Annotated in this window: 60 protein-coding genes, 3 tRNA genes and 1 riboswitch (1 of these 64 cut by a window edge); of the genes, 20 read left to right on the top strand and 43 right to left on the bottom strand. The window is 70.3% G+C overall.

What is annotated here, in order from left to right; translation table 11 throughout:
* A riboswitch (TPP riboswitch) is annotated at positions 1-37 on the bottom strand (it extends 69 nt beyond the left edge of the window).
* Between the two features lie 191 nt (positions 38-228).
* The 6 genes from EW117_RS19905 (at position 229) to EW117_RS19880 (ending at position 6,135) form a co-directional block, all read left to right on the top strand.
* Positions 229-1,575: a C39 family peptidase gene (locus EW117_RS19905; protein ID WP_242504398.1), complete on the top strand. Its 1,347-nt coding sequence runs from the start codon at positions 229-231 to the stop codon at positions 1,573-1,575.
* 157 nt (positions 1,576-1,732) lie between these two features.
* Positions 1,733-2,476 carry an ABC transporter ATP-binding protein gene (locus tag EW117_RS19900; protein WP_129788451.1) on the top strand — a complete coding sequence of 248 codons (744 nt, stop codon included), beginning with the start codon at positions 1,733-1,735 and terminating at the stop codon, positions 2,474-2,476.
* Positions 2,473-3,261, top strand: coding sequence for an ABC transporter permease (locus EW117_RS19895; RefSeq protein WP_129788450.1), 789 nt, complete (start codon positions 2,473-2,475; stop codon positions 3,259-3,261). Before EW117_RS19900 ends, EW117_RS19895 begins: the two co-directional genes overlap by 4 nt.
* Positions 3,262-3,288: 27 nt before the next feature.
* Positions 3,289-4,089: an ABC transporter permease subunit gene (locus tag EW117_RS19890; RefSeq protein ID WP_129788449.1), complete on the top strand. Its 801-nt coding sequence runs from the start codon at positions 3,289-3,291 to the stop codon at positions 4,087-4,089.
* A gap of 113 nt (positions 4,090-4,202) precedes the next feature.
* Positions 4,203-5,459 (top strand): sensor histidine kinase, encoded by a 1,257-nt coding sequence (locus tag EW117_RS19885; protein WP_165362787.1) that lies wholly within the window; start codon positions 4,203-4,205, stop codon positions 5,457-5,459.
* A complete protein-coding gene (locus tag EW117_RS19880; RefSeq protein WP_129788551.1) occupies positions 5,446-6,135 on the top strand; it encodes a response regulator transcription factor in 690 nt (229 codons plus the stop codon). Before EW117_RS19885 ends, EW117_RS19880 begins: the two co-directional genes overlap by 14 nt.
* A 187-nt stretch (positions 6,136-6,322) precedes the next feature.
* Here EW117_RS19880 and EW117_RS19875 read toward each other — a convergent pair whose 3' ends face one another.
* The 9 genes from EW117_RS19875 to EW117_RS19835 form a co-directional block, all read right to left on the bottom strand.
* A complete protein-coding gene (locus EW117_RS19875; RefSeq protein ID WP_207211954.1) occupies positions 6,323-8,578 on the bottom strand; it encodes a peptidoglycan recognition protein family protein in 2,256 nt (751 codons plus the stop codon).
* A 105-nt stretch (positions 8,579-8,683) separates the two neighbouring features.
* Positions 8,684-9,106 (bottom strand): MaoC family dehydratase, encoded by a 423-nt coding sequence (locus tag EW117_RS19870; RefSeq protein ID WP_129788446.1) that lies wholly within the window; start codon positions 9,104-9,106, stop codon positions 8,684-8,686.
* Positions 9,103-9,588, bottom strand: coding sequence for an FAS1-like dehydratase domain-containing protein (locus EW117_RS19865; protein WP_129788445.1), 486 nt, complete (start codon positions 9,586-9,588; stop codon positions 9,103-9,105). Before EW117_RS19865 ends, EW117_RS19870 begins: the two co-directional genes overlap by 4 nt.
* A 24-nt stretch (positions 9,589-9,612) precedes the next feature.
* Positions 9,613-9,783: a 50S ribosomal protein L33 gene (gene rpmG / locus EW117_RS19860; RefSeq protein ID WP_013837798.1), complete on the bottom strand. Its 171-nt coding sequence runs from the start codon at positions 9,781-9,783 to the stop codon at positions 9,613-9,615.
* Positions 9,784-9,870: 87 nt separating this feature from the next.
* A tRNA-Met gene (locus tag EW117_RS19855) sits at positions 9,871-9,944 on the bottom strand.
* An 86-nt stretch (positions 9,945-10,030) separates the two neighbouring features.
* A tRNA-Thr gene (locus EW117_RS19850) sits at positions 10,031-10,103 on the bottom strand.
* A 118-nt stretch (positions 10,104-10,221) separates the two neighbouring features.
* Entirely contained in the window at positions 10,222-10,677 is a 456-nt protein-coding gene (locus tag EW117_RS19845; protein ID WP_129788444.1) for a hypothetical protein, read from the bottom strand.
* Positions 10,674-11,066, bottom strand: a complete 393-nt coding sequence (locus tag EW117_RS19840) for a hypothetical protein (RefSeq protein WP_129788443.1) — start codon at positions 11,064-11,066, stop codon at positions 10,674-10,676. The genes EW117_RS19845 and EW117_RS19840 overlap by 4 nt, the downstream gene beginning before the upstream one ends.
* A gap of 161 nt (positions 11,067-11,227) precedes the next feature.
* A tRNA-Tyr gene (locus EW117_RS19835) sits at positions 11,228-11,309 on the bottom strand.
* A gap of 126 nt (positions 11,310-11,435) precedes the next feature.
* Between EW117_RS19835 and rarD the strand changes: the two genes are divergently transcribed.
* Positions 11,436-12,338: an EamA family transporter RarD gene (gene rarD, locus EW117_RS19830; RefSeq protein WP_129788442.1), complete on the top strand. Its 903-nt coding sequence runs from the start codon at positions 11,436-11,438 to the stop codon at positions 12,336-12,338.
* Positions 12,339-12,344: 6 nt separating this feature from the next.
* Here the strand turns inward: rarD and EW117_RS19825 are convergent, their stop codons facing one another.
* Complete coding sequence (locus EW117_RS19825) at positions 12,345-13,010, bottom strand: polysaccharide deacetylase family protein (protein WP_165362786.1); 666 nt, start codon at positions 13,008-13,010, stop codon at positions 12,345-12,347.
* A 113-nt stretch (positions 13,011-13,123) separates the two neighbouring features.
* Between EW117_RS19825 and EW117_RS19820 the strand changes: the two genes are divergently transcribed.
* The 3 genes from EW117_RS19820 (at position 13,124) to EW117_RS19810 (ending at position 15,801) form a co-directional block, all read left to right on the top strand.
* Positions 13,124-13,804 (top strand): response regulator transcription factor, encoded by a 681-nt coding sequence (locus EW117_RS19820; RefSeq protein WP_129788440.1) that lies wholly within the window; start codon positions 13,124-13,126, stop codon positions 13,802-13,804.
* Positions 13,805-13,880: 76 nt separating this feature from the next.
* Entirely contained in the window at positions 13,881-15,317 is a 1,437-nt protein-coding gene (locus tag EW117_RS19815) for a sensor histidine kinase (RefSeq protein WP_207211953.1), read from the top strand.
* Entirely contained in the window at positions 15,304-15,801 is a 498-nt protein-coding gene (locus EW117_RS19810; protein WP_129788439.1) for a GerMN domain-containing protein, read from the top strand. The genes EW117_RS19815 and EW117_RS19810 overlap by 14 nt, the downstream gene beginning before the upstream one ends.
* A gap of 18 nt (positions 15,802-15,819) precedes the next feature.
* Here EW117_RS19810 and EW117_RS19805 read toward each other — a convergent pair whose 3' ends face one another.
* Entirely contained in the window at positions 15,820-16,338 is a 519-nt protein-coding gene (locus EW117_RS19805) for a carboxymuconolactone decarboxylase family protein (protein ID WP_207211952.1), read from the bottom strand.
* A gap of 96 nt (positions 16,339-16,434) precedes the next feature.
* Between EW117_RS19805 and EW117_RS19800 the strand changes: the two genes are divergently transcribed.
* The 4 genes from EW117_RS19800 to EW117_RS19785 all read left to right on the top strand — a co-directional run bounded on the left by EW117_RS19800 (position 16,435) and on the right by EW117_RS19785 (position 18,808).
* Positions 16,435-17,382 (top strand): sigma-70 family RNA polymerase sigma factor, encoded by a 948-nt coding sequence (locus tag EW117_RS19800; protein ID WP_129788438.1) that lies wholly within the window; start codon positions 16,435-16,437, stop codon positions 17,380-17,382.
* A 95-nt stretch (positions 17,383-17,477) separates the two neighbouring features.
* Positions 17,478-17,936 carry an SRPBCC family protein gene (locus EW117_RS19795; RefSeq protein WP_129788437.1) on the top strand — a complete coding sequence of 153 codons (459 nt, stop codon included), beginning with the start codon at positions 17,478-17,480 and terminating at the stop codon, positions 17,934-17,936.
* A gap of 45 nt (positions 17,937-17,981) precedes the next feature.
* The gene (locus EW117_RS19790) at positions 17,982-18,443 is read left to right on the top strand and encodes an SRPBCC domain-containing protein (protein ID WP_129788436.1); all 462 of its coding nucleotides are present in this window, start codon (positions 17,982-17,984) and stop codon (positions 18,441-18,443) included.
* Positions 18,440-18,808: an ArsR/SmtB family transcription factor gene (locus EW117_RS19785; protein ID WP_129788435.1), complete on the top strand. Its 369-nt coding sequence runs from the start codon at positions 18,440-18,442 to the stop codon at positions 18,806-18,808. The genes EW117_RS19790 and EW117_RS19785 overlap by 4 nt, the downstream gene beginning before the upstream one ends.
* A gap of 7 nt (positions 18,809-18,815) precedes the next feature.
* Here EW117_RS19785 and EW117_RS19780 read toward each other — a convergent pair whose 3' ends face one another.
* From EW117_RS19780 to EW117_RS19750, 7 genes are all read right to left on the bottom strand, one after another.
* Positions 18,816-19,697 carry an HAD family hydrolase gene (locus EW117_RS19780; RefSeq protein ID WP_129788434.1) on the bottom strand — a complete coding sequence of 294 codons (882 nt, stop codon included), beginning with the start codon at positions 19,695-19,697 and terminating at the stop codon, positions 18,816-18,818.
* Positions 19,694-20,116, bottom strand: a complete 423-nt coding sequence (locus tag EW117_RS19775) for a type II toxin-antitoxin system VapC family toxin (protein ID WP_129788433.1) — start codon at positions 20,114-20,116, stop codon at positions 19,694-19,696. Before EW117_RS19775 ends, EW117_RS19780 begins: the two co-directional genes overlap by 4 nt.
* Positions 20,113-20,352, bottom strand: a complete 240-nt coding sequence (locus EW117_RS19770) for a type II toxin-antitoxin system Phd/YefM family antitoxin (RefSeq protein WP_129788432.1) — start codon at positions 20,350-20,352, stop codon at positions 20,113-20,115. The genes EW117_RS19775 and EW117_RS19770 overlap by 4 nt, the downstream gene beginning before the upstream one ends.
* A gap of 75 nt (positions 20,353-20,427) precedes the next feature.
* Entirely contained in the window at positions 20,428-21,594 is a 1,167-nt protein-coding gene (locus EW117_RS19765) for an FAD-dependent monooxygenase (RefSeq protein WP_129788431.1), read from the bottom strand.
* On the bottom strand, positions 21,591-22,244 hold the full coding sequence (locus EW117_RS19760) for a TetR/AcrR family transcriptional regulator (protein ID WP_129788430.1): 654 nt from the start codon (positions 22,242-22,244) through the stop codon (positions 21,591-21,593). The genes EW117_RS19765 and EW117_RS19760 overlap by 4 nt, the downstream gene beginning before the upstream one ends.
* Before the next feature lie 94 nt (positions 22,245-22,338).
* A complete protein-coding gene (locus EW117_RS19755; RefSeq protein WP_129788429.1) occupies positions 22,339-23,082 on the bottom strand; it encodes a sulfite exporter TauE/SafE family protein in 744 nt (247 codons plus the stop codon).
* Between the two features lie 4 nt (positions 23,083-23,086).
* Complete coding sequence (locus EW117_RS19750; protein ID WP_129788428.1) at positions 23,087-23,707, bottom strand: TetR/AcrR family transcriptional regulator; 621 nt, start codon at positions 23,705-23,707, stop codon at positions 23,087-23,089.
* A gap of 100 nt (positions 23,708-23,807) precedes the next feature.
* On the opposite strand from EW117_RS19750, the gene EW117_RS19745 reads away from it, so the two are divergent.
* From EW117_RS19745 to EW117_RS29500, 4 genes are all read left to right on the top strand, one after another.
* Positions 23,808-25,307 carry an MFS transporter gene (locus EW117_RS19745; protein ID WP_129788427.1) on the top strand — a complete coding sequence of 500 codons (1,500 nt, stop codon included), beginning with the start codon at positions 23,808-23,810 and terminating at the stop codon, positions 25,305-25,307.
* A 181-nt stretch (positions 25,308-25,488) separates the two neighbouring features.
* On the top strand, positions 25,489-26,592 hold the full coding sequence (locus EW117_RS19740) for a flavin-containing monooxygenase (protein WP_129788426.1): 1,104 nt from the start codon (positions 25,489-25,491) through the stop codon (positions 26,590-26,592).
* A gap of 76 nt (positions 26,593-26,668) precedes the next feature.
* Positions 26,669-28,306, top strand: a complete 1,638-nt coding sequence (locus tag EW117_RS19735; RefSeq protein ID WP_129788425.1) for a response regulator transcription factor — start codon at positions 26,669-26,671, stop codon at positions 28,304-28,306.
* 134 nt (positions 28,307-28,440) lie between these two features.
* Positions 28,441-28,617 (top strand): hypothetical protein, encoded by a 177-nt coding sequence (locus tag EW117_RS29500; RefSeq protein WP_165362785.1) that lies wholly within the window; start codon positions 28,441-28,443, stop codon positions 28,615-28,617.
* A gap of 157 nt (positions 28,618-28,774) precedes the next feature.
* Here the strand turns inward: EW117_RS29500 and EW117_RS19730 are convergent, their stop codons facing one another.
* The 15 genes from EW117_RS19730 to EW117_RS19660 all read right to left on the bottom strand — a co-directional run bounded on the left by EW117_RS19730 (position 28,775) and on the right by EW117_RS19660 (position 41,393).
* Positions 28,775-29,269: a YajQ family cyclic di-GMP-binding protein gene (locus EW117_RS19730; protein WP_129788424.1), complete on the bottom strand. Its 495-nt coding sequence runs from the start codon at positions 29,267-29,269 to the stop codon at positions 28,775-28,777.
* 128 nt (positions 29,270-29,397) lie between these two features.
* Positions 29,398-30,330, bottom strand: coding sequence for a zinc metalloprotease HtpX (htpX, locus tag EW117_RS19725; protein WP_129788423.1), 933 nt, complete (start codon positions 30,328-30,330; stop codon positions 29,398-29,400).
* Between the two features lie 99 nt (positions 30,331-30,429).
* Positions 30,430-31,092: a TetR/AcrR family transcriptional regulator gene (locus EW117_RS19720; RefSeq protein WP_165362784.1), complete on the bottom strand. Its 663-nt coding sequence runs from the start codon at positions 31,090-31,092 to the stop codon at positions 30,430-30,432.
* 66 nt (positions 31,093-31,158) lie between these two features.
* On the bottom strand, positions 31,159-31,803 hold the full coding sequence (locus EW117_RS19715; RefSeq protein WP_129788421.1) for a prepilin peptidase: 645 nt from the start codon (positions 31,801-31,803) through the stop codon (positions 31,159-31,161).
* 9 nt (positions 31,804-31,812) lie between these two features.
* Entirely contained in the window at positions 31,813-32,724 is a 912-nt protein-coding gene (locus EW117_RS19710; protein WP_207211951.1) for a type II secretion system F family protein, read from the bottom strand.
* An 18-nt stretch (positions 32,725-32,742) separates the two neighbouring features.
* On the bottom strand, positions 32,743-33,675 hold the full coding sequence (locus tag EW117_RS19705; protein WP_129788420.1) for a type II secretion system F family protein: 933 nt from the start codon (positions 33,673-33,675) through the stop codon (positions 32,743-32,745).
* Positions 33,672-35,207 carry an ATPase, T2SS/T4P/T4SS family gene (locus EW117_RS19700; RefSeq protein WP_242504397.1) on the bottom strand — a complete coding sequence of 512 codons (1,536 nt, stop codon included), beginning with the start codon at positions 35,205-35,207 and terminating at the stop codon, positions 33,672-33,674. The genes EW117_RS19705 and EW117_RS19700 overlap by 4 nt, the downstream gene beginning before the upstream one ends.
* On the bottom strand, positions 35,204-36,049 hold the full coding sequence (locus EW117_RS19695; RefSeq protein ID WP_129788419.1) for a CpaE/TadZ family protein: 846 nt from the start codon (positions 36,047-36,049) through the stop codon (positions 35,204-35,206). Before EW117_RS19695 ends, EW117_RS19700 begins: the two co-directional genes overlap by 4 nt.
* Positions 36,046-36,807 carry a Flp pilus assembly protein CpaB gene (gene cpaB, locus EW117_RS19690; RefSeq protein ID WP_129788418.1) on the bottom strand — a complete coding sequence of 254 codons (762 nt, stop codon included), beginning with the start codon at positions 36,805-36,807 and terminating at the stop codon, positions 36,046-36,048. The genes EW117_RS19695 and cpaB overlap by 4 nt, the downstream gene beginning before the upstream one ends.
* Positions 36,808-36,850: 43 nt before the next feature.
* Positions 36,851-37,807 carry a pilus assembly protein TadG-related protein gene (locus EW117_RS19685; protein WP_129788417.1) on the bottom strand — a complete coding sequence of 319 codons (957 nt, stop codon included), beginning with the start codon at positions 37,805-37,807 and terminating at the stop codon, positions 36,851-36,853.
* A complete protein-coding gene (locus EW117_RS19680; protein WP_129788416.1) occupies positions 37,804-38,196 on the bottom strand; it encodes a TadE/TadG family type IV pilus assembly protein in 393 nt (130 codons plus the stop codon). The genes EW117_RS19685 and EW117_RS19680 overlap by 4 nt, the downstream gene beginning before the upstream one ends.
* Positions 38,197-38,286: 90 nt before the next feature.
* The gene (locus tag EW117_RS19675) at positions 38,287-38,502 is read right to left on the bottom strand and encodes a Flp family type IVb pilin (protein ID WP_242504396.1); all 216 of its coding nucleotides are present in this window, start codon (positions 38,500-38,502) and stop codon (positions 38,287-38,289) included.
* A 343-nt stretch (positions 38,503-38,845) separates the two neighbouring features.
* The gene (locus EW117_RS19670; protein WP_129788415.1) at positions 38,846-40,246 is read right to left on the bottom strand and encodes an FAD-dependent oxidoreductase; all 1,401 of its coding nucleotides are present in this window, start codon (positions 40,244-40,246) and stop codon (positions 38,846-38,848) included.
* A 149-nt stretch (positions 40,247-40,395) separates the two neighbouring features.
* Entirely contained in the window at positions 40,396-40,968 is a 573-nt protein-coding gene (locus EW117_RS19665) for a hypothetical protein (protein WP_129788414.1), read from the bottom strand.
* Positions 40,969-41,096: 128 nt separating this feature from the next.
* On the bottom strand, positions 41,097-41,393 hold the full coding sequence (locus tag EW117_RS19660) for a WXG100 family type VII secretion target (RefSeq protein WP_129788413.1): 297 nt from the start codon (positions 41,391-41,393) through the stop codon (positions 41,097-41,099).
* Positions 41,394-41,690: 297 nt separating this feature from the next.
* Between EW117_RS19660 and EW117_RS19655 the strand changes: the two genes are divergently transcribed.
* Complete coding sequence (locus EW117_RS19655; RefSeq protein ID WP_129788412.1) at positions 41,691-41,963, top strand: hypothetical protein; 273 nt, start codon at positions 41,691-41,693, stop codon at positions 41,961-41,963.
* A gap of 45 nt (positions 41,964-42,008) precedes the next feature.
* On the opposite strand, the gene EW117_RS19650 is transcribed toward EW117_RS19655, so the two are convergent.
* Entirely contained in the window at positions 42,009-42,677 is a 669-nt protein-coding gene (locus EW117_RS19650) for a hypothetical protein (protein WP_129788411.1), read from the bottom strand.
* Positions 42,678-42,902: 225 nt separating this feature from the next.
* Here EW117_RS19650 and EW117_RS19645 point away from each other — a divergent pair, with 225 nt between their 5' ends.
* Positions 42,903-43,520 (top strand): hypothetical protein, encoded by a 618-nt coding sequence (locus EW117_RS19645; protein ID WP_129788410.1) that lies wholly within the window; start codon positions 42,903-42,905, stop codon positions 43,518-43,520.
* 55 nt (positions 43,521-43,575) lie between these two features.
* Here EW117_RS19645 and EW117_RS19640 read toward each other — a convergent pair whose 3' ends face one another.
* The 9 genes from EW117_RS19640 to EW117_RS19600 form a co-directional block, all read right to left on the bottom strand.
* A complete protein-coding gene (locus EW117_RS19640; protein ID WP_129788409.1) occupies positions 43,576-44,250 on the bottom strand; it encodes a hypothetical protein in 675 nt (224 codons plus the stop codon).
* Positions 44,247-44,855 (bottom strand): hypothetical protein, encoded by a 609-nt coding sequence (locus EW117_RS19635; RefSeq protein ID WP_129788408.1) that lies wholly within the window; start codon positions 44,853-44,855, stop codon positions 44,247-44,249. The genes EW117_RS19640 and EW117_RS19635 overlap by 4 nt, the downstream gene beginning before the upstream one ends.
* Before the next feature lie 89 nt (positions 44,856-44,944).
* Positions 44,945-46,393 carry a hypothetical protein gene (locus EW117_RS19630; RefSeq protein ID WP_129788407.1) on the bottom strand — a complete coding sequence of 483 codons (1,449 nt, stop codon included), beginning with the start codon at positions 46,391-46,393 and terminating at the stop codon, positions 44,945-44,947.
* Between the two features lie 10 nt (positions 46,394-46,403).
* Positions 46,404-46,691, bottom strand: a complete 288-nt coding sequence (locus EW117_RS19625) for a hypothetical protein (RefSeq protein ID WP_129788406.1) — start codon at positions 46,689-46,691, stop codon at positions 46,404-46,406.
* A 94-nt stretch (positions 46,692-46,785) separates the two neighbouring features.
* Positions 46,786-51,270 carry an FtsK/SpoIIIE domain-containing protein gene (locus EW117_RS19620; RefSeq protein ID WP_129788405.1) on the bottom strand — a complete coding sequence of 1,495 codons (4,485 nt, stop codon included), beginning with the start codon at positions 51,268-51,270 and terminating at the stop codon, positions 46,786-46,788.
* Positions 51,271-51,283: 13 nt separating this feature from the next.
* On the bottom strand, positions 51,284-51,541 hold the full coding sequence (locus EW117_RS19615) for a hypothetical protein (protein ID WP_129788404.1): 258 nt from the start codon (positions 51,539-51,541) through the stop codon (positions 51,284-51,286).
* The gene (locus EW117_RS19610) at positions 51,538-52,254 is read right to left on the bottom strand and encodes a hypothetical protein (RefSeq protein WP_129788403.1); all 717 of its coding nucleotides are present in this window, start codon (positions 52,252-52,254) and stop codon (positions 51,538-51,540) included. The genes EW117_RS19615 and EW117_RS19610 overlap by 4 nt, the downstream gene beginning before the upstream one ends.
* A gap of 66 nt (positions 52,255-52,320) precedes the next feature.
* A complete protein-coding gene (locus EW117_RS19605; protein WP_129788402.1) occupies positions 52,321-53,961 on the bottom strand; it encodes a serine/threonine protein kinase in 1,641 nt (546 codons plus the stop codon).
* Between the two features lie 52 nt (positions 53,962-54,013).
* On the bottom strand, positions 54,014-54,694 hold a 681-nt coding region (locus EW117_RS19600; protein ID WP_165362783.1), incomplete at its 5' end, for an FHA domain-containing protein.

The raw sequence follows: 54,694 nt of genomic DNA, 5'->3' as shown, positions 1-54,694 counted from the left end.
CGATCTCAGCCCCTGCGTGAGGCACCCGTGGGATCGCGACAGACGTTAGCACTTCTGCCCGCTAGAGTCCTCGGCCGCACCACAACGAGCCGAGGCTTTGTTGTGAGCGGGATCGTTGCGAAGAATTGCCTGTTTTAGGCGCAATGATCGCGCCCACAACAAGGCTCTGGTAGAGAGAGGGCCACGGCTCGCTCCAACCGGAAGTGGGCTTCGGACATGGAGGTGGGCATGTCGATTCGAAGAGAGCTGCGGACGAGGGCGTTCGCACTGGCGGCGACGGGAGCGCTCGTGGTGCAAGCAGGGATCGTGGCGAGTGCCGCACCGGCGGCGGGTGCGCCCGAGCCGGGCCCGGCGGCGTCGGACAACCAGATCACCCTGACCGCCTGGGACGGTAACCGCGAGCTCCTGGCGGGCAGGACGTCGAACCTGCGGCCGAGCGTCAAGGACGGGCTCGTGCTGCGCGGCGCGGGCGAGACCGTCGAGTACACCGACCCGTTCGGTGACGGCGCGCCCGTCGCCTACGAGACGGGCCGGTGGACGTCGCCCGTGGTCGAGACCGGATACCCGATAGACGAGTCCGTGAGCTCGTGGAACGCGGACACCCCCACGGGCACGTGGGTCGAGATCGAGTTCCGCGGCCGCAAGGCCGACGGGACGTGGACCAAGTGGTTCGTCATGGGCCGCTGGGCCTCGGGCACCGATTTCGCGCCGGAGGACGGCAGCGTCGGCGACATCCACCGCACGTCCGTCAACGGCCAGACCGACCAGGACGCGTACCTGTTCACCGACACCTACGTCGCGAAGTCGGGGCACGAGCCGGACGCGTTCCAGACCCGGGCCACGCTGTACCGGCCGGAGGGCACGCGGGTCTCCCCGCGGCTGGACTACGTGAGCACCATGACCAACGAGTACCTGCCCGACACGCACTACACGGGCACCAGCGACTTCACGCTCGGGCGCGAGGTGGTGCTCGACGTCCCGCGGTTCAGCCAGAACATCCACCGCGGTGAGTACCCCGAGTTCGGGGGCGGCGGCCAGGTGTGGTGCTCGCCGACGTCGTCCACGATGGTGCTCTACTCCTACGGGCGGGAGGTGCCGGCCGAGGAGCTGGAGGGCATCGTGGCGCCGAACGGCGACCCGCAGGTCGACTACGCCGCCATGCACACGTGGGACTACGCGTACGAGGGCGCGGGCAACTGGCCGTTCAACGCGGCCTACGCGAACACGTTCGGGCTGGAGTCCTTCGTGACCCGGCTGCGCTCGCTCGCGGAGGCCGAGAGGTTCATCAAGGCGGGCATCCCGCTCATCGTCTCGATCAACTTCGAGGAGGAGGAGATGCCCGAGGCCGGGTACGGCACCAACGGGCACATCCTCGTGCTGGTCGGGTTCACCGCCGAGGGCGACCCGATCCTCAACGACCCGAACAAGGCGAGCAACGAGGCCGTGCGGGTCATCTACACGCGGGAGAACTTCGAGCGCGTGTGGCAGACGTCGACCGACGGCCTGACGTACGTCTACCACCCGGAGGACGTCGAGCTCCCCCGCAACATCCGAGGCCTCACCCCTAACTGGTGACAACGTCGTTGTGGGCGTGATCGTTGCGTCTACGCGCCCGTTTTGGGCGCAACGATCACGCCCACAACACAGGGAAGTTCAACCCTGGGGTGGCATCGGTGGGCACCCGCGGCTTCGTAGCGTCGACGTTGAGTCGTTCGCAGACCGGAGGTCGTTGATGGGTATTCAAGTGCAGTCACTGAGCAAGCGGTACGGGCGCACGTGGGCGGTGCGCGATCTGTCGTTCGAGGTGCAACCGGGGAGGGTGACCGGGTTCCTCGGACCCAACGGGGCGGGCAAGTCCACGACGATGCGGTCGATCGTCGGGCTCGACCGTCCCACCACGGGCGCGGCGCTGATCGACGGCGCACCGTATGCACGGCTCCGCGCCCCGCTGCGGGAGGTCGGGACACTGCTGGACGCGCGGGCCGCGCACCGGTCGCGCCGCGCCGTCGACCACCTGCGCACGGTCGCGGCCACGCACGGGTTCCCGGCGAAGCGGGTCGACGAGGTGATCGGGCTGACCGGTCTCGAGAGCGCGGCCCGCGTCAAGGCGGGCAAGTTCTCCCTAGGGATGGGCCAGCGGCTGGGGATCGCCGTCGCGCTGCTGGGTGACCCGCACACGCTGATCCTGGACGAGCCGGTCAACGGGCTGGATCCGGAGGGCGTGACGTGGATCCGCGGGCTGCTGAGCGCGCTCGCCGCCGAGGGGCGCACGGTGTTCCTGTCGTCCCACCTGCTGAGCGAGCTGGCGCTGGTCGTGGACCACGTGGTCGTGATCGGGCGAGGCCGGCTGATCGCGGATGCCCCGCTCATGACGCTGACGTCCGACGCCGGCCGGACCCTCGAAGAGGCCTACATCGCGCTGACCCGCGACGCCGTCGAGTACCGCGCGGGCGACGCGGACGGAGCCCGGTCATGAGCGCCGCAGCCACGGGCGCCGCCACCTCCACCGCCACGGGCGCGAGCTCGGTGTCCGTGGCGCGCGTCGTGCGCGCGGAGTGGACGAAGTTCCGCACTCTCCCGTCGAACCTGATCACCGTGGCCATCACCTTCGTGACGATCGTCGGGCTCGCCGGAGTGCTGCTGGCAGCGAGCGACGACGGAGGCACGGCCCTCGCGCCGGTCGACCTGCTGGCCGGGGTGTCGTGGGCCCAGTTCTTGCCGGCTGTCCTCGGCATCGTGGCGATCTGCTCGGAGTGGGCCGCGGGCACGAGCAGAGTCACGTTCCTGGCAGTGCCGACCCGGTGGCCGGTCCTGGCCGGGAAGGTCGCGGTCGTCGGCGTCGTCACCTTTGTCGCCGGGGCAGCCGCGGCCGCCGGGGCGCTCGCCATGGGAGCCGCCGCTGGAGTCGACGTCGGCGCCGACCCGGCACTCGCGATCCGGCTCGTCAGCGGAACCGGACTGTACCTGGGCACGATCGCGGTCTTCGCGCTCGGCGTCGGTGCGATCGTGCGCAACCTCGTGGGTTCGATCCTCACAGCGGTCGGTTTCCTGTGGATCGCGCCGTTCGCCGCCGTCATGATCCCGGTGCCGGAGGTGCACGAGCTGGCGGGCTACCTGCCGACGTCCGCTGGCGCGCTGCTCCTCACGCCCGACAACCCTGCCGTCGAGCTCACGCCGTGGGGCGGCTACGCCGTCCTGCTCGCCTGGGCGGCCGCAGCGCTCGCCGGTGCCCTGCTCACGCTCCGGGTGCGAGATGTCTGACCCGCTGGACCACCCGGGAGGAACCCGATGAACCGCCGAAGCACCGCCACCCCGATCCGCCCCGTCCTCGTCGGCGCGCTCGCGTCGGAGGCCGTGAAGCTGTGGACGCTGCGATCCAACCAGGTTCTCTCCGCTGTCGCGCTGCTCGTCATCAGCGGCACGGGCGTACTGCTCTCGTTCAGCTTGCTCAGCCGGACCACCGACGCCCGGTTCGCCGGTCGGACCGTCACCGCCGAGCCGATGCAGTTCGTGGACAGCGTGCTGTGGGCGCAGGTCGTCGTCGCCGTGCTCGCCGTGCTCGCGGTCACCGGCGAGTACACGTCGGGTCAGGCCCGGCTGTCGCTGCTGGCCCTGCCGACACGGTCACCCTGGCTCGCGGCGAAGGCCCTCGTGCTCGCCGCACTCGGGTTCCTGATCGGCGTGATCGGCGCGGCGATCAGCCTCGGTCTCTCGGTGCTGATCCTGACGGGTTCCGAGGTCGTGTACGAACCCGTGCTCGGTGAGTCCGTCTCGCTCGCGCTCCGCTCGGGTGCGTACCTCGCGGCCGTCGCAGTCCTCGCCATGGGCGTGGCCAGCGCGCTGCGCCACGTCGTCGCCGCGCTCACCGCCGTCCTCGGGCTCCTGGTCGTGGCCCCGCTGCTGCTGTCGTCGATGCCCGGCGTCCGGGAGGCTGCCGACTACACCCCGACCTACGCGGGGCGCAGGCTCATCTCCGAGTTCCCGTCCGCCGCGCAGCTCGAACCGTGGGCGGGGTTCGGGGTGCTGGTCGCGTGGGCGGCCGTGGCGCTGGTCATCGCACTCGTCGCGCTCCGGGCTCGCGACGCCTGATGCCGGCGACGCCTGACGTGCGGCGACACCTGACATGCGGCGTCGCCCGACGTGCGGCGTCGCTGCAGAATGGACCGGGACATGAGGCGGCACCGGCCGGGAGAGCGGGGACGATGACGACGGAGAGCCTGCAGGTCGACGCCGCGGACCTGGGGCGCCCGCCGTCGCGCGCGGCAACCTGGCTGCGCCGGCACCCGGTCGTGGTGGACGTCGTCGTCGTGCTCGCCGCGGGCGTGCCGCACCTGCTCGTGCTGCTCCTTGGGGCCGGAGCAACGGCCTGGTGGGGTTATCTGCTGCTCGCGGTCGCGGTCGGGGCCCTGTTGGTGCGCCGCCAGCGGCCGCTCACGGTACTGATCGTTATCGCGGTCGCGTGTGCGCTCAGCGAGCTGACCCAGCCGGGCTTGGCGACTCCGACGCTCTCGTTCGCCTTCGCTCTGTACACCGTCGCCTCCCGCGAGACCATGACCCGGACGCTGGTCGGCTACGGCGCGGCGGTGGCCGTGACCGTACTCGCGACCATCCCCGAGTCCCTCCTGGGCATCCGCCCGGACCAGGTCTCGCTGACGGATCCCGTCTCGCTGCTGGCGCTCGTCGCCGGGTTCCTGGTCAAGAGCCGGCGGGACCACACGCGCTGGCTGACCGAGACCGTGAACCAGCGGATCGAGAACGCCGCCCTGACCGAACGCACCCGGATCGCGGCTGAGATGCACGACGTCGTCGCCCATTCCCTCACCGTCATCGTCACCCTTGCGAACGGCGCGACCAGCGCCGCGCAGAAACACCCCGAGCGGTCGCGGGCGGCCGTGGAGCAGATCGCCGCGGTCGGGCGTGACGCGCTCGGCGACATGCACCGCACCCTGGCACTGCTGCGTGACGCCGACGCCGGGCTCGACGCGAACCTCCACCGCTCCGGGGACAACCTCCCGACCCTGGAGGAGCTGGCCGAAGGCTTCCGGGCGGCGGGGCTGCCCGTCACGCTGACCCGCACGGGGCCCGCCCTGCCGGACGACGCCGCTCTCCGGCAGGCCGTCTACCGGATCGTGCAGGAGTCCCTGACCAACACGCTCCGCCACGCGCACGGTCCCACCGGGGCGACGGTGGCGATCGACCACGGCGGCGGCGCCGTCGTCCTCACGATCACGAACGACGGCGGGCCGGTGACCCGGCCTGGTCCGCCCGGACACGGGCTGGTCGGCATCCGGCAGCGGGCGGCCGCCCACGGCGGTGAGGCCGAGGCCGGGCCCCGGCCCGGCGGAGGCTGGCGCACCCGTGTCGTCCTGGGTACCGGCGGGACGCGTGACGAGGGCGACCGTACCGAAGGGGGCGACCGTGACGACAGTGCCGAGGGAGGCGACCGTGGCGACGGCTGAGATCCGCGTGCTCCTCGTCGACGACCACGCCCTGATCCGCACGGGAAACTCCCTGGTGCTCGCCTCGACCGACGACATCGCCGTCGTGGGCGAGGCAGCGACCGGGGAGGAGGCCGTCGAGCTCGCCCGCAGCCTCCGGCCCGACGTCGTGCTCATGGACGTGCGGATGCCCGGGATCGGCGGCATCGAGGCCACGCGGCGCATCACCGGGGCACATCCCGGCATGAAGGTCGTCGTGCTCACCACGTTCGACCTCGACGAGTACGCCTTCGAGAGCCTCCGGGCGGGCGCGAGCGCCTTCCTCCTGAAGAGCGCGACGTCCGCGGAGCTCATCGACGCGATCCGTACGGTCGCCACCGGGGACGCCGTCCTCGCACCCCGCGTCACCGGGCGTCTCATCGAGGCGCACGTCGCTGGGCTGAACCGCCCCGGGCCGCACCTGCGGACGCTGCTCTCTCCGCGCGAGTACGACGTCTTCCTCGGTATCGCGCAGGGTCTGTCGAACCCCGAGATCGCCGACCGGCTCACGCTCGCGCTGCCGACGATCAAGACCCACGTCAACCGCATCCTCGCCAAGCTCGGCGCCCGCGACCGCGTGCACCTCGTCATCCTGGCGTACGAGCACGGGATCGCCCCGGGCCCACCCCGGCCCGACACCCCACCCGTGCCGAGGTAGAACCAGGGCGAGGTAGGACCAGGGTGAGGTAGAACCACAGCGAAGTAGAACCTGAGCACCACGCCGGCCCTCGTTCTACTTCGCTGCAGTTCTACCTCGCCAAGGTTCTACCTCGCCAAGGTTCTACCTCGCCAAGGTTCTACCTCGCCAGGGTTCTACCTCGCCAGGGTTCTACCTCGCCAGGGTTCTACCTCGGCGGGACCGGCGTCGGGGCGGAGGTGTAGGTGGCCGGGGCGTAGCCCTTGGCCGAGACCGTCACCTGGACCGTGAGCTCAGCGCCCCTGTCGAGGCCCGTCACCTGGTACCGGCGGCCGATCGCCCAGGGCACCGGCTCGCCGTCCCGCAGCCACTGGTAGGCGACGGCGACGTCGTCCGGCAGGTACGTCCCGGGGTCGGCGGTCAGGATCCTGCCCGGCCGGGCCTTGCCCTCGATGACCGGCCCGGACACGTCGGCCACCACGGGATCGTGCAGCTCGACGTCGGCCGCCTTGACGAACACGTGCCGGTGCGCCAGCCACACCTGGTAGTAGACGTCGTCGCCGCGCACCACCGTGCGGTCGCCCGGTCCCGAGCCGTCGAACGTGGCGGCCCGATAGTAGTCGGAGGCCACCTCGTCGTCGGCCACCGCGTACGTCTGGTCCACGCCGACCCGGTACTCGATCGGCGTCACCGCCTGTACCGGGACACCCGGGTACTCCTCGTACGCCGCCGCCTCCGGGTACGCCCTGCCGAAGACCGGCGCCGGGGCGTCGCCCGCCACGGTGATCGTCTTCGCCGTCGCCGGTACCACCACCGGGCGGTCGGCCGGGTTGTGCAGCCACGCCAGCGAACCGGCCCACCACACGCCCAGCCAGTCGCCCTCGACCCGGTCCACGACGAGCTTGTGCCCGGACTGCACGCGCGCGCTGATGTCGCTCGCGTAGGTCGTGCCGTCGGCGCCGTCCGGCTTCCAGCCCGGGTCCTTCGCCAGCGGCGCGTCGTCCGACGGCGACTGGTGCAGGTACCGGAAGTTCGTCCCGGCGCCTTCGACGCACGCACCGGAGCCCGGCGACGCCTCCTCACAGCCCGTGACGGGGTTGACGTTGTCGGCGTACCCCGTGCGCACCTCGACGACGTCGCCCGGCTCGACGTTGGTCGTCGCCTCCAGGTCGCCGCCGATGGGGGCGCCCAGCAGCTCGAAGTAGTGGTCCCAGTCCCAGTACGGGCCCGGGTCCCAGTGCACGTTCTTGGTGTACCCGGGCAGGATGCCCGGGACCTGGTCGTGCCCGATGACGTGCGCCCGGTCGAGCGGGATGTCGTGCTCCGCCGCCAGGTGCCGAACGAGCGCCGCCGACGACTGGTACATCGCCTCGGTGTACCAGGCACCCGTGCCCGCCCAGCCCTCGTGCTCCAGGCCTATCGAGTGCATGTTCATGAACCAGTTGCCCGCGTGCCAGCCGACGTCGGCCGGGTCCAGGTGGTTCGCCACGTGCCCGTCCTCGGAGCGCAGCGTGTAGTTCCAGGCCAGGTAGGTCGGGTCCTGCACCAGGTTGACCGTGGGCTGGTAGGCCGTCTCGGTGTCGTGGATCAGGATGTAGTCGAGCGACGGACCGCCCGCGCCGGTGCGGTCGGCCTGGTCGTGGTTGCCGTAGTCCGCAGTGCCGTCCGGGAGGTCCGGGGAGGCCTTCTCGTAGGGGGCGGGCAGCCATTCGCAGCCGAGGTCCTCGGGGCAGTCGGCCTCCGGGTCGCTGGTGCTCGCGGCTCGCGGCACGACGACGTCCCGGTTGCCCGTGAGGATCACCGCGCCGTCGGCGGGGGTCGTGGCCCCGGCGCCCTCGCGCAGCGTCGTGTACACGCGCGTCGCGAAGTCCTCGATGTCGCTCATCCGGGAGACGGAGTCCTTCCAGGCCGCCAGGCCGCCTGACGACGTCGCGGCCGGCTCGGCGTCGACCGCGCCGTCGTGCACGGCCTGGGCCTGGTACGACGCGAGCAGGGCCGCGCCACCGCACACGTTGGCCTGGGCGTCGGACTTCAGGGTGGCCTCGTCGAGGCCGGTCAGTGCCGCGGCGCGCGTCAGCTCCGGGGTACCTTCGCGCGCCGGACCCTCCTTGTCGTTGATCGCCGACAGGGGCAGGCCGGCGCCGTGCGCGTGGCCGAGCCCGTGGCCGGCCTCGAGGTTGAACACCCCGTAGCCGCCGTCGGCGCTCACCTGGTCGGCGTGCTGGTCCCAGCGGGACTCCATGTAGGACACGGCCTTGAGCAGGTCCTCGGGCACGCCCGTGACGTCGGCCGCAGCGGCGAACGACTCGTCGAGCGAGCCGGCGCCGAGGACCGGAGCGCAGGCGACCACTCCGCCATCGGGCGCCGTTGCCGTGGGAGCGGCGGAGGCCGCCGAGAGGGGTATGAGTGGTAGGAGCAGCCCGGCCGCTGCGGCCAGGGCTGTGTTGCGTCGTCGGGACGTCACGCGAAGTTCCTCTCGTCGGCTTCGTGCAAGCAGGACGAGAGAATCACACCCGATCGGGGCGTGCATGAGAAGGCCTGTGGGTGAAAATTCCGCAATCCGAACGAATCAGAGGCGGACGAGCACCTGGGTACGGCCGAGCACCTTGGCGCCGTCGACGGTGACGGCGAGGTCCACGCGGACGGTGCCGGCCTCGGTGTCGATCGCACCGACCGTGCCCGTGACGTCGATCGACGCGGCGCCCGGGTTCGGCACCTCGACGGGCTTGGTGAACCGCGCCTGGTAGTCGACGACGGCGCCCGGGTCGCCCGCCCAGTCGCTGACCAGGCCGACGACGCTGCCCATGGTCAGCATGCCGTGCGCGATCACGCTGGGCAGGTCGACGCTCTCGGCGAACTTGTCGTTCCAGTGGATCGGGTTGAAGTCGCCACTGGCACCCGCGTAACGCACGAGGTTCGCGCGGTCGAAGGTGACCGTGCGCGTGCCGATCACGTCACCGACCGCGAGTGTCGCGATGTCGGGGCGGCTCATGCGTCCTCACCTCGGATCGCCAGCGTGGAGGTGACGGTGGCGACAGGCTCGCCCGGGGTCTCGGCGTCCCCGACCGGCTCTTCGATGCCTGTCGGCAGCGCGAAGATCTCGCAGCGCGTGGTCACCATGCTGATGGCCCCACGGGAGACGATCCGGTCCACGTGCAGCACCGTCGTCAGCTCGTCGCCGGCGACGATCGGGCGGTGGTGCGTGAAACGCTCGTCCGCGTGGACCACGCGCGAGAAGTCGACGTCGGCCGCGGGGTCGCTGATGTACTGCGACTCGGCGCGCTGCGCCACGACGACGGCGAACGTGGGCGGAGCGACCAGGTCCGGATAGCCAGAACCCCGCGCCGCCACGAGATCGTGGTGCGCGGGGTGCGTGGCACCGACGGCACTGGCGAACTCGCGGATCTTCTCGCGGCCTACGGAGTAGGAGGCGTTGGCCGGGTAGACCCGGCCCTCGAAGTCAGCGTTCGCCACGTCGGTGTGAGCTAGCTACGGGACTCAGCGAGTCTCGCGGTGCGACGTGTGCTTGCCGCAGCGCGGGCAGAACTTCGCCAGCTCCAGGCGGTCAGGATCGTTACGACGGTTCTTCTTCGTGATGTAGTTCCGCTCCTTGCAGTCCACGCACGCCAGCGTGATCTTCGGGCGGACATCCGCGCTCTTGCTTGCCATGGCTCTCACCTCCGCGCCTCGAGAGGGAGGCGCCATGTGTCTTCTCGTCGTCCGGCAATGGACGCCGGACGGATGTACTTGCTTCGGTAGCGAGGGCGGGGCTCGAACCCGCGACCTCACGATTATGAGTCGTGCGCTCTGACCAGCTGAGCTACCCCGCCGCGCGTGACTGAACGCGAGGCCGTCCGCCGTTGTTCCTTCACCAGGCTACCGATGAAAGAGATGGACGACCCCGCGTCGATCACAGAGCCCCGAAAGGGAATCGAACCCTTGACCTTCTCCTTACCATGGAGACGCTCTGCCGACTGAGCTATCGGGGCGGCGAGGAAGACTCTACATGGCCTCCGGCCTGGCGTGAAATCGAATCGGGTGTGAGTTGTGCCGCGTCGCGCGCGAGTCTGGAGGCGACGGCCCACAGGCCCCGGCAACCAGAACCGGTCAGCCCAGGAAACCCTGGATCTCCTCGATCGCACAACGAAGGACTGCGCTCTGCGGCCCTTCCTCTCGTGCCAGTGCAGCAGTCCACTCGACGAACGAGGCAAGGAGCTTCATTACCGCTTCAGGTCCCCCTGGGTTGTCGAACGACGCCTGCACCCCGACGTCGTCGAGCACGAGGGACATCTGGACCTGGGACTCCTTGTGGTCACCCACGAAGGCCCAGAGATCGCGAGGGCCGGGGTACAGGAGCTCCTCGGGTTCCCCCGGACGAAGCTCGAGCTGGAGCCACACGTCGACCGCCTCGCTCTGGCCGAGTACGAGCCAACGCAGAAAATGCTGCCCGTCCATGCGAAGGAGTATCTCCGTCGGGCGGCCGTTCCAGAGGTCGAGCACAAGACCCCCGTCCATGTGACCGCTCCAGCTGTCGGGGACGCGACCACCGTTGATGACGCTCACGCCGCACCCTCCCCGTACAGGTCGAAGGCCTTCTCGAGGGCTGCCCTCTCGTCGTCGTTCCACGGACCCTCGACGCGGGGAGCACGCACCGAGACGTGATCCGGGTTGCTCGGGTTCGGGGTGTGGACCACGTCGAACTTCAAGCGGCGTAGGTGCCCGACGGTCGTGTAGCGGACACGGTCGCGAGGGTCTGGAGTCCACTTCTTGCGAACCAGGATGGCCGCCTCCGCCGCGGTGATCCGCCCACGGATCATCGACGCCTCTGTCTCGTCGTTCTTCGGCCCACGGAAGACCGCTGGGCCGGTCGCCGCGCAGCCATAGTGGGTCAGCTCCTCGTCATCGAGCAGCCGACCTGGTTCCTGAGCGATCGAGCGCTGGTCAATCGCCACGATTCCCCCGAGACGCCCCACCCATGAATCGAGGCTAGTCCGGAGTCGATCACTACGCCCGGCAGGGCTCTGTGCGAGCTTCCGCACCCCGGCCGCCGTCGGCCCCGTCACAAAGCGATGAGCCGGGACATCCATGAACGATGTCCCGACTCATCACGCGGTGGCGGGTGAGGGATTCGAACCCCCGTAGGCTGTGCCAGCTGATTTACAGTCAGCCCCCTTTGGCCGCTCGGGTAACCCGCCGCGAACGGACCCAACCATAGACCCCAACCGGCCCGCGCGAGAAATCGAAATGGCGCCCCGACCGGGTGATGAGGCCCACAGCCGACGCCGAGGTTCGGGCGGTCGTGGGAGACCTATCGTGACGCCGTGACACAACAACAGGATCGCTGGGGTCTGCCACTCGGCATCGGCGCCTACCTGCTCTGGGGCGGGATGCCGTTGTTCTTCCCGCTGCTGCAGCCGGCGGGCGCCGTGGAGGTCGTGGCCCACCGCATCGTGTGGAGCCTCCTGTTCTGCCTGATCGCCCTCGCCGCGCTGCGCCAGCTCGACGACTTCCGCGCGGCCCTGCGCTCGCCGCGGATCTTGGGCCCGCTCGCCGTCGCGGCGGCGCTGATCATCGTCAACTGGGTCGTGTACGTGTACGCCGTGCTCAGCGACCGCGTGCTCGACGCGGCCCTGGGCTACTTCATCAACCCGATCGTCACGGTACTGCTCGGCGTGCTGGTCCTGCGGGAACGGCTGCGCCCCGTGCAGTGGATCGCCATCGCCTTCGGCGCAGCGGCGGTGGTCGTGCTGTCGACCGGGCTCGGCGGCCTGCCCTGGATCTCGCTGTGCCTTGCGCTCTCGTTCGGCCTGTACGGGCTCGTGAAGAACCGCGTGGGACGCACCGTCCCGGCCCTGCCCGGTCTGGCGGTCGAGACGGCGGTCGCCACCCCGTTCGCCCTCGCCTACCTCGTCTGGCTCGGTGCGTCAGGGACTTTCGCCGGGCACGGCGCCGGCCACTCGCTGCTGCTCATGTCGACCGGCATCGTGACCGCGCTGCCCCTGCTCCTGTTCAGCGCGGCCGCACGACGCCTGCCCCTGTCCGTGATCGGCATGCTGCAGTACCTCGCCCCCGTCATCCAGTTCCTGGTGGGGCTGCTCGTGTTCGGCGAGCACATGCCGGCGGCGCGCTGGGCCGGGTTCGTGCTGGTGTGGGTGGCGCTCGTGCTGCTCACGGTCGACGGGATCCGCCAGGCGCGGAACGCGCCCAAGCCTGGTCCCGCCTGACGTCGGTCAGCATCCCGGGACGACGTCGAAGGTGTAGCCCGCCGCGGCCAGCTTCGGCAGTGCGGCGCGGAGTGCCTCGACGGTCTGCGTCCGGTCGCTGCCGCCGTCGTGCATCAGGACGACGTCGCCGCTCTGTGCTTCCAGCAGGCTGTCGGCGATCGCGTCGGCGCCGGGGCGGGTCCAGTCGGCGGTGTCGACGTTCCACAGCACCTGCGGCATCCCGCGTGCCGTCAGGTCGTCGCCCACCGCGGTGTCGGTGGCGCCGTAAGGCGGCCGGACGCACCGGCTGTCGGATCCCAGCCGGGTGAGCAGCTCGGCGGTGTCCCCGATCGTCTGGTCGCGGCTGCTCGTGTCGAGCGTGGTGAGGTCCTCGTGGCTCCACGTGTGGTTGGCGAGCACGTGGCCTTCCGCCACGATCCGGCGCCCCAGGTCGGTGTGCCGCGCCAGGTTCTGGCCGAGCGCGAAGAAGACGGCCTTGGCGTCGTGCTCGCTCAGCAGGTCCAGGATCTCGACGGTCTCGTCCCCGGGACCGTCGTCGAACGTCAGATAGAGCACCTTCTCGCCGGTGCCCGCGGCGACGGCCGGGCCGAGGGCGCTGTACGCGGTATAGCCGGCGATGGCCAGCAGCAAGGTCGCCGCGACGGTGGTCAGGAGTCGTCGTGTTCGCTTCATGCGTCCCACGCTCCGGCGGCCCTGTCCCGGCCCCGTCGTCGGAATGTCGCAACCATGTCGCAGAGCCCGCGGCGGCATGGCTGGGGCTCGGGGCGTCCTCAATACTGGGAGCCATGTCCCGCATCCTGTTGATCGAGGACGACCACTCGGTCCGGATCAGCCTCACCAAGGCGCTCGGTAGGTATGGGCACGACGTCGCCGCCGCACCCACCGGCGAGGAGGGCCTCCGGCTGTACCCGGAGCACGCGGCGGAGCTCGTCGTCCTCGACCTAATGCTGCCGGGGATGGACGGCTTCGAGGTGTGCCGCCGGATCCGCGCCGCCGGGACCGTCCCGATCGTCATGCTCACCGCCCGCGGCGACGACATCGACGTCGTGAGCGGTCTGGAGGCCGGCGCCGACGACTACGTCGTCAAGCCCGTCGAGCCTCGCGTCATCGACGCCCGGATCCGGGCGGTCCTGCGGCGCGGCGCCCCCGAGCGGGCCGGACAGAGCACGGCGGCCTATCGCGACCTGGTGATCGACCGTGCCGCCATGACGGTGACCCGCGCGGGCAAGCGGGTGGCGATGACGCCCACCGAGCTGCGCCTGCTGCTGGAGCTCTCCGGCTCGCCCGGCCAGGTACTGAGCCGGCAGCAGCTCCTGGAATCCGTGTGGGAGCACAGCTACCTCGGCGACTCGCGGCTCGTGGACAACGGGGTGCAGCGCCTGCGCGCCAAGATCGAGACCGATCCCGCCGCCCCCGTGTTCATCCAGACCGTGCGGGGCTTCGGTTACCGGTTCGGACCGGTGTAGGCCTCTGGACGACACACGAGGCGGAGACGCGGCCCGGCGGCCCTGGAGCTGGTGGCCGAGGAGCCTGCGCGCGCGGGTGATCCTGGCGTTCGTGGCGGTGGCGATGGTAGCCGCCACCGCGGCGTCCGCCGCCGGTTACGCCGCCGCGCGGGCGTCGCTCGTCGACGAGACGCAGCGCCGCGCCGTCGACTCCGTCCGCGACCAGGTCACCCGGCTGGCACCCGAGGTGGCGTACCCGCCCGACCAGCAGGCTCTGGACCGGCTGCGCGGCTCGCTCGGCGCGGACTCGATGGTCACTTTCGAGGAGCTGACCTCGGCGTCGGGCAGCGCGCTGGGCCTGATCAGCGACGAGCTGCGAGCCGACATCGCACAGAACGGCCGGTTCGTGGTGCAGCGGGTCGTCGACGACTCGGGCCCCAAGCTGGTGCTCGCCACTCCGATCTTGCTCACGGGTGTGGACGGCCGGCAGCGTGACTCCGGCATCCAGGTCTACGTGGTGCAGGACCTGGCCCCGACCCAGGCCCAGCTGGACCAGTGGACCCGCATCGTGGTGCTCACCATCGTGGCCGCCCTGCCGCTGGCCGTCGTCCTCGCGCTCCTGGTCTCCCGCAGCGTGCTGCGCCCGATCCAGCGGCTCGCGCACAGCGCGAACCAGCTCGCGGAGGGGAACCTCGGCACGCGCCTGACGCCGTCCGGCCGGGACGAGCTGGCCGACCTGGCGTCCACCTTCAACGACACGGCCGCCGCGCTGGAGCGGTCGGTCGGCGAGCTGCGCGACCGGGAGGCCGAGGCGCGGCGGTTCGTCGCGGACGTCTCCCACGAGCTGCGGACGCCGATCATGGCGCTGACCTCGATCATGGAGATGGTGGAGGCCGACGCACGCGACCGGTCACCGGAGGAGCTCGAGCTCGCGACGATGGCCGTCGACCGGACGCGCAAGCTGTCCCGGCTGGCCGAGGACCTGCTGGAGCTCTCCCGGCTCGACGCGGGCGCCGTCGAGCTCCGGCTGGAGCACGTCGACGTCGCCCACGTCGTCGCGGACACCGTCCGCACGCGGGGCTGGAGCGACGTCGACGTCATCGCGGCGGAGCCGGTACCCGCCCGGGTCGACGTGCGCAGGCTGGACATCTCCGTCGCCAACCTCGTGGGCAACGCCCTGCGGCACGGCAGCCCGCCGGTCGTGGTCGAGGTGCGGACGAAGGCGGACGACGTGCTCGTCGTCGTGACCGATCACGGCCCCGGGCTGCCCGAGGGCGTGGACGCCGACCAGCTCTTCGGCCGCTTCTACAAGGCCGACTCGTCCCGGACGAGGTCGGACGGCAGCGGGCTCGGCCTGGCGATCACCCTGGTGAACGTACGGTTGCACGGCGGCGCCGTCGCCGCGCGCAACGCCCCGGGCGCGGGAGCCCGGTTCGAGCTCCGCCTGCCCCGCCGGCTCGATCACCAGCTGGGTGACAGGCACGGACAAGGGCCCGGCGACCGGCCCGAGGAGGAGACCGATGTGGACGCGTAGACCCGGCCGCGCCACGGCGACGGCCCTCGTCCTGGCCGTGGGAACGCTGATCAGTGGCTGCGGCGTCGGGCCGAGCGGCGTCGAGGACGGCGGCGAGGCGCCCACCGGACTGGCGGAGGGCCCCACCCTCTACTTCGTCGACGCCGGCGGGCGCCTCCGGCCCGACACCCGGGACACCGGCCGCCTGGGGACGGTGCAGGGAGCGGTCCAGCTGCTGATGGCCGACGCTAATCCCACGGCGCCGGGTCTGCGCAACGAGGTCCCGCCGACCCGCACGCGGACAGTGGTGGAGGACGCCGGGGACTACGTGACGATCTACCTGCCGCTGCGCAGTGCCGAGATCAGCGCCGCCGGCGTCGACCAGATCATCTGCACCGCCGCGGCCGTGGTCGCCACCTCGGGCCGGGCGGTCGCCGACGTCGCGATCTCGGTCCGGCCGACCCACGGCGCCGCGGTGACCCGTCCCTGCCCGGTCGTCAGCTGACGGCCCGGGCGGCAGGCCTCACCAGGTGCCCGGCACCTGGCGGGTCGTCACGTTGAGGCGGTTGTAGAGGTTGGTGACCCCGATGTACAGCACCAGCGCGGCGAGCGCCTGCTCGTCGTAGTGCTCGGCCGCGCGGTCCCAGACGGCGTCCGGCACGGGGTCGGAGCTGTCGGCGAGCCGGGTGATGGACTCGGTGAGCGCGAGCGCCGCGCACTCGGCCTCGGAGAGATAGGGCGACTCGCGCCAGGCGGAGACCGAGGCGAGGCGGTCCTCCGACTCGCCGGCCTTGCGCGCCGCGCGCATCCCGAAGTCGATGCACCAGCCGCAGCCGTTGATCTGGCTGGCGCGCAGGTGCACGAGCTCCAGCGTGGGCGACGGCACGCCCTGCCCGTGGACCATCTGTCCCAGGCTGCGCAGCGCCTGCACGGCTCCGGGGACGAGCAGCGCCGGGCTCTTCATCCGCGACGTCATGGTGCGCAGGTGCGGGGTGGTGGATGCTTCGGGGGCGAAGTCGGGGGTGGTGGTATCGGTGGTCATCACGATCCTCTCGTCATGGCCGGAGAACCGGCCCGTCACATCGGCGCCCTGCGCGCCGTCACACCGATGACGCTTCCGAGAACGAGGATGTGACAGATGACCCCCGACGAGCTCGCCTCAGTCTTCGAGCAGCACCGCCCCCGCCTACGGGCGGTGGCCTACCGGATGCTCGGCAACCCCGACGACGCCGACGACGCGCTGCAGGAGACCTGGCTGCGTCTGAACCGCACGGGCTCCGCCGGCATCGACAACCTCGCCGGCTGGCTGACGACGGTCACCGGCAGGATCTGCCTCGACATGCTCCGCTCCCGGTCGACGCGCCGTGAGGATCCGCTCCCGACGGGCCTACCGGACGACAGCGCGCCGGAGATCCTGGACGACGACACCCCCGATCCGGCGCGGCAGGCCGAGCTGGCCGACATCGTCGGCCTCGCCATGCAGATAGTGCTGGAGAGCCTCGACCCCGCCGAGCGCCTGGCGTTCGTGCTGCACGACCTGTTCGCCGTCCCCTACGAGCAGATCGCGCCGGTCCTGGGTCGCTCGGTGGCGGCGGCGCGCCAGCTCGCGAGCCGCGGACGGCGGCGGGTGCAGTCCGACGCCGCGGTGGCTGGCGCGACGCGGGCCGACGCCGGCGGCCGGTCCGCGGCCGAGACACGGACCGACCGGCAGGTGGTCGAAGCGTTCCTCGAGGCCTCCCGCACCGGCGATCTCGCGGGCCTCCTCGCCCTGCTCGCGCCGGAGGTGGTGCTGCGCACCGACCAGGCGGCCCTCGAGGCGGCCGCTGCCAACGCCGACCGGGGTGCTCCGCTGCTGGCCCGCGAGGTCCGCGGTGCGGCCGCGGTGGCGGAGGCGTTCCGCGGCCGGGCGAAGCTGGCGGTGCCGGCGCTGATCGACGGCTCGGTCGGGTTCGCCGGGGCACCAGGCGGCATCCCGCGCTTCGTGTTCACGGTCGTCGTGCACGAGGGGCGGGTCGCCGCGATCGACCTGACGGCCGATCCGGCCGCCGTCGCCGGCATGCACGTCGTACTGCTCGATCCGTCCTGAGCAGGTCAGAGCAACCTAAGGTTGCATGTTCCCGCGCAGCATCCTAGAGTCATGTGCAACCAAAGGTTGCACTACACGACACTGGAGGAACTGAGATGGTGGACATCCTGCACCGGGTCGGCGCGACGGCGCCGCTGGAAAAGGTCTACGAGGCAGTTGCCACGCCCGAGGGCGTCGCCGCCTGGTGGACGAAGGACACGACCGGCGAAGGCACCGTCGGCAGCACCCTGACGACCGCCTTCCACGACGACGCGGGAACGTACATCGGGTCCTTCGAGCTCGAGATCACGGAGCTGGACCCGGCCGGGTCGGTGGACTGGCTGGTCACCGGCGGTCCCGAGGAGTGGATCGGCACCCACATCCACTTCGACCTCAAGGAGGAGGACGGCTTCACTATCGTGCTGTTCGGCCACACCGGCTGGAAGGAGCCGGTGGAGTTCATGAACCACTGCAGCACCAAGTGGGCCACCTTCCTGATGAGCCTCAAGAGGTTCGTCGAGACCGGAACGGGTGAGCCCGCCCCGCACGACGTGCAGATCAGCAACTGGCACTGAAGCGTGGTCTTCTTGCACCCGGACACAACGAAAGGCTGGTCGGCGATGGAGTACGGCACGATCGAGCGCGAGATCTACATCGAGGCCTCACCCGAGATTGTCTTCGATGTCGTGAGCAACCCCGAGCACGTACGGGAGTGGTGGTCCGACGAGGCGGAGTTCGGCCCCGAGCCGGGGAAGCCGGGCTGGGTCAGCTTCGGGGACGTCACCCAGGACGGCAAGAAGGTTCAGCTCACGGTCGCCGACGCGGTGCCGTACACGCACTTCTCGTTCCGCTGGACCCACGAGGAGGGTGCGGTGGCCGTCGAGGGGAACTCGAACCTCGTCGTCTTCGAGCTGGTGCCGTCGGATGGCGGCACGCTCCTGCGGTTCATCGAGAGCGGCTTCCGCGAGCGCGGTTGGGACGAGGCGAAGGCGGCCGCCGTGCACGCGGACCACAGCTCCGGCTGGGACCACTTCCTGGCGAAGCTGCGGGAGTACGCCCCGAAGGTCGGCGCCGGGGCATGAGCGTGACGGTGGACGACGACCTGTGGTCCGCGATCGGGGACCCGATCCGCCGGCGGATGCTCGACCTGCTCTTGAGCGACGGCCGCGGGACGGCGACGAGCCTGAGCGAGCAGCTGCCCGTGACCCGGCAGGCCGTGGCGAAGCACCTCGGCGTGCTCGACCAGGCCGGCCTGGTGCACGGCACCACGGCCGGCCGGGAGAGGCTGTACCGCGTCGACCAGATGCAGCTCGCCCGCGCCGTCGGGCAGCTCATGGAGGTCGGCACCACCTGGGATGCCCGGCTCGGACGCATCCGCAGGATCGCCGAGCGCATCCAGCGCGAGGCCGAGGGCGCGGCCGGCGCCGGCGAGGAGTCGTCCCCCTGACTCGCGCCTACCGGCGTGGCCGGAGGGCTCCGTCGAGTGCGGCGGCCAGCTCTTCGGCCACGCCGTCGGCATCGTGGTGCCCGACGACGGCGTCCGCGCCGGCCAGGACGTCGCGGTGCGCGTTGGCGACGGCGATGCCGCGGCCCGCCCAGGTGAGCATCGGCAGGTCGTTGGGCATGTCGCCGAAGGCCCAGACGTCCGGCGCGTCGACGCCGAGCCGTGCGCACCAGCGCGCCAGGGCGGCCGCCTTGTCGACACCGGGCGGCATGAGCTCGGCCAGGCCGACGGCGCCCGAGTACGCCAGGTGCGCGCGCTCCCCCACTGCGCCGCGCACCGCGGTGAAGAACTGCTCCTGGGCGAGCCGGATCTCCTCCGGCGGGTCGACGAGGATGCCCGGCGGCGGGATGCGCGCGGGATCGAGCGCGAGGATCTTGGACACGGGGCCGCGAGCGCCGGCCGGGCCGAGCGTGTCCTCGACCGGTATCGACCAGAGGCCGGGGTCCAGGTCCGGTTCTCGGTTCGGGTAGTGCGGGTCGAACGCCACGCCGTCGGGCCGCTCGAAGGCGAGGGCGGCGTGCGGCAGAGCGGCCCGGATGCCCGACACGACGGCGCGTACGGCGTCGTCGTCGAATCCGCAGGTGTCGAGCGTCTCGCCGGAGGCGAGGTCCAGCACGCACGCCCCGCCGATGCAGATGACGCGGCCGTGGGCGCCGACCGTGTCGGCGAGGTGCGTCAGCCAGCGGGGCGGTCGGGCGGTCACGAAGACCACCTCGACGCCGGCCGCGTCCAGGTCCGCGAGGACCTGCCGGGTGCGGTCGGAGACCTTGCCGTCGCTGCGCAGCAGCGTGCCGTCGAGGTCGGTGGCGACCACCCGGGGCAGGCTGGTCACTGCCCGTCCCATGGGTTGACGAGCGGGACGGCCATCGGCTCGAAGTCCGCCACATTGCGTGTCACGAGGGTGAGACCGTGCACCTGCGCCGTCGCCGCGATGAGAGCGTCGTGGGCCGGCCGACGATCGGGCACGTGGAGCCGTGCCGCAGCATCGGCCACCACCTGGTCGACGTCCAGCACTCGCCCCAAGTAGCTGGGCAGAACGCTCTTCTCGAGCCAGACATCCAGGATCTCTGCTTGCTGCGGGTCGCGTCGTCGCTTCGACTCGATGCCGGCACGCAGCTCCAGCACGGTAATGACCGAGAGTGAGGTATCCGACGGGGACAGATCTCCGGCCCAGTCGTTGAACTGCTCCGAGCGCCGTTCAGCGGGCTTCCGGAGCTCGGACAAGACGTTGGTGTCCAGAAGGAACTTCACCAGTCGATCTCCCGCGTCGAGCCCTCGGGACGCACCGGTTCGAACTCGATCTCGTCCGGCATCACAAACGCGTCCGCCAGACTGACGTCGGTGCCCGTGAGCCGCTGGTAGTCCGCGAAGGTGAGTAGCACGTGCGACGGCCGACCGTGGTCGGTGATGACAACCGGACCGCGGGCGGCGGCCCGCTTGACCGCACTCACGTCGTGATTCAGCTCGCGAGAAGTGACAACACTCATCCACGATCACCTCCAATGTAGGTACGTACCTACAGTACGCCCCGAACGAGACCGCGTACAGGTCGCGCCCACGAGTCACGCACCGAGCTCGGCCATTGACCGATGGTTCTTGGGGAACAGCGGGCCGACCATGATCCGGTCGAGGCCGGGCAGCTTCATCGCGCGGAATCCCCACCGCCGCAGCAGGAGGGTGGCCATCCTGGTCGGCACGAACCATTCGGTCACCCGGTCCCGAGCCGCCTGCTGGACGCCGGTGGCGACCGGGCGCCAGCGCCGCTCGTAGTCCGCCAGCCCTTCGAGTACCGACGGCGCGGCCTGCAGCCGTTCGGCCAGCAGGTAGGCGCCCGCGACGCCGAGAGACGCGCCCTGGCCGGCGAGGAGCGAGACCGCGTAGGCGGCATCGCCGACCAGCCCGACCCGGCCGTCGGTCCAGCGCGGCGTGTCGATCTGGGCCACGTGGTCGTAGTAGATCTCGTCGGACGGCGGGCACTGCGCCAGGGCCTGCTCGGCCAGGTCCCCCATGCCTGAGAACGTCCGACGCAGCGCTTCGCGTGGGTCCTCGGGCAGCGTCGGGTCGTCGGTGCGGAACACGGTGAAGACGGCCACGCGGCCGCCGTCGAGCCCGTAGAAACCCAGCTGGCGGTTGAGCGTCTCGGTGAGCACGAACCGGCCGCGGACCCGCTCGAACGCCTCCGGGTCGGTGAACACGAACGCACCCGTCTGCATGCCGAGATACCGGAAGCAGTCGCGCTCCGGGCCGAAGACCAGTGAGCGGACGCCGGAGTGCACGCCGTCGGCCCCCACGATCAGGTCGGCGTCGAGAGCCGTGCCGTCGGAGAGCTCGACGTCGCTGCCGGAGATCCGGTCGATGGTGGTGCGGTAACGCAGGTCGACCGCACCGGCGACGGACTCGCGGAACAGCCGCTCGAGCTCGGGCCGCATGATGCTGACGATCGCGCCGTCGACGGCCTTGGCGAAGAGTCCGTAGTCGACGCTCACCGTCGTGCGGCCACGGTCGTCGATATAGCAGAACTCGTCGACGTCGCTGGCAAGCTCACGCAGCCTCGGCTCCAGGCCCATCGCGGCGACTGCCTCGAACCCGGGTCCGAAGAAGTCGATCATGTATCCCTGCGCGCGAGGGCCGGGCGCGCGGTCGACGACGTGGACCTCCCACCCGTAGTGGTTCAGGCGGTTGGCCAGGGCCAGGCCGGTGATGCCGGCGCCGCTGATCACGGCTCTCATCGTCGTGCTCCGTTCGGTTCGGCGGACTCGGTGGGCTTTGCGACGGCAATGGGCTTTGCGGCGGGCTCGGCCGGTTCGGCGGGTGCGGTGCTGGTGAGCACACGCAGAAGTGGGGCGATCCGCGACCCGGACAGCTCCGGGTCCAGCCCCTTGTGCAGGACGAACCCGTCGAAGACGGCCATGACCAGCCGTGCGGCGCCGTCCGGGGACGGGTGCCCGGCTTCGGCCAAGCACGTGGTGAGCGATGTGCGGAAGCTCGCCATCAGGTCGCTCATGCGCTCGCGCAGCTCGGGGTCCCGGGTGGCGGCGAGGTAGCCCTCGATGAACAGGAGGGACGCCGGGTCGGAGCCGTCGTACCGGTCGAGCTCGGTCAGCATCGCCTCGACGCCGTCGGCGGGACTCGCGGCGTCGGCGAGGAGAGTGGCCGTGCCGTCCAGCATCCCGCCCATCGCCTCCAGCGTTGCCTGGCGCAGCAGTGCCTGGACCGACTCGAAGTGATAGTGCACCAGCCCGTAGCGCACACCGGCCCGCTCGGCCAGGACGCGCGTGCTCACGCCGCTCCAGCCGACCTCCGCGATGAGGTCCCTGGCGGCCTCGAGCAGTCGTGCACGCACCTCTCGGCCACGCTGTGCATTGGTCGGACCGGGCATCCCGTGCACTCCTTGGTCGATCGTCTTGTACGATCGACCAAATATAGCCCCGACGTGCGCCTAAGCACAAGCGAGCGCCCAGGAAGCGGCGTCGTCAGCCGATCAGCAGAGCCGCCACCGACACCAGCGCGGACGTGACGAGCAGCGCGAGCACCACGCGCTCGTACCGCGAGCTGCCGAAGGCATGGAACGCCCGCGCCCCGACGAGCTGGCCCAGCAGCGCCGCGACCACGAGGGGCGGCCAGTACTCGTACGTCTGCCACGTACCCGCGATCACCAGGGCGGCGACGCTCAACGGGAGGCGCATCAGCGAGACGGTGACCAGCGTGTCGCGCATGGCGTGCGGCGTCAGGTCCCGATGGACCAGGTAGTACACGCTGGGCGGGCCGCCGAGCGAGGTAGAGGTGCTCAGCGCGCCCGAGAGAAAACCGGCAGGAACGGCCCAGTCGGACCGCACGACGACGCCACGTTCACGCGAGCGCACCCTCAGCAGCACGGCGCCGATGACCACGCAGGCGACGAAGACCTGCAGGCCGGTTGCCGGCAGCCAGGCCAGCAGCCAGGCGCCGACCAGCATGCCCGGCACGGACCACCCGGCAAGGGCCCATGCCTCCCGGCCGACGGGCCGCGGGACGCTGCGCCGCATCGCGAGGATCGCCACGTCGCAGACCGTGCCGGTGATGATGATCGTCGACACCGCTTCCGCACCGCCGATGGTCGCGGTCAGGAGCGGGGCGCTCAGCAGCGCGTACCCGAATCCGGAGAGCGACTGCAGCGCCGCGCTCACGAAGATCAGGCCGAAGAGCGCGCCGACCAGGACCGCGCCGTCGACCACCACCCGTTCAGGCGGTAGGCAGCCGGGCGGCGGGCAGGATGATCTTGTCGATGGTGGAGACGAGGAATTCGCGGTCCACGGGCTTGCCCAGCATGAGCACGCTGTACGCGACCATCGCCGGGCCGATCATGCACAGCCGCTCGACGTCGGCGTCCGCCGGGATCTCGCCGCGCTCGATCGCGCGCCGGAAGAAGATGCGGTTGACAGAGGCGCGCGGCTCGACGAGCGCGCTCTGCGCGGCGGCCGCGAGCTCGGGACTGCGGGCGATCATGGACGCGATCCCGGCCATCACCTTGAGCTTGCGCTCGCTCTCACGGATGCTCGGCGGCTTGACCATCGCGACGAGATCCCCGCGCAGCGTGCCCGTGTCGGGCAGGGCATCGAGGTCGATGTCCTTGGACTTCATACACGCGACGGCATCGAGCACGAGGTCGGCCTTGGAGGGCCACCTGCGGTAGAGGGTCGCCTTGCCCGCCTTGGCACGCGTGGCGACCATGTCGATGGTCATGCCGTCGTAGCCGGTCTCCGCCAGGACGTCGAGCGCGACTTCCAGGATCTCGGGATCGCGGGTGTGGTCCCTCTTACGTCCGAGGCGCGGTTTCACCTCGGCCTCGTCGACCTGCGTCATCGCGGGCGCCCTCCTCTTCTGTCCGCCTCGACCTTACCGCCAGGTAAATTATTGAACAACCCATATCCGGAACTGCCGAGTTCCGTATATGGTGAGGTCCATGTCCGAAACCTCAACACCCGCGACCGGCAGTCGTCGCTGGATCACGCTCGTCGTGGTCGGGCTCGCACAGCTCATGGTCGTGCTCGACGCGACGGTCGTGAACATCGCCCTCCCCTCGGCCCAGGCCGACCTCGGCTTCTCGGACGGCGCACGGCAGTGGGTCATCACCGCCTACTCCCTCGCCTTCGCCAGCCTGCTCCTGCTCGGCGGGCGCCTCTCCGACCTCATCGGCCGTAAGCGCACGTTCGTCATCGGCCTGATCGGCTTCGCGATCGCCTCGGCGCTGGGTGGCGCCGCCGGCACGTTCGAGCTGCTCGTGGCCGCCCGCGCCCTGCAAGGCGTGTTCGGTGCTCTGCTCGCTCCCACCGCGCTCGCCGTGCTCACCACGACCTTCACCGTTCCGAGAGAGCGCGCTCGTGCCTTCGGTGTCTTCGGCGCGATCGCCGGCGCCGGTGGCGCCGTCGGGCTGCTCCTCGGTGGCGTCCTGACGGAAGCGCTCGACTGGCGCTGGAACCTCTACATCAACGTCTTCATCGCGGCGATCGCCCTGGTCGGGGCTTTCGTGTTCATCCCGCGCATCAACCGCACCGGACCCCGGCCGAGGCTGGACGTCCCGGGCACCGTGCTCGTCTCCGGTGCGCTCTTCGGCCTGGTCTACGGATTCTCGAACGCCGAGACCGGCGGCTGGGACGCGCCGCTGACCTGGGGCATGCTGGCCGCTGCCGGCGTCCTGCTGGCCGGGTTCGCCGCCTGGCAGACGCGGGCCACGCACCCGCTCCTGCCGCTCTCGATAGTCCTCGACCGGAACCGCGGCGCCGCCTACCTCTCGGTGCTGATCGCAGGCGCGGGGATGTTCGGCATCTTCCTCTTCGTCACCTACTACCTGCAGCTCACGCTCGGGTACTCGCCGATCCAGACAGGGCTGGCATTTCTGCCCATGATCGCGATGCTCGTGCTCGCCGCGCAGCTCGGGACCAACCTGTTGGTGCCCCGGTTCGGCCCCAAGCTCATGGTGCCGGCCGGCATGACTCTGGGCGCCATCGGCATGGTCGACCTCACGTTCCTGGACGCCTCCAGCACGTACGTGCCGAACGTCCTCGCCCCGCTGATGATCATCGGCTTCGCGATGGGGACGATCATGCCCGCCTCGATGCAGACCGCCACGCTCGGCGTCGACCGGCAGTTCGCGGGCGTCGCGTCGGCGATGGTGAACACGAGCCAGCAGGTGGGCGGCTCGATCGGCACCGCCCTGCTGAACACCCTGGCCGCCACGGCCGCGGCCGACTATCTCGCGGCCCACACGCCGGTGACCGAGGCGGTCGGCGTGCAGGCGGCGGTCGCAAGCTACTCGACCGCGTACTGGTGGGGCGCTGGGTTCTTCGCCCTGGGTGCTGTGCTGTCGGCGCTGCTGTTCCGCCGGCGCGGTGACGGCCTGTCCCTGACCCAGGCGGAGCAGCCGGAGCCCGTGCGGGCGGCGGATCCGGTTCCGGTCGCCTGAGCCACCTCGTTGAGTGCTGGAGATTCGCCCCGATCCGGCGTGGAAATAGGCGAAGATCCAGCACTCAACGAAGCGGGCGTGGGGGGTTTTGCCCATCCGGCGGGGTGGGGGAATGGGCAGGGTGACCGATGTGTGGTGGCGGGGCGCCTTTCTACGGTCGAGGCGACCACGGAGGTGCGACATGACCACACAGCACATCGAGACGCTCGTCGTCGGCGCCGGCCAGGCCGGGCTCGCGACTGCCTATCACCTGCAGCGGCTGGGGCGCGAGTGCCTCGTCGTCGAGGCCAACGACCGGATCGGCGACAACTGGCGGTGCCACTACGAGAGCCTGCGGCTCTACACCCCCGCCAAGGCGAGCGGGCTACCGGGTCTCGCCTTTCCCGGCGACCCGTGGTCGTTCCCGGGCAAGGACGACATCGCCGGCTACCTCGAGCAGTACGCGCTGCAGCACGACCTACCCGTCCGCACCGGCACCCGCGTGACAGCTCTCGCACGGCGAGCCAACGGCTCCGGATTTGTCGCGACCGTCGGCGAGGACATTCTCACGTGCGACAACGTCGTGATCGCCACTGGCACGTTCGGCCGCGCCCCGTACGTGCCCGACGCCGCCGCGGGACTCGACGCCGGGATCCGGCAGCTGCACTCGAGCGAGTACGCCCGCCCTGCGCAGCTCGCACCGGGTGTGACCCTGGTGGTGGGAGCGTCCCACTCCGGCTGTGACATCGCGTACGAGGTCGCGGCGGAGCGGCCCACCATCCTCGTGGGGCGCGACACCGGCCGGATTCCCGTCTCGTGGGAGTCCCGGGGCCTGCACGTCGTGCTGCCCGTCATGTTCTTCGCGTGGCGCCACGTGCTGACGCGGCGCACCCCGGTCGGCCGGCGAATGATGAAGCACGTTCGCCACCATGGCGGACCGATGCTTCGCGTCAAGCGCGAGCACCTGGCGGCGCGCGGCGTCGAGTGGATCGAGGCGCGCGTCGTCGGCGTCACCGACGGGCTGCCACGGCTGGACGACGGGCGCGTGCTCGACATCGCCAACGTCGTGTGGTGCACGGGCTTCCGCCAGGACTTCGGCTGGATCGACCTGCCGGTCGTCGGAGAGGACGGCTGGCCCACCGAGTACCGCGGCGTCGTCGAGACGGAGCCGGGCCTCTTCTTCTGCGGGCTCGCATTCCAGTACTCGATGAGCTCCACCGTCCTGCCGGGGGTCGGGCGCGATGCCGAGTACCTGGCTCGCCGGATCGCCGCACCCGCCCGCCACCGGGTCCGCGTAGGCGGGTGATTCCACCGGCTCGGCGGTCTCCCGGCTCCCCATGACGGCCAGCCCGGCCTATCGTCGGACTGGGAGGTTCCCTGCTATGGGCGTGGTCGACGAGCTCCAGCGAGCGCGGGACGCGTTCGAGCGCGGCGAGTGGGTCTCCGCCTTCCGCGCCCTGTCCGACCTCGCGCCCGAGGCGGGCCAGGACCTGCACGTCGACGACCTCATGGCGCTCGCCACGACGGCCTTCCTGCTCGGCCGGCGCAACGACTGCGTCCAGGCGCTACAGCGGGCCCACCAGGTGGCGCTCGAAGGCGATGACGTGCTCGCCGCGGTCCGCGCCGCATCGACGCTTGCCCTGGTGCTGGCGCAGGGCGGCGAGGCCGCCGTCGCGGGCGGTTGGGTCGCCCGCGCCGAGCGGCTCCTCGAGAGCGTCGACGGCGACGTCGTCGAGCGGGGCCATGTCCTGGTGCTCAGGATGTTCCGGCACATCGGCGAAGGCGATATGGCGAGAGCGCTCGACGTCGCCCGCCGGGTGACGGGGTACGGGCAGCGTCATGGCGACGGCGACCTGCTGGCCCTGGGCCTGAACGCCGAGGGTCGCCTGCTGACCCACACCGGGGAGGTTCTCGAAGGGCTGCGGATCATGGACGAGGCCATGGTGGGGGTCGTGGCAGGCGAGGTGTCACCCGTCGTCGCCGGAATCGTCTACTGCTCCATGATCGAGGCCTGCACGTGGCTCGGGGACTTCGGCCGCGTCGCCGAGTGGACACACGCGCTGACGGCGTGGTGCGCGGAGCAACCTGGCCTCGTCGCCTTCACAGGTCAGTGCGCCGTGCACAGGGGCCAGCTCATGCGCCTCAACGGCGCCTTCGAGCCAGCGCTCGAGGAGCTGGAGCTTGCCGTCCAGCGCTATGCGGCGCAGGGCGGCAACCCCGCCGTCGCGCTGGCCCTCCAGGAACGGGGCGACGTGCTCCGGATCCTGGGCGAGTACAAGCTCGCGGACGAGGCGTACGACGCCGCCGGAGTATCGGGCGACGTCGCGACGCCGGGCCGGGCGCTGCTGTGGCTCGCCGAGGGCCGCCTCGACGCTGCGGTCGGGGCGGCCCGGCGCCAGCTGGACGAGGCGCACGACCCGGTGTCGCGCAGCCGGGTGCTGCCTGCCGCCGCCGATGTCCTCGTCGCCGCCGAGGCGGTCGACGAGGCGGCCCCACTCGTGGAGGAGCTCGGGCGCCTGGCGATCGCGTTCGACAGCCCAGCGCTGCGCGGCGCGGCCGGGTGCGCCGCCGCCCAGGTGGCACTGGCCCGCGGGGACGTCGCAAGCGCCGCGGAAGGCGCGCGCCGTGCCGTCGCGGCCTGGACCACGCTGTCCGCGGAGTACGAGGTCGCACGCTGCCGCACGCTGCTCGGACGGGCCTACCGCATGCAGGGCGACGAACCAGCGGCCGACGCCGAGCTCCGAGCGGCCCGCGCGGTGTTCGCCCGCCTTGGCGCCCTGCCGGCGGAACGAGAGTGCGCTCGTCTGCTCGGAGCCGCGCGGGCCCCGGGCGGCCTGAGCCCACGCGAGGTCGAGGTGCTGCGCCTCGTGGCCGCGGGCCGTTCGAACGCGCAGGTCGCGGACGCACTGTTCCTGTCGGAGAAGACGGTCGCCCGGCACCTGTCGAACATCTTCACCAAGCTCGGGGTGAGCTCACGCACCGCCGCGAGCGCGTTCGCGTACGAGCACGGCCTCCTGTGAGCCCGACGCCGCACCCGCTCCTGCCGGATCACTCCGGCGACTGACCTCCCGACGGTGGCTGAGGGTGCTTGAGAAGGACATTTTCCGCCTCACGGGGGAGGCGGACCGGTGCCTGGCGCCCGGATAATCGGCCCATGAGCGATACGATCTTCACGCCAGGAGCCCACGTACTGACTCTGCGCGGACGCGGCACCGTCGTCGATCTCCGTGCTACTCCCTCGGGCAAGTTCGTCGTCGGGGTCGAGGATGACAAGGGCGAGGTGAACTACTTCACCGAGAAGGCGCTCCGGCTCGAGGAGACCGAGCGGTAAGCGGCGCACCGGCTACCGAGGCCCCGCGAAGACCTCCTGACAGACCGAACGGGCGGCCACCGGTATCCCGGCAACCACCCGTCAGCCCGTGCTCAGCGTCCGCACCTGCGGACCGCGTGCGGTCTACCAGCCCAAAAAGAGCCGCTGACCTGCATGTTCACCGGTAGTTCGTGAACTGGAGGGCGAAGTCCAGGTCCGAGCCCTTCAGGAGGGCCATGACCTCCTGAAGCTGGTCGCGGGACTTGCTGGTCACGCGCACCTCGTCACCCGTGATCTGCGTCTTCACGCCCTTGGGGCCTTCTTCGCGGATGATCTTGGTGACCTTCTTCGCGGACTCGCCCGCCAGGCCCTCCTTGAGGGTCGCGGCGAGGCGATACTCCTTGCCGGACGGCTTGGGCTCGCGCTCACCGACGTCGATCGCCTTGAGCGAGATGCCGCGCTTGACCAGCTTGGTCTCGAAGACGTCGAGGGCGGCGAGCACGCGCTCCGACGAGTTGGCGACGATCACTATGCTCTCGCCGCTCCAGGTGATCGAGGCACCGACGTTCTTGAAGTCGTACCGCTGCGAGATCTCCTTGGCGGCCTGGTTCAGCGCGTTGTCGACCTCCTGGCGGTCGACCTTGCTGACGATGTCGAACGACGAGTCGGCCATGTGTTGCTCCTTCTGCGTAATACCCGGGCGCCCCTGCACGTCCGGTGGGAATCTGGACCACCGTATCCGCAGCCACGGGGTGCGACGAACGCATTCCTGGGCCGCGGCCGGGTGACCCCGGGGTGAGCTCAGAGCATCCCGGGCGGGGTGCCCCAGTCCGGGTCCGACGTCGGGCCGCCGATCCCGCCCTGGCCGTAGCCGCCCGACGGGCCGCCGGCCATGGCCTCGAGGCGGCGGATACGGTCCGGCATCGGCGGGTGGGTGGCGAACAGGCGGCCGATCCCCGCCCCGCGGAACGGGTTCGCGATCATCACGTGGGACACGTTGGTGAGCTCGCGGTCCTGCGGCAGCGGCGCGCGCTGCGTGCCCAGCTCCAGCTTGCGCAGCGCGGAGGCCAGCGCCAGCGGGTCGCCGGTGAGCCGGGCGCCGTCCTCGTCGGCGTCGTACTCGCGGGTGCGGGAGATCGCCATCTGGATGAGCATCGCGGCGATCGGGGCGAGCAGCGCCATGGCGAGCGCGGCCAGCGGGTTGCCGCCCTCGCGGCGGTCGCCGCCGCCGAAGAACAGCAGGAACTGCGCGAGTGCCGTGATGAGCCCGGCCAGCGCCGACGCGACCGATGCCGTGAGGATGTCGCGGTTGTAGACGTGCATGAGCTCGTGCCCCAGCACGCCGCGCAGCTCACGCTCGTTCAGGAGCTGCAGGATGCCCTCCGTGCAGCACACCGCGGCTTTCTGCGGGTTACGTCCCGTGGCGAACGCGTTGGGCGCCTTGGTGGGCGAGATGTACAGCCGGGGCATCGGCTGGCGCGCCGCCGTCGAGAGCTCGCGCACTATGCGGTGCATCTCCGGCGCCTGCAGCTCCGTGACCGGGTACGCGCGCATCGCTCGGATCGCCAGCTTGTCGGAGTTCCAGTAGCCGTAAGCTGTCGTGCCCAGCCCGATGAGCACGAAGATCCACAGCATGCCGGTGTTCCGCCCGAAGAGCGCCCAGAGCCCGAGGATCACGGCCCACATGCCACCGAACAGCGCGGCGGTCTTCAGCCCGTTGTAGTGCCTGTGCATCGCACTCCTTTCCACCCAGCCGAACGCGCCACGCGGGGTGGCGGTTCCCGGAGCAATGATCTCCCACTCCGGTTGCGGTCACGGAAACGGCGTGAGTCGTCAGGCCCGCCCAGCTCCGCCACCGGCTCCAGCGGGTACGGGTAGCCCCTCGCTGAAGAGGTTGAGCGCCTCGTGAACGAGCTTCACCAAGCGGTCACGCCCGTCGTCCGCGCTCCCCCACACGCGCAGCGCCGCCTTGATCCCGGCGACTCCCGCGGAGGCGACGAGCCACGGGTACATGTCCGTCTCTGCGTCGGTGCCGGTGTGCTCGGCGACCACGGCACGCAGCTCCGCCTCAATGTTCCCGAACCGGGCCGTCTGGACGTCGAGCAGGGAGGGGTACTGCTCCACCAGCGCGAGCATCTCGCGGATGTGGTCCAGCTGCTCGTCCGTGCGGTTCATGAAGAAGTCGGAGAACACCTCGCGGAGCGCCTGCAGCGGGGGGGCCTCCTGCAGGGCCTCGCGGAAGGTGGGCACGAACTGCTCAGGCTCTTGGGCACCCGCCGAGACGACGGCCTCCTCCTTGGAGGAGAAGTAGTTGGAGAACGTACGAGGCGAGACGATGGCGATGCGCGAGATCTCCTCGATGGTGACGTGGTCGAGGCCCTTCTCCAGGGTCAGCTGAAATGCCGCGGCGGCGATCCCGTCCCGCGTCATCTGCTTCTTGAGCTCCCTGAGCCCCGGGGCGGGACTGTCGTTCGGGGTGGTCTCCTCTGCGCTCATGGTCATAATCTACTCCATTCTCGCGCAATCGGTGAGTTTGCCCTATCGGAAAAATTTCACCCTAACCTAATACGAACAGGGCGGCGTCCACACAGTGGCGAGCGCTGCACCGAGGACCATCCACGGCCCGAACGCGACGTCCGACCGACGCGAGCGCCGGCGGACCAGGACGAGGAGCGCCGCGACGATTCCGGCGATCGCGAACGCCGACAGTGTGCCGAAGAGCACTTCCGGCCAGCCCAGCCAGCCGAGGTAGGCCCCGAGCAGCCCGGAGAGCTTCACGTCCCCCAGGCCCAGCCCGGAGGGCGAGACGAGGGCGAGCAGAAAGTACCCCGCGCACAGGACGACGGCGGCCAGCGCCGCACGGCCCAGCCGCGGCCACTCCCCCGAGACGGCCGCCGCAAGGGTCAGGGTCGCGATGAACGACAGGTAGGCCGGGCCCAGGACACGGTCCGGGATCCGCTGCTCGGCAAGGTCGACGGCGACCAACAGTGCACAGGCCAGGGCCAGGACGGTGAAGGCCACCGCCTCGGGCCAGGTCGGTGCCGCGGCCGCGGCACACGCGCCGCCCACGGCGGCCAGGGCGGCGAGCACCAGGGTACGGAGCCACGCGGAAGGTACTGTGGCCACCCTCTTTTGTACCCAGCGGGCGCAGGCGGCCGCGAGGACGCCGGCGACGACCGCGGCGAGGAGGACGGGTACGGGTTCCATGAGCGCGCCTCACCCGCTGAACGCCGCGAGGACGCCCAGTACCGCCGGCCCGAGCAGGACGATGAACAGGACCGGCAGGATGCAGAGCATCAGGGGGAAGATCACCTTGACGGGGATCTGCATCGCCTTCTCCTCGGCGCGCTGGCGCCGCTTCTTGCGCATCTCGTCGGCCTGCGTGCGCAGCACGTCGGCGATCGCGATGCCGTAGGCGTCCGCCTGGACGACGGCGCGGACGAACCGGCGCAGGTCCTGCACATCGGTCCGGGCGGCAAGCAGGTCGTAGGCCTCCCGGCGGGACAGGCCCATCCGCATGTCCTGGAGCGTGCGGACCAGCTCCTCGGCCAGGGGGCCGGTGCCGTTCTTTCCCGTCCGTGCCATCGCCGCCTCGAATCCCAGGCCGGCCTCGACGGCGATCGTCATCTGGTCCAGCGTGTCCGCCAGCTCCAGCCCGATCGCCTTGCTGCGTTCCTGGGCCCGGCTGTACAGCAGCAGCTCCGGCAGGAAGTACGCCACCAGGGTGACGACGGCCCCGAGCACGACGGCGAGCAGGCCAGGGGCCGCGGTCGCGAACAGGAGGCTCAGGGTCACGCCGCCGGCCGCGAGCAGGATCTTGCCCGCCAAGAGGCGGTCGAGCGGCCAGGCCGGCGGCCGACCCGCGCGACTCAGCAGCCGTTCGAGGCGCTCGGCGGCTTTCAGCGGGGTGAGCCGCCTGACGAGCAGGGCGGAGCCGCGGGGCGCCTCGTCGTCCGCGACACCGAGGCTCGCAGGGGTGTCCGACGCCAGCCCGCGACGGAGATTCTTGCGGACCATCCGCCGGTCGTGGACCGAGGGGTCCAGGAAGACCCAGGCGAGCACGGCGAGCGACAGCCCGATGGCGACGATGGCGGCCAGCGCGACCGGTGTCAGGATGAGGGGTGACATGAGGTGCGATCCTCCGGATCAGAAGGTGACTCGGACGGACTTGCGGAGCCAGAGCCCGCCGATGACCAGCAGGACAGCGCTCGCAGCGATCATGAGGTATCCGATGAGACCGCTGGTGAAGGCGGCGATGTAGGCGGGGCTCGTCAGGGCCAGGAAGCCGGTGATGCCGACCGGGAGCGCCATCAGCACGTAGGCCGAGAGCTTCCCCTCGGCGGCGAGCGCCTTGACCTGCCGCCGGACGGTGTTGCGCTCGCGGATGGTGTTCCCGACGCCGTCGAGCACATCGGCGAGGTTCCCGCCGACCTCGCGGTTGATGGCGATGGCCTGGGAGACCCAGACGAAGTCCTGACTGGCCACGCGGGCGCCGGCTTCGTCCAGCGCCTCGCCGAGGTCGCGTCCGACGCGGACCTCGTTGATGACGCGGGAGAGCTCCTCTGAGGTGGGCTCGTCGCTCTCGCGCGCGACCGAGGCGAGGGACTGCAGGAGGCTGTGCCCTGCCCGCAGGCTGCCCGCCATGAGCTGCAGCGAGTCGTCGAGCTGGTCGGCGAACGCGTCCTGGCGGTGCTTGGTGCGCACGGCCAGCCCGAGCCGGGTGACGACCGGGACGAGGACCGCCAGCAGGAACGCCATGAAGGTGCTGCCGAGCAGCAGCCCGGCAGCGAAGACGCATACCGCTGCGACGATCTGCAGGAACACGATGTCCTGGAGGCGCATCCGCACCCCCGCGGACTCGAGGACGTGGTCGGCCGCGTCCGTGCCGCGCCGCCGCAGCAGGGCGTCGAGCGCGGTGGTCGCCGCGGCCGCGCCGCGTTCGAGCATCCCCGACCGCGACTCAGGTACGGGGCGCCGGCGTTCCAGGGGAAGGCGGTTGCCGGACCCGAAGATCGCGTAGACGGCGGCCAGCGCGGCGACCCCCACGGCGGCGAGCCCTGCCAGCACGATGCCGCTCATCGGCGTGCCCCCGTCTCGGTGGCGCCGAAGACGGACGGCGAGAGCGTGATGCCCAGCTCTGCGAAGCGGTCGGTGAACCGGGGCCGCACGCCGGTGGCGACGGGCGTGCCGCGGAACCGGCCGGCGCCGTCCACGCCAGCCGCGTAGTCGAAGAGGAACGCGTCCTGCAGTGTCACGGTCTGGCCCTCCATACCCTGTACCTCCGTCACCGCGGTGACTCGGCGGGTTCCGTCCTTGAGGCGCGTGAGCTGCACGACGACGTCGACCGCCGACGCGATCTGCTCGCGGACGGCGCGCAGGGGCAGGTCCATGCCCGCCATGAGGACGAGCGTCTCCAGGCGCGCGATGGCATCCCTCGGGGAGTTCGCGTGCACGGTCGAGAGCGAGCCGTCGTGGCCGGTGTTCATCGCCTGGAGCATGTCGAGCGTCTCGCCGCCGCGGACCTCACCGACGACGATGCGGTCGGGGCGCATACGCAAGGAGTTGCGCACGAGCTCGCGGATGCCGACCTCGCCCTTGCCCTCGACGTTCGGCGGCCGGCTCTCGAGCCGCACCACGTGATCCTGCTGGAGCTGGAGCTCGACGGCGTCCTCGATCGTGACGATCCGCTCGCTCTCGGGGATGAACGACGACAGCACGTTGAGGAGCGTCGTCTTACCGGTGCCCGTACCACCGGAGACGATGATGTTCAGGCGCGCCTCGACGCAGGCCCGCAGCAGCTCGGCCATGTCGGGGGTCAGCGTCCCGAACCGGATGAGGTCGTGCACCTTGAACGGGTCCCTGGAGAACTTTCGGATCGTCAGCGAGGACCCGTTGAATGCCAGGGGCGGGACTACCGCGTTCACGCGCGATCCGTCAGCGAGGCGTGCATCGACCAGCGGGGACGACTCGTCGATCCGCCGGCCGACGCGGAACACGATGCGCTCGATGATGCGGCGCAGGTGCTCCTCGGACTTGAAGCGGGCGTCGCTGCGCTGCAGCATGCCGGACTGCTCGACATAGACCTGGTCGGGACCGTTGACCATGATCTCCGTGACCGCTGGGTCGTCGAGGAAGCGCTGCAGCGGGCCGTGGCCCAGCACATCGTCCTGCACGTCGCTGATGAGGCGCTGCTGCTGCTCCGCGGTGAGGGGGACGTCCTGCTCCTCGACGACGTGGTTCAGCTCGCTGCGCACGATCGTGTGCAGCTTCTCCTCGCTCAGCGACGGGTCGTTGAGGCGGGTCCCGAGCCGCTCGAACAGGGCCGACGCCGCAGTGTCCTTGAGCCGGGCCAGCGCGTCACCGTGCGGTTTCACCGGCGGACCGGCGACGGGCGTGGAGGTGCGTGCGGACAGGCTACGGCCGGACCCGGCCGGCGTGGGCCGCGGCGCGGTCTCGGGCGTCGCGGCCGCCTCGGGCACCGGCTCACCCAAGGGCGCAGCAGTGGGCACGGACGCGGTGGACGGACCGGTGGGTGCGGAACCCGGGTCCGCAACCCCGGGCAACGTGACCCGCGCTGGGTTCGCGACGGCCAGCCGCTCGCTCAGCTTCATCGCACACCTCCGACCTGGTGGTGCCGTCCCCGCAGCCGCTCGTCCTCGGACTCCGGCGCGGTGTAGCGCCCCACCAGAGTGCGGAGCTGCTTGGTCATCGGGTCCCGCACCCCGCTCTGGAGCAGCGGCACGCCGAGGTTGACGGAGGCAGGGATCGCCTTCGACCGGGGCAGCAGCAGGTCGACGCCGGTCCCGAGCGTGGCCTCGGCGTCTGCCACCGACAGCCAGCTGTTCCGCTCGACGAAGTTGAGCGCGACGAACCGCGAGCCGACGAACATGCCGAGCGCGTCGAGAGTCAGGAGCTCCTTGCGCAGGCCCCGGACTCCCGGAACGTCCAGGCTGGTGACGAGGAGCGGGTGGGTGGTCTCGTCCAGCGCCGCGAGGGTGTGCTCGGACAGGCCGGGCGCGGTGTCCACCACGACGTACTTGAAGTCCGCGGCGAGCGTCGCGAGCAGACGGCGCACGTCGGAGTCGGTCACGACGTCAGCGGCCGCGGGCGAGTCGACACCGCAGATGACGTGCAGCCCGGTCTCGTGCTGGGTGAGGAAGGTCATGAGGACCATCGAGTCGCCGCTGCCGACGCCCTGCACGGCGTCCGCGAGGCTGTGCTGGGGCGTCAGGTTGAGCGCCGTGGCGACGTCGCCGAACTGGACGTCGAGATCCACCAGGACCGTGGAGCCGGGCTCCGCCTTGGCAAGGCCGACGGCCAGGTTCGTCGCGACGGTAGTCTTGCCGACCCCGCCCTTGGGCGAGATCACGCTCACGACCCGCCCGCGGGGCGCAGCCACGTCGCGCTGCGATGAGGCATCGGCCGCAGTGGTGGCCAGGACAGATGTGGTCATCCCAACAACTCCTCTTCGGTTACGGTTCGGGTGCCATCACGCGGGGCGCCTACCGGCTCGCGGGACAGCCAGATGCTGCCGATCTCCTGGCTCCAGACGAGCGTCTCGGCGTCAGGGGCGGACAGGGCGAGGGTCACCACGACGCTGCCTTCGGGCACGGCGGGGGCCTCTTGTTCGGCGCCTCCTGCGGGTTCGGCGTTTCCTGCGGGTTCGGCGCCTCCTGCGGGTTCGGCGTCCGGCGGGGGGAAGCCGCCCTCGACGCGCGTGACGAGCGCCTCGTGCAGGACCTGGTGCGTCCGGCGGCTCTCGTGCGAGGTAGTGAAGACGCCGACCGTCTGGCCGGCGACGAGGCTGCTGCCGACGACCCGCTGGGACTCGAGCATGATCGAGATCTCGTGCATCCCCTTGGGGATGTCGACGGCGCCGTCCTTCTCCTTCTTGGGTGGGGCGAACCGTTCGGCGAGCACCTGTTCGCCGGCAACCAGGTCAGCGGTCACCTCCTGGCCGGCTACGTCGTCCAAGCTGGTCAACGCGCCGGGGGCGACGGCTCTGGCGGGCAGTACCTTCGGCGCCACCAGCTCGGCAAGGTCCTCGGCCTTGGTGCCGGCCGCGACCGACTGGGTCACCACCAGCACGCTGGTGGTCTTCATGCCGGCCATTGCCCGCTGGTCGGCGCCCGCGACGTAGCCGGTCAACAGGACCACGCCGACTATGGCGAGCAGTATGGCCGCGACAGCGGCGACGATTCGACGACGCACAGATGTGGTCCTTTCGATGACGATTCAGGTCGGAGGGTCGGAGCTATGGCTTGAGGGAGACGACGGACCCGCCCATGGAGGGCGCCGTCGTGCTGTAGGTGAAGGCCTCGGAGAGGTCGACGAATTTGGTGAAGTAGCCCTGGATGCAGCGCACGTTGCCGAAGCAGGTCCCGTCGTTGCTCCAGGAGAACTGCCCCACGAAGTGGTAGCCGGTGATCTTGAAGGCGGCGTAGCCGTAGAGGCGGTACCAGGCATTGCTGCCCGAGTCGCCGGCCTGATCGAAGATCGGCAGGAGCACCGTCTTGCCCTGCACGTCGGCGAAGTCGGCCGTGGAGCAGCCGCTCGGCACGGCCGCGCCCGTGCTCGACCAGAGCACTTCGCCGATGGTGCTGAACGTGGTGCACGAGGCCCGGTTGACGTCCAGCCAGCCGAACCCGCCAGGCACCACGTTGTTCGACGGCCCGGTGCACGAGGTACCGGAGGACTTGGTGAACGTGATGGTGCGTTCCGTGGTGGTGGACGGCAGTCCACCGCCGGTCTGTGCCAGGAACTCGCAGTACGAGAACGCGATCGGGAGCTGGGCGAGCCCGCCGGTCGGCGCACCCCATGCGGCGGTCGCCTTCGCGGCCACCGAGCTTCGGTCGAACCCGAGGACCGGCGCGAGCCAGTGCTCACGAACCCCGGAGGTCTCGACAGTGACGGTGCCGGCGCTCGGGGTGACGGCGGGCGTCAGGACCTTCGCGGTCACCTCGCCGTCGTTCTTGTTCGGCGTGGCGAGCGCCTGGGCGGTCGCCGCCGGCGAACCGCAGCTGTTCTTGCCGCAGTCCTGGGCGATGCCCAACGCGGCGGCGTCGGCCCCGGTCTGGAGCTGCTGGCGGTCTGCCCAGAGAGCGGCGACGTCCACGGCGATCGCGGCGAAGCCGATGAACGGGATGATCAGCAGCGCGACCATGACGTTCACGGCGCCCCGATCCCGCGTGCGCGACGGCAAGTGCTTCATCCGTGGCATCGCATGGTCCCCGTTCCGGTGAGCGTGATACTGGCCCCGAAGAGGCCGGACATGAGTGTTACGGGATACGTCACCTTGACCGTGGCGGTCCCGGCGGTCGAACCCGAGCAGGTGGTGGGCGTGACGCTGATCTGGCTGTCCGTCACGGCCAGGCCGCCGGCGACGTTCTTCGTCGTCGACCTGGCAGCCGCTGTGTCGTTCTGCAGGGCCATCACGCGTACGCCCTCACGCGCGGCCGCCGACAGGGTGGTCTGGACGTAGTACGCCCGGCCGATCTCGACGATGCCGAATATCAGGAGCAGCAGGATCGGGAGGACCAGCGCAAACTCGACCGCTGCCGCACCGCGCTCGCGGTGGCCTCGCGTCCTGAGTCTCGGCATGTGGGTCCCGTCCTCGGTCGTGGTGGATGTGGGTGGTCTCACGGACCGGTTCCCGCCGCGGTCACGGCGGGAGCCGGTCCGGTCGCTCGCTCAGGCCGCCGGTGCCGGCAGCTTGGTGAGCACGTCGTTGAAGAGCGCGTTCAGCTTCGGGCCGAGGGCCACGAGCGTCACGATGATCGCGACCGCGATCAGGCCGACGAGCAGGCCGTACTCGACGGCGGTGGCGCCCCTGTCCTTCTTCGCGCCGTCGAAGCGGGCCGTGAGGACGTGGAGCGAGGTCATGAGGAGTGCAGCAGCACGAGACATGTGTTCTTCCCTTGCAGGTCGTGCTCCGACGTCCGGAGCGTTCGAGTGGCTGCGATCTGCAACCAAGAAGAACGCTAAGGCAAAGATGCTGGACCCGCAATCTTTTCGATCATGAACGTTTGCTACCTGCGAAAAAACACTACTGTGATTAATGTTTCCCATGGCGAAAGGTTGCCTATGCGCCCTAAGTGTCTTCTTTGGCCGGAGACGACAAACGGCGGCAGCCCGGTATCCGGGCTGCCGCCGTGGCGGCGTGTGGCCGAGATTCGGGCCGGAAAGAAGCATGACAAAGGGGCCACCTTCCGATCGGAAGGTGGCCCCTACGGTGTCGAGCAGCGGAGCGTCAGCCGCCGTTGCGCGCGACCGCGATCATCTCGTCGCGCGGGACGACCTTGACGCGCTCGCGGCCCTCGGCCTCGCCGAGCGCGCGCTCGTGCGCGTCCAAGAGCTCCCAGCCGGACCACTCGATGTACTCCACGCCCTTGCCCGCGAGGAACTCGGTGATGGCGTCCGGCTCACCCTGCGGCGCGGTACGGCCGCCGGCCAGGTCGCCGGGTGCCTCGCCGTCGGCCACACCGGTGACGTCCTCGACGAGGTGCCGCACGGTCTCGGACGCGTCGGACTTGGTGTGCCCGATAAGGCCCACCGGGCCGCGCTTGATCCAGCCCGTCGCGTACACGCCGGGCACCTGGTTGCCGTCGATGTCGACAACCCGGCCCTCGCGGTTGGTGATGACGCCCTTGACGTCGTCGTACGGGATCTCCGGCAGGGACGAGCCGAAGTAGCCCACCGCGCGGTAGACGGCCTGGACCGGCCAGTCGACGAACTCGCCGGTGCCCTTGACGGTGCCGTCACCCTGCAGGGCGGTGCGCTCCGTGCGGAACCCGACCACCTTGCCGTTCTCGCCGAGGACCTCGGCCGGGGCGTGCAGGAAGTGCAAGTGCAGACGGCGCGACGCGGTGTTCTGCGCCGGGTCCTTCAGTGTCCAGTCCACCAGGGTCTTCACTACCTGCTTGGTCTGGTTCGACGAGTTGATCGCGGCTTCAGAACCTTCGTCGAAGTCGAAGTCCTCCGGGTACACGACGATGTCGACGTCGGGCACGTGGCCCAGCTCGCGCAGCTCCAGCGGCGAGAACTTGACCTGCGCCGGGCCGCGGCGCGCGAACACGTGCACGTCCGTGACCGGGGAAGACTTCAGGATCTCGTGCACGTTGGCCGGGATCTCGGTGGGCAGCAGGTCGTCCGCGTGCTTGGCGAGGATACGGGCGACGTCGAGGGCGACGTTGCCGGCGCCGACCACGGCCACCTGCTCCGCCTCCAGCGGCCACGTGCGGGGCACGTCGGGGTGGCCGTCGTACCAGGACACGAAGTCGGCGGCGCCGTAGGAACCGTCGAGGTCGATGCCGGGGATGTCCAGCTCGGCGTCCTTGATGGAACCGGTGGAGAAGATCACGGCGTCGTAGTACTGGCGCAGGTCTTCGAGCTTCACGTCCACGCCGTAGTCCACGTTGGCGAGCAGGCGGATGTCTCCGCGGCCCAGCACACGGTGGAGCGCGACGATGATCTGCTTGATGCGCGGGTGGTCCGGTGCCACGCCGTACCGCACCAGGCCGAACGGCGCGGGAAGGCGCTCGAACAGGTCGATGCTGACGTCGAGGTCGGTCTTGGACAGGATGTCGCTCGCGTAGATGCCGGCAGGGCCGGCGCCGACGACGGCGACGCGCAGGGGTCGGGTGGTGCTCACGAAGGGGCGCCTTCCGGTCGATAGGTCAGGAGGGAAGCGAAGGCCGCCCACGATTCTACCGACCGGGTAAGGATCGCCTCATCCCCTCTCGCAGGGCGGACGTGCGGGGATCGTGGGAGAACGGTGTGGCCGGCCCGGTTCAGGCCTGGTCAGGCCGGGGCACCGAGCTCGACGAGCGCCCGGTCGACGTCGTCCGTCGCGCCGCCGCCCATGGCGCGCAGCGGCCGGTATGCCGGGACCACGGTGACTCCGGCACTGCCGTCGGACAGCAGGACAGCCCGGACGTCGCGCGTCCCGTAGGTGCCCGACGCCGCCCGCACGCCGCCCGGCGTCCGCCGCACCACCCAGCGGGGCTCGGCCTCGCGACCCACCCACACCTCTATGACGTCGCCCAGCACGGCCAGCGCCACCGGGCTCCCGCCCATGGGCATCATCTTGCGCGCCGACGCGCCGGCGGCACGGGCCTGGTCCACGGTCTCGGCGGTGCCGAACGCCGGGACCACCCGGGCACCCGGTCGCCGCTTCTCCACGTGGGCCGCGAGCCCGCGGGCCCGGCCGAGGACCACCATGACCGTCACGACGCAGATGGCGATCACGATCAGCAGCGCTATCCAGACCGTGGCCCCCTCGTAGTCGTCACGGCTGAGATGGACGGCGAGCCGCCCGATCGAGAGCACGAGGAAGAGCACCAGGACGGCCCAGTAGAGCGTCTTGCGATCCACGCCTTTGTCTCCTGTTCGCTACTGCTACGGCTACGGCTGCGATACGACGACAACGACGCGGGGTGGTGCCAAGTCGTACTTGGCACCACCCCGCGTCGGCGATCCCGCCGGTACGGCGGACGACGGTGTCAGCCGCCGATGCCCTGCGCCAGGCTCTGGTCCGTGTCCTGCATGGCCTGAGCAGCCGACTCGAGGAACGAGGCCATACCCTCGATGCCCTCGATCGCCTGCTTGGCACCCACGGTGAACTGCTCATACGAGCCCTGGAACGCGCCCGACGCCTGCTGCGTCACGAAGCCCGACGCCACCAGGTTGTTCACCTGGTTCGACAGGTCGGTCAGCGTGTCCATGATGGTCTGCTGGCCCGTTCGCAGCTGGTTCGCCTGCGACCGCATCTCATCGTAGGTGACGTTAAGGTCCGCCATGACATCTCCTCTTCCAGATACGCGGCCGGCCCCCTCGGCCGCCCGACTGACTAAGACGCTACAGACCCGTGCCCGTCACGTCGATGGGTAGGTCTACCCATCCGGACCTTACATGGTCATTCGCCCATGTCACGAGCCGTTTTCGGACCGTCCGGGCCGGTCTTTCGGCCGTGGCCGAATGAACGTGAGCCGGAGCGCCCACGCGACGGAAAACACGATCAGCAGAGCGGCGATTACGCCACAGACGACGCTGGTGGTCCGGGAGACATCCATCGCAATGGCGGGGAAGACACCAGTATGGTCGTCGTCGACACACAGGTGGTCAGGGTCGCCCCCGCGGGTGCGCAGAAGGCTCTCGACGCCGTGGTCGAGCGCGACCCGCATCTGGAGCCCGAGGTTCATGAACTGCTCTGGCGTGGCGCACGGCACGGGTCTGACAGGGAGGCCGCGGAGTCCGATCTGGACGCACTGCTGCGGCGGGTGGCCACCGAACTCGCGGCACAGCGTGCGGCGGACGACGAGGCGCTTTCCAGGAAGCTCGAAGAGATACGCAGGCGGAACGGTCTCTGACACCCCGCACCGCCCACGTACTCGTTGCTCGTAACTCGCTGGGTATCAGACGGAAGCGACGACGATGCCGTCCGGCTGCCACCGCTTGAACAGGACGCGCAGGGCACGGGCCACCAGGACGAACGAGACGAGCACCAGCACACATCCGGCGACCAGCAGACCTTGTCGCAACGACTCGTTGATATCGCGGGACGCCCAGCCGAAGAAGCACACCCAGCCGAGCCCGGCCGGCAGCGCAGCCAGGAAGATCTCCATGTGGAGATCCCAGCCGGCCATGTACCACTTCATGATCGTGTCAGTGAACCGAGACCGGCGCACCGGCTTCAGCGACAGCGCGACCGTCCCGATCGTGGGCGGGCCGAGAGACGACCCACGCGGCGCCTGGGTCGTGTAGGAGAGCGGCTCCTTCGCGTACGAGGGGCGCAGCCCCCGGAACGCGTAGGTGAAGCAGAGCACCGCGAGCGGCCAGCCCATGGTCGGGACCCAGAACATGGCGCCGGGTCCCATGACCGCGACCAGGATCGGGACCACGATCACCACCAGCGCGACAATGCCGAGGAACGAGGTATCCCCGAGCACCTGTCCCAGGATGATCTCGTCATCGAAGTAGACGTACGCGATCGAGCCAGGCGCGAGCAGGATCCCGACCACCCAGATGGCGGCCCAGACCCACGCCAGGCACCAGTAGCCGACGGGTCGGAGCAAGAGGCTCACCGGCCCCGGAGGCGCCTTCGCCCTCGTGGACCTTCCTGCCGGGTTCACCACGATCTCGTCCCTTCGTCATCGACGTATGCCGGGCGCAACGCTATCCGCGCGCTGAGGTAACGGCCAGGTCGGGAGCCGATCTCGGGGTGAAATCTGACTGCTAGTGTCTTCGTGGTCGAAGACGCCCCAGGGTCCGCGAGCAGGGCGTCGTACATCGAATACAAGGGGAACGAGATGTCGCAGGCGAACTGGCTCATCAAGGGAAGCGCCTCGGAGCGCTGGATCGTCACAGCGCCGGGGGCGCCCGCCGGGGTAGCCAAGGCCGTCGAACAGCTCGACGCCGCGCTCGACGGATTCAGCGGGAACATGCCCGGCTGGTTCCGCGCGGTCAAGAGGACGGGCTCCTGGTGGTATCTGATCTGCGTGGCGATCGCCGTCGTGGTCGTCGTCGTGGTCGCGCCGGTGGAGATCGGGATGCGCATCGCGGTCGGAATCGCGGCCGGGATCCTCCTGGCCGTCGTCAGCGGCCCGCTCCTGAGGCTGCTTGCCACCGCGCAGTCGCGAGCAGGCGGTGCCGCGAGCGCGGATCGAGTGATCGGCGACGTCGCCGGGACGGCCCGGCCGATTCCGCAGGGCGTCGCGGACCGTGCGACCGCGGTCCTCGACAGCGGCGCTGCCCCCGAGGGCACGGTGCACGCTCTCGTCTGGCGAGCCGCACAGGGGTCGTCCGACGAGGCGGCGGCGGCCGAGCTCGTCGAACTGTGGAGGAAGGCGGCTCCCGACCAGGCCTCCGCGCACCAGGCCCGCATGGAGCAGTACCAGGCTCAGCTCCGAGACCAGGACAAGCGCTGAATCGGGCTGAGCCTGTCTGAGGTCAACTCAGACAGGCTCAGCCGACCAAGCGGGCTCAGGCGGACGTGACCGCGGGCTCCTGCGCCGGGCTGGTCTCGCCTCCCTGGCCGGCCTCGTCCGGCTCTGGAAACGTGATCGAGTCGATGATCTCGTCGAAGAGCGTCGCGAACGGCTCTCCACTGGGCACGTTGGACATGTTGGCGCGCGCCATGAGCACACCAGAGCCGCTCGGATGTGGGACGAAGTACTCCAGCCGCAGGGTCTGGAATTCCTCGTCGTCCTCGCCCACCGCGTGGCGCGCCATCTCCCACCGCCTGCCAACTGGGCCGTAGCGACCCTCGGCGACCTCGATCTCGGGGAACGCCGTGGTCAACGCCGCCGCTACGTCACCCTCTGCGAGAGCAGGCCGGGATGCTTCGGGCCAGTCCTCGTCCCGGAGCAGGAGCGCTGCGGGGAACGGAATCCCCGGAAGGATCTCCAGGGACATCAGGTAGGTATGAACGCCGATGTTCACGGCCTCACGCGCGGAGTTCACCAGCTCCAGCACTGCTTCACGGCGGGCCCTGGCGATCCGGTCCGCCTTGCCGGCCTGTCGCTTGACCAAGCGCTTGGCGTATGCCGTCGCGACTTCCTCGCTGTCCAACGGGACACGTACCCACGTGCCCGGAAGCACGATCCGCACGTCGCCGTCCGAGACACGGACCTGCTTCGCTTCGACGGACTTCGTCATGCCACGCCCTCCGTCCTGAGCGTCACATTCTCGAGCAGATCGACGACCGTCGTCGGGAGGTCCTCGAAGAGCCCGACATTCGCGGCGACCACCATGACGTCGAGCGCATCGGTCGTTCCGGTGGGGAACACCGCGGCGTGGACCCGCTCCTCGAGGTGTGCACCCGCGTCGCCCTGACCATCCTGCATGTGCCCGATCAGGAAGTGGGCGCCGATCACCGGTCCCGCGGACACCTCCGCGTCGAAGAGCTGGTTGCCCATCAGCTGAGCGTCCTCGACCTCGTGTGCCACCTGCTCCATCTGCGCCTTGTAGATGTCGGCGTCCGCCCCTGTCATGAGGCCGACCGTCATCATCGCGCTGACCAGAGGCGCCGTGACATCGTCGACCAGGACCGCGGTCCGCAGCCGACCGACGTCGCCCATCGCGTCCACTGAAGCGCGCACGTCCAGGAGCTGCCGCCTGAGCAGATCCACGGCTACGGGCTCCGAAGAGCCCGCCGCGATCTCAGCCGCCATCGTGCCGGCCCACTCGGCGTCGCCCACACCCGGCAGCACATGCCAGGTGTCAGGCAATCTCAGACCGAACTCGACGATTGATCCGCTCATGTAACGACCCCCTGTCGTCCAGGAGCCCGAGGATGCCCGGTATCACCGGAGCATCCTCGGGCACTATCACTTGCCGAAGTAGTAGCTGCTCAGAGGGTGCCGAGGAGCTTGATGTCATTCATGATCGTGATCGGTGAACTCGCCGCGGCGCCCCATGAGCCACCGGCAGGGGTGCCGAGAACACCGATCGAGGACTTGACCCCACCCATAACGTCGCCGCCTGTGAATCCATTGACGGCTCCAACGGTGTTGCTGGTGAGGGTACTACCGAAGGTCGCAGCGCTCAGGACTTGCGCCGATCGCCACGGGCCCTCCAGCCGGACGCCGTCCACGCCCATGTCGGCGAGCTTCGCGGTCAGCGTCGACGTCTCTCCGAGGACGTTGCCCTTCAGGGCTCCGCTCGCGAACGGGTTCGGGAACGAGTTCTTGACCGTCGCCTTGAAGGCCTCCCCCATAGTCATCGATCCGTTCTCGAATGCCTCCCGCACGGCGATCTGCGAGGTCGACTGCGTGAACGGCGTCTTGAACGCGTACTTCAGCTTGTCCATCGCCGATCCACCGATCGGCAGACCGTTTCTGAAGACCATGGCGTCGTCCAGGAGCTTGACACCGTCGTCGCCCCCGGCCAGCACGATGGAGTTCATCCGGTTCGACGACGAGAAGAGCGTCTTCATCTTCGAGAACTTCGACAGCTGCGTCGCGAGCTTGCCGCCAAACAGCGAGAGAGCACCGAGGCCGACGCCGAGCAGCATCGCCCCGAACCCGATCTCGCCGTTCGCGTATTTGACGACCGATTCGATGATGCTCAGGATCGCGCCGATCGCCGCGAGCGCCACGAGTATCTGGCCCAGGATCGGTACCCAGGAGAGGAAGATCGCCAGGATTCCTGCGATGTCGCAGATCACCTTGAAGACCTTGTATATCTTCCCTGCCCAGTCCCCGACGTGGTCCCAGAAGCCGTCGGTGAAGTCGGCGGCCTCGTCCCTCTCGAACTGCTCGTCGATCCGGCTCCTGGCGTTCCCGGCAGCGCTGTCCTTGTCGTCCTTGCCGCCCTGCCACTGGCCCTCGTACCTGGCGATCTCGCCCGCGAGCCGGTCGACCTCGCCCCCAGCGTCGGTGGCCTGACGCTCGGCATCGCTCTTGTCCGCGGCGCTCGCGTTGTCGGGGAGATCCTCGACCGCGGTCTCCGCGACACTGGCTCTGGCCTGCGCCGTCTCCTGCGCGTCACGGAGCGTCCGCAACATCTGCGCGGCGGGATCCGCTTCCGCCTTCGCGGCGACGAGGGCAGTTCCGTAGTCGACGAGGGCTGCGCCCGTCTCCCGGTATCGGCCCTCGGCGTTCTTGATGCTGTCCCGGACGTCCGTGGCGACCTTGCGAGTCTTGTCCATCGCCAGCGACTTGCTCTCGATCTGGTCCGTGATGTTGTCCAAGGCACCCATCGAGCGGACGATCGCGTCGGCAATGTCGACGTACGCCTGGCCCTTCACCTTGAGGAGCGAGCCGTCACCGTCGAGCTCCTCCCACTGCGTGTCACCCATCGGTCTCCCCCTAGGCCTTTTCCTCGAGCGCTTTGGCCAGGTCGTTGTCGACCTGCTGGAACGTGTCCGCGACGTTCCGGATCATGCCCGCGAGCTTCTTGACGTTCTCGAGCATCTCCCCGCGCTTGACGTCCCACTTGCTGTGGAAGTCGTCCATACGGTCGCGCAGCTCGTCGTCGCCCGTGGCATCAGCCGCAGCATTACCGTTTCCCTCGGCGTTCTCCAGCTCGTGCTGGATCGCCTCCAGATCGTCGGCGAGCGTGCTGAGCTGATCCAGCGACAGGACCAAGTCGCTCATGGTCAGTCACCCCCCAGAAAGTTCGTCGGGCCACAGCCCGCCATTCGTCCGTCAGAACGGTATCCGCGCCGGGGCACCCCGGCCATGGGTAGGTCTACCCATCGGTGCCCAGCACGAGCGGCACCTGCACACGGAGGTTCTTTCCGCGAGCGACCCACGCACCCCGGCCGACCGGGAACTCGCCCTTGCCGGCCCGCGGCAGGGACGTCTTGAGGATCGTGTCGCCGTCCAGGTTCTCCGGCTGCAGGATGAGGCCGCGGCGGCCGTTCTTGACCTCGCCGAGCAGCGGCCAGGACGCGCTCCACGCGGGGGTCTCCGCGTCCGCCACGAGCAGGTGGTCGGACTTGCGGATCGCCTTGGTGAGGTCCTGGATCGGCTTGTCCGCAGCGGTCTGCAGGTACTCGTTGAGCCCCTCGATCACCACGACGATCCCCGGAGCGGTGTCCTCGTCCTGGACGGCCGCGAGCAGGTCCTTCGCCAGCTCCGCGACCTTGTCGACGCCCGTCGCGACGTCCGCCCACGCGACCTCGCCCGCGATCGCGGACCGGGACTGCGCGAACAGGTACGGCCGGGCGTCCGGGTTGGCCCGCTGGACCGCCCGCACGATCGCGACGCAGGCGTTCGACCGCCCGGACCCCGGAGGACCAGCGACGACGATAGTGCCGACGGGGTCGAAGCCGAGCGGCGCGAGGGCGATGTTGTCCAGCCCCAGCACCGGCAGGCGCTCCGGCCCGACGAAGTCGGGCAGCTCGGTCGCCGAGTACTCCTGCGGCAGCACCCGGACCGTCGGCGCGGGGCGCACCCCGGCTCGGCGCATGGACTCCGCCAGCCGCTCGGTGGCGGCAGCCTGCTCCTGGACCGATGTCGTACCGCCGACGACGGCGACCTGTACCTCCAGCCCGTCCACGACGGCGCGGCCGGCGGGCGACGTCTGCGTGACGATGTCGCGCGGGGCGTTGAACGCGAGGAACCCGTCCTCGGACATCCGCAAGAGGATGTTCCGCTGTACCAGGGACCGCACGTAGCTCGGCACCGCGCCCGACCGGTCGGCGGTGAACACGACGTGCATGCCCAGGGCACGACCGTCGTTCAGGATGTCGCGGAACACCTCGAACCACTCGGAACGGCCCGCACCGACCTCGTACTCGTCGCGGAAGTTCGAGAACCCGTCCACGAGCAGCAGGATCCGGGGAGTGTCAGTCCGGCCGGAGAGCTGCCGGTACTCCGCGACGTTGGAGGCGTTCACGGCGGCGAACTCCTCACCGCGCCGCCGCAGCTCGTCGCGCAGCATCCGCATCAGACCGACGACACGCTCGTTGTCGTCGCCCTTGGCGATGGTGCCCACGTGCGGCAGCGCCTCCAGCATGCGCAGCGCGCCTGCGGCGAAGTCCAGCCCGTACACGTGCACGGGGCCACCGCGGGGCGTGATGCCCGCGACAGCCGCCAGGCTGCGCAGGGCCGTCGACTTCCCGGAACCGCCGGTGCCGTAGACGCCGATGTGACCGTCCTGATCCGGGTAGAAGTACATCGGCCGCTGCGCCTGCTGCTCCGGGATGTCGGCGACGCCGATCAGCAGCTCGTTGTCGGTGCGCTGGTACAGCCGCGTGAGGTCGTAGACGTCGGCGAGCGAGTCCAGCCACGGACGGCGCGGGATCGGCAGACGCCCGCGCTCGAACGCCTCCTGTACCCGGGCGACGAGGCGCTGCTGGTCGTTGGGGCCGAGGTCCTTCTCCTCGGCGGAGGCGTCGGACTCGACGACCGGCTCCTCCCACTTCTCCTCGCGGCCGAAGTGCAGGCGCGCGACCTCCACCTTGGCGGTCTCGGGCGCCCGTGTGCTCCAGGCGCCGGCGTAGCCGGACTGGAAGGCCTGCACACGGCCGGGACCGGTCTTGACGAGCCCGCGGCCGGGGATCGACGGGTCCACGAACGCCGCGTCCTTCACGTCGACGACGTCGGAGGAGTCCGACTCGTCGGCCATGCGGAGCGCCACGCGCATGTTGGTGTTGGCGCGCAGGTTGTCCTTGATGACACCGGCCGGGCGCTGCGTGGCCATGATCAGGTGGATACCGAGCGAGCGGCCACGCTGGGCGACGTCGACGACGCCGTCCACGAACTCGGGGACATCGCCCACGAGGGCGGCGAACTCGTCGATCACGATGACCAGCGCGGGCGGCGTCTCCGGGTCGCCACGCTTCTCCAGCTCGAGCAGGTCCTTCGCCTTCTTGCGGTTGAAGAGGTGCTCCCGATAGTGCAGCTCGGCCCGCAGGCTCGTGATGGCCCGCAGCACCAGGTGCGGTGACAGGTCGGTCACCAGGCCGACGCAGTGCGGCAGCTGGACGCAGTCCGCGAAGGCCGAGCCACCCTTGTAGTCCACGAACAGGAACGTCACGCGGTCCGGGCTGTACTCGGCGGCCATCGCGAGCACCCACGCCTGGAGGAACTCCGACTTACCGGCACCGGTGGTGCCACCGACCAGGGCGTGCGGGCCCTGGGTGCGCAGGTCGAGGTGCTGGGCGTCCACACCGGCCGAGCCGACGATGGCACGCAGTGAACCGGGGCGCTTGCGCCGCACACCGTGGCCGGTCCTGTCGTACACCGACAGGTTCTGGCGCCAGCGCTCCATGACGGCGTCGGGGTTCTCGAACAGGTCGTGACCCAGCAGCGCGGGCATGGTGACGGAGCGCGGCAGGTCGGAGGCGTCGTCGACGATGGCGCCGGCGTCGAACACCGGGGCCAGACGGCGGCCGTACTCGAGCGCCGTCTTGCCGTCGACCTCCTCCAGCACGATGTCGTCGACCCAGCGGCCCAGGCGCACCATGCCGACGCGCGGGCCCTCCTGGCTCACCTCCATGAAGGTGCGGCACGCGGCCGGCAGGCCGGCGGCCTCGGCGGAGATCCACAGGGGGTAGACGCCGGCGTCGGCGCCCATCTCCGCGAGCTGGATCAGGCGCGCCCGGTCCACGTCGATGTCGTCCGAGATGACCACGACCACCGCGGGGACCGGCGACTTGGTGCCCGTGTCGGCCTTGCTCTTGTCGCCGACGTCGCCCCCGCGCTCCAGCGCGGCGGCGTCCTCACCGATCGCTCCGCGGCGCTGCGCGCCGCGGACCGCCTTCAGGCGGGTGGAGATCAGCTCCTCGAGCTGCGCGAGCAGGCGCTGCGCACCCGAGGCGGAGTCCGCGAGGTGGTGTCCCTCGATGGGGCTGTGGGCGGACGACGTGTGCGGGATCCAGGTGAGCCACTGCAGATGCTGGGTCCAGACCGGGCTCACGATGCTGGTGACGACCAGCTCCGACGGCGAGTGCAGGCCCGTGAGCTGCAGCAGCACCGAGTTGAGCGATCCGACCACCCGGGCGGGCGGGCCGGCGAAGCCGAGCGCGCCGGCGTCGTACAGGTTCTCCACGACAGGGACGCCGTCGACGTCGGCGTACTGGTCGACCACCGCGTCCAGAAGGGCCTGGTGCTCCTTGATCAGGTTGCCCTTGCCGCCGGTCTTGATCTCGTTGCGGGACGGCATCGTGCCCACGCCGAACCGGACGTTGAGGAAGCTCCAGTGCTCCGGGCGCCGCGTCCACAGCAGCGGACCGTGCCGCATCGCCTCCATGTACACGTGCTGCGTGGCCGGGGCCTCGCGCAGCCGGACCGACCGCTCGGTCTCCTTCTCGTCCTTGAGCACGTCCCGCAGCGACTGCAGCGACTCGTCGAACCGCGCGACCTCTCGCTCCAGCTTCTTCTTGGCCTGCCGCTTCTGGCTGAAGTAGTTGCCGACCATCATCATCGGCGCCATCGCCACGAACAGGAGGGACATGATGCGCCCCGTCGCGAGGAACATCGCGACGCCCATCACGACCGGCCCCATGAGCATCAGCGGGGAGAAGTCGCGGGGCTCCGGCTCCTTGGGCACCTCCGGCGACTCGAACTCCTCGCCGTTGTACCGCGCCTCCACCCGCGGTGAGCGGGTGAACGCCACCGGCCCGGCCTTGGGCGTCACGCCCGTGAGCGTGGCGGGCTGCCGGCTTTCGACGGTCACCCACGTGTCGCCGACCTGCATCCTCTGCGAGCCGTCCACGTGCAGACGCTGCATGTGCGAGCCGTCGACCAGGATGCCGTTGGCGGACCCGAGGTCGACGACCTCGACGCCGTCCGCCACGTCCAGGCGCAGGTGCTGCTTCGACACCATCGGGTCCTCGACCACGACGTCGGAGTCCTGCGAGCGGCCCAGCACCCACGAGCCCTCCGTGAGCTCCACGGTGCCGCCGCCCTCGATGCGCACGGCCGCACGGACCGCGTCGGACCCCGGGTAGTCGAAGCCCGGCATGGTCTGCTCGACCGAGGCGACGAACGCGCCGGAGCCGATCCAGGCCTCACCGAGCGCGGCGTCCGCGGGGAGCCGGACCGGCCGGTCCTGCCCCGGCAGCTGCGCCTCCAGCGTGCGAGACCGACCCGGGGCGCCGGGCGCCGCCGGATCGACGCGAGCGATCGTGTCGGCGATCTCGCCGATCCGGGCGCCGGCGTCTGCGGTCACCACAACGTCGTCGTGGCTACCGTCCGAACGTACGAGCGTCACTTTGACGCGCATGAATCCTCCCCCGTCACTTCTTCTGCTTGTTCTTGGGACTGCCGGCTATGGCGCCCACGATTCCACCGGCCACGGCTCCGCCGAGCGGGACCAGCCACGTCGACCCCGTCGTGAGCACGCGCCCGAGCGCGCGCCAGGGGTCAAAGAAATTACCGGTCCCGGCGCCGGTGAACAGCACCGTCCCGAAGACCACGAGAACCCAGACGATCAGCGCGCCGGCGATGGCTCCCGCCACCACGAGCTCCGCCCGGGTTCGTGCCGGCTTGCTCATGCGGTCGCCCCCTTCTCGTCCTCCGACTCGTCGAGGATCGGCAGGTCGCCCTGCGTCACCAGCCGAGAGGCCACCGCGTACTCGACCAGCCGGGCGCGGCGGTTGGTCGCGAGCGCGCCCGGCCCGCCGCGCAGCCCCTTCACTCCGATCCGGTCGAGCTTCTCGCAGACGTTGTCGAGCTTGCGGTTGAACCGCGTGCTCGCCCAGCCGAGCCGCCGGGCCGCGGACGCCGACGACGGGATCTCGCTCAGCCCGGTGCCCTCGCGGCGCAGCATCGGTTCCGCGAGCGCCACGATGAGCTGCTTCTGGCTCTTCGTGAAGCTGATGGCGCCGATGGTCGTGGCACCCGAGTCGTCCTCGTCCTCGGACCGGATCTCGTGGTACGGCGCGTTGTCGAGCTGCGCGGTGATCTCGTACGTCGTGGGTCCGGCGGTGAACACTATCGACGTCGTCGGGAACACCATGGGCAGGCGGTTACCCGGCGGGAGCCAGGACTGCACGCCGCCCCCGGCGTCGCACACGGTCGCCGAGATGAGGGAGCCGACGTTGGACAGCCACCAGATGCTGTCCTCGTGCGTGATGCGCAGGAAGCGGCGGTGCAGGTAGGGGTTGTCGTCGATCGCGAGGTCGCCCTCGCGGCCGATGTCGAAGGGCGCGCCCTCCTCGGACGGGCGAAACCACTCGCCGGCGAACTCGATCGCAAGGCCGTTCATCCACTCACCTCCCCTGTCCGGTCCGAGCGGGTGCGCTCGGAGCTACCGTCGTCCTGTCAGTTCTGGTCAGCCCGGTGGACTGACGCAGTCGTCCTTCGCGTTCGGCTGTGGATCCGATGGCTTGCTCGAGCGCACGACCACGATCTCGACGCACGTCTCGCCCTTGATCGGCACCGTCACCGACGTACCGCTCGGCACCGGCTCGAACACGGGGTCGCCGGTCAGCTCCAGCACGCGGTAGGCGTAGGTGTCACCCTCCTGCAGGGACTTGGGCGGTGTCCACGAATACACGGCCTCGTTGCCCTTGACCTCGACCTCGACGTCTCCCACGGGCGGCACGTACCCGCCGGCGGGTGGCGGCGGCACGAAGGTGGACGTCGCCGCCGTCTGCTCGCCCTCGGGGTCCTGGCCGCCGGTGCCGTTCAGCGCCCAGACGGACACCCCGACCACCGCGACGACGACCACGCCGACGACCAGCGCCCAGGGCCCTCGGCGCGGCTGTTCCTCCGCCTCCGGGGCCGGTGCCTGCTCGGCGGGCGCGAACTGGCCGGCCACGCCCGCGGTCGCCTGGGTCCCGGTCGTCGAGGGGTCCGTCGACCCGCGATACACCGTGTCGTCCGACGGCGAAGGGCCTGGAGCCGGGGCCGGCAGGGCGGGGGCGTAGGCACCCGCCGCGGCGCGCACCGCGCCGCCCGAGCCACCAGGGCCGAAGCCGTTCGGGCCCGGCCCGAACCCGCTCCCGCCCGCTGCCCCGCCCGCACCAGCCGGGTCGATGGTGACGACCTGGCGCAACCGGGTGCCGTCGGCCTCGGCCTCGTCCTCCTGCATGGCGCCGGACTCGTCGAGCAGGTCAATGGGCGTGACGTCGCGGGACAGCTCGACCTGGACCTTCTGCAGCTCGCGCGCGAAGGCCAGCACGGTCGGGTACCGCGAGGACGGCAGCTTGGACATCGCGATGCGCAGCACGCGCTCCAGCGACGGCGTGACGTCGCTGCGGCTCACCGGTGGCAGCTCGTCCTGCTCGATGCGGCGCACCAGGTCCGCCGAGGTGTTGGACCCGCCGGGCGTCTCGAACGGCGTGCGCCCGGCCAGCAGCGTGTAGCAGGTGGCGGCCAGGGCCCACACGTCCGTGGCGATTCCCGACATCGGCGGGTCGCCGAACGACTCCGGCGGCGACCACGGGATCGACATGCCCTCCGCGGCCGAGGCCTCGTCCACCGTCGACGAGATGCCGAAGTCCGTCAGCGCCGGGTGCCCGAACTGCGTCACCAGGATGTTGGAGGGCTTCAGGTCGCGGTGCAGGATGCCGAGCCGGTGCGCCGTCTCCACGGCGCCCGCGATCTGGATGGTGATGCGCAGGGCCTCCGCCACCGAGAACCGCTCCGACCGGTAGCGCGCGCCCAGGTTCGGGCGTGAGCAGTACTCCATGGCCAGGTACGGGCGGCCGTCGTTGGCGACGCCCGCCTCGTACATCGTGACGATCGACGGGTGGTTGCCCAGCGTCGCCATCAGGTCCGCCTCGGCGTCGAACGCCGCACGCTGTGTCTCGCTCGACCACTCCTTGAGCAGCACCTTGACCGCGACCTGACGGCGCGGTCGCTGCTGCTCGTACAGGAACACATCCGAGAAGCCACCCGAACCGATGAGCTTGCGGTACTCGAAGCCCTCGATCTCAGGTGGCGGGGACGGCTTCCTCTTGCTGCTCACACTGCTCCTTCGTCGGTAGTCGAGCCTGCGGTGGTCGAGCCTGTCGACGCCCTCACCAGATGCCCTCGAACGTGAGGGTCACGCCGTCACCCAGGTCCACGACGTCGCCGTCGGACACGAGCTCCTTCTCGTTCGGGTGCAGACGCCGCGGGGGCTGGCCGGGCCGCAACAGCGTGGTGCCGTTCGTCGTGGCCAGGTCCGAGACCAGCACGTGCCAGTCCTCGAGCGAGATCTCGGTGTGGGAGCGCGAGATGTCCTGCTGCGGGCTGGAGACCGTGACGAGGCGGGGCATCTGGTCGGCCGACGTGTTGTTGGTGCGGGGCCTGCGGCCCACGATCACCGGACGGTCCAGCTCGACCACCTGGCCGCCGCGGATCCCTGCCGCGCCGGCCGTGGCAGCGCCGGAGCTCACGACCATGCGGCCGAGCGACGGACGCGGGGCCAGCTCGGCCTCCGCCGACAGCGCGCTGCCGCACTCGCGGCAGTTCTCGCGGGCGGTCGGGTTGGGGTGGCCGTTCTCGCACGTCACGGCCAGGATCTTCGGCGCGTTCGGGTTGGCCGGCGCCGAGAACTTCGGGGCCGACGGCCCGGACGCGGCGGCCTTCAGGTCGGCGATCGCCGACGACATCACCGTGTGGCCGTCGTGGTCGTCGTCGTCCTCGGCCTCCGCGCCGACAGCAGCCGCGCGGTGCGCGGCGCCCGGCGTCGCGCCGGACCAGCCGGGCACCCCGGA

The organism is Promicromonospora panici, from assembly GCF_900608595.1.
GTDB lineage: Bacteria > Actinomycetota > Actinomycetes > Actinomycetales > Cellulomonadaceae > Promicromonospora > Promicromonospora panici.
Note: the sequence above shows the minus strand (reverse complement) of the source record. Positions and strands in the feature narration are given on the sequence as shown.

Bases quoted from the DNA above. Each gene is read 5' to 3' on its own strand.
- EW117_RS19745 (WP_129788427.1), top strand. From the start codon at position 23,808: ATGTCCGAAACCTCAACACCCGCGACCGGCAGTCGTCGCTGGATCACG.
- EW117_RS29500 (WP_165362785.1), top strand. From the start codon at position 28,441: ATGAGCGATACGATCTTCACGCCAGGAGCCCACGTACTGACTCTGCGC.
- EW117_RS19900 (WP_129788451.1), top strand. From the start codon at position 1,733: ATGGGTATTCAAGTGCAGTCACTGAGCAAGCGGTACGGGCGCACGTGG.
- EW117_RS19715 (WP_129788421.1), bottom strand. From the start codon at position 31,803: ATGGAACCCGTACCCGTCCTCCTCGCCGCGGTCGTCGCCGGCGTCCTC.
- EW117_RS19810 (WP_129788439.1), top strand. From the start codon at position 15,304: ATGTGGACGCGTAGACCCGGCCGCGCCACGGCGACGGCCCTCGTCCTG.
- EW117_RS19765 (WP_129788431.1), bottom strand. From the start codon at position 21,594: ATGAGAGCCGTGATCAGCGGCGCCGGCATCACCGGCCTGGCCCTGGCC.
- EW117_RS19890 (WP_129788449.1), top strand. From the start codon at position 3,289: ATGAACCGCCGAAGCACCGCCACCCCGATCCGCCCCGTCCTCGTCGGC.
- EW117_RS19700 (WP_242504397.1), bottom strand. From the start codon at position 35,207: ATGAAGCTGAGCGAGCGGCTGGCCGTCGCGAACCCAGCGCGGGTCACG.
- EW117_RS19705 (WP_129788420.1), bottom strand. From the start codon at position 33,675: ATGAGCGGCATCGTGCTGGCAGGGCTCGCCGCCGTGGGGGTCGCCGCG.
- EW117_RS19695 (WP_129788419.1), bottom strand. From the start codon at position 36,049: ATGACCACATCTGTCCTGGCCACCACTGCGGCCGATGCCTCATCGCAG.
- EW117_RS19735 (WP_129788425.1), top strand. From the start codon at position 26,669: ATGGGCGTGGTCGACGAGCTCCAGCGAGCGCGGGACGCGTTCGAGCGC.
- EW117_RS19675 (WP_242504396.1), bottom strand. From the start codon at position 38,502: ATGTCTCGTGCTGCTGCACTCCTCATGACCTCGCTCCACGTCCTCACG.
- EW117_RS19710 (WP_207211951.1), bottom strand. From the start codon at position 32,724: ATGTCACCCCTCATCCTGACACCGGTCGCGCTGGCCGCCATCGTCGCC.
- EW117_RS19895 (WP_129788450.1), top strand. From the start codon at position 2,473: ATGAGCGCCGCAGCCACGGGCGCCGCCACCTCCACCGCCACGGGCGCG.
- rpmG (WP_013837798.1), bottom strand. From the start codon at position 9,783: ATGGCAAGCAAGAGCGCGGATGTCCGCCCGAAGATCACGCTGGCGTGC.
- EW117_RS19785 (WP_129788435.1), top strand. From the start codon at position 18,440: ATGAGCGTGACGGTGGACGACGACCTGTGGTCCGCGATCGGGGACCCG.
- EW117_RS19635 (WP_129788408.1), bottom strand. From the start codon at position 44,855: ATGAGCGGATCAATCGTCGAGTTCGGTCTGAGATTGCCTGACACCTGG.
- EW117_RS19740 (WP_129788426.1), top strand. From the start codon at position 25,489: ATGACCACACAGCACATCGAGACGCTCGTCGTCGGCGCCGGCCAGGCC.
- EW117_RS19720 (WP_165362784.1), bottom strand. From the start codon at position 31,092: ATGAGCGCAGAGGAGACCACCCCGAACGACAGTCCCGCCCCGGGGCTC.
- EW117_RS19610 (WP_129788403.1), bottom strand. From the start codon at position 52,254: ATGAACGGCCTTGCGATCGAGTTCGCCGGCGAGTGGTTTCGCCCGTCC.
- EW117_RS19800 (WP_129788438.1), top strand. From the start codon at position 16,435: ATGACCCCCGACGAGCTCGCCTCAGTCTTCGAGCAGCACCGCCCCCGC.
- EW117_RS19655 (WP_129788412.1), top strand. From the start codon at position 41,691: ATGGTCGTCGTCGACACACAGGTGGTCAGGGTCGCCCCCGCGGGTGCG.
- EW117_RS19680 (WP_129788416.1), bottom strand. From the start codon at position 38,196: ATGCCGAGACTCAGGACGCGAGGCCACCGCGAGCGCGGTGCGGCAGCG.
- EW117_RS19770 (WP_129788432.1), bottom strand. From the start codon at position 20,352: ATGAGTGTTGTCACTTCTCGCGAGCTGAATCACGACGTGAGTGCGGTC.
- EW117_RS19820 (WP_129788440.1), top strand. From the start codon at position 13,124: ATGTCCCGCATCCTGTTGATCGAGGACGACCACTCGGTCCGGATCAGC.
- EW117_RS19790 (WP_129788436.1), top strand. From the start codon at position 17,982: ATGGAGTACGGCACGATCGAGCGCGAGATCTACATCGAGGCCTCACCC.
- EW117_RS19885 (WP_165362787.1), top strand. From the start codon at position 4,203: ATGACGACGGAGAGCCTGCAGGTCGACGCCGCGGACCTGGGGCGCCCG.
- EW117_RS19730 (WP_129788424.1), bottom strand. From the start codon at position 29,269: ATGGCCGACTCGTCGTTCGACATCGTCAGCAAGGTCGACCGCCAGGAG.
- EW117_RS19760 (WP_129788430.1), bottom strand. From the start codon at position 22,244: ATGCCCGGTCCGACCAATGCACAGCGTGGCCGAGAGGTGCGTGCACGA.
- EW117_RS19825 (WP_165362786.1), bottom strand. From the start codon at position 13,010: ATGAAGCGAACACGACGACTCCTGACCACCGTCGCGGCGACCTTGCTG.
- EW117_RS19620 (WP_129788405.1), bottom strand. From the start codon at position 51,270: ATGCGCGTCAAAGTGACGCTCGTACGTTCGGACGGTAGCCACGACGAC.
- EW117_RS19795 (WP_129788437.1), top strand. From the start codon at position 17,478: ATGGTGGACATCCTGCACCGGGTCGGCGCGACGGCGCCGCTGGAAAAG.
- EW117_RS19805 (WP_207211952.1), bottom strand. From the start codon at position 16,338: ATGACCACCGATACCACCACCCCCGACTTCGCCCCCGAAGCATCCACC.
- EW117_RS19750 (WP_129788428.1), bottom strand. From the start codon at position 23,707: ATGACGCAGGTCGACGAGGCCGAGGTGAAACCGCGCCTCGGACGTAAG.
- EW117_RS19870 (WP_129788446.1), bottom strand. From the start codon at position 9,106: ATGAGCCGCCCCGACATCGCGACACTCGCGGTCGGTGACGTGATCGGC.
- EW117_RS19685 (WP_129788417.1), bottom strand. From the start codon at position 37,807: ATGAAGCACTTGCCGTCGCGCACGCGGGATCGGGGCGCCGTGAACGTC.
- EW117_RS19905 (WP_242504398.1), top strand. From the start codon at position 229: ATGTCGATTCGAAGAGAGCTGCGGACGAGGGCGTTCGCACTGGCGGCG.
- EW117_RS19645 (WP_129788410.1), top strand. From the start codon at position 42,903: ATGTCGCAGGCGAACTGGCTCATCAAGGGAAGCGCCTCGGAGCGCTGG.
- EW117_RS19630 (WP_129788407.1), bottom strand. From the start codon at position 46,393: ATGGGTGACACGCAGTGGGAGGAGCTCGACGGTGACGGCTCGCTCCTC.
- EW117_RS19640 (WP_129788409.1), bottom strand. From the start codon at position 44,250: ATGACGAAGTCCGTCGAAGCGAAGCAGGTCCGTGTCTCGGACGGCGAC.
- EW117_RS19660 (WP_129788413.1), bottom strand. From the start codon at position 41,393: ATGGCGGACCTTAACGTCACCTACGATGAGATGCGGTCGCAGGCGAAC.
- htpX (WP_129788423.1), bottom strand. From the start codon at position 30,330: ATGCACAGGCACTACAACGGGCTGAAGACCGCCGCGCTGTTCGGTGGC.
- EW117_RS19615 (WP_129788404.1), bottom strand. From the start codon at position 51,541: ATGAGCAAGCCGGCACGAACCCGGGCGGAGCTCGTGGTGGCGGGAGCC.
- EW117_RS19625 (WP_129788406.1), bottom strand. From the start codon at position 46,691: ATGAGCGACTTGGTCCTGTCGCTGGATCAGCTCAGCACGCTCGCCGAC.